At 69.2% G+C, this 43,452-nt stretch carries 35 protein-coding genes and 2 tRNA genes; 12 read left to right on the top strand and 25 right to left on the bottom strand.

From position 1 onward, the window contains the following. Window positions 1-123: 123 nt before the first annotated feature. The 6 genes from rho to argS form a co-directional block, all read right to left on the bottom strand. Window positions 124-2,136 carry a transcription termination factor Rho gene (gene rho / locus ACWFRB_RS19910; protein ID WP_452643001.1) on the bottom strand — a complete coding sequence of 671 codons (2,013 nt, stop codon included), beginning with the start codon at window positions 2,134-2,136 and terminating at the stop codon, window positions 124-126. A 365-nt stretch (window positions 2,137-2,501) separates the two neighbouring features. Beyond that, window positions 2,502-3,434 carry a homoserine kinase gene (gene thrB, locus ACWFRB_RS19905; RefSeq protein WP_452643000.1) on the bottom strand — a complete coding sequence of 311 codons (933 nt, stop codon included), beginning with the start codon at window positions 3,432-3,434 and terminating at the stop codon, window positions 2,502-2,504. Between the two features lie 29 nt (window positions 3,435-3,463). Then, the gene (gene thrC / locus ACWFRB_RS19900) at window positions 3,464-4,552 is read right to left on the bottom strand and encodes a threonine synthase (protein WP_077042250.1); all 1,089 of its coding nucleotides are present in this window, start codon (window positions 4,550-4,552) and stop codon (window positions 3,464-3,466) included. Then, on the bottom strand, window positions 4,545-5,858 hold the full coding sequence (locus tag ACWFRB_RS19895) for a homoserine dehydrogenase (protein WP_452642999.1): 1,314 nt from the start codon (window positions 5,856-5,858) through the stop codon (window positions 4,545-4,547). Before ACWFRB_RS19895 ends, thrC begins: the two co-directional genes overlap by 8 nt. After that, a complete protein-coding gene (lysA, locus tag ACWFRB_RS19890) occupies window positions 5,851-7,278 on the bottom strand; it encodes a diaminopimelate decarboxylase (RefSeq protein ID WP_452642998.1) in 1,428 nt (475 codons plus the stop codon). The genes ACWFRB_RS19895 and lysA overlap by 8 nt, the downstream gene beginning before the upstream one ends. Continuing rightward, window positions 7,275-8,927 (bottom strand): arginine--tRNA ligase, encoded by a 1,653-nt coding sequence (gene argS / locus ACWFRB_RS19885; protein WP_452642997.1) that lies wholly within the window; start codon window positions 8,925-8,927, stop codon window positions 7,275-7,277. The genes lysA and argS overlap by 4 nt, the downstream gene beginning before the upstream one ends. A 121-nt stretch (window positions 8,928-9,048) precedes the next feature. Here argS and ACWFRB_RS19880 point away from each other — a divergent pair, with 121 nt between their 5' ends. Then, complete coding sequence (locus ACWFRB_RS19880) at window positions 9,049-9,963, top strand: DUF3105 domain-containing protein (RefSeq protein ID WP_452642996.1); 915 nt, start codon at window positions 9,049-9,051, stop codon at window positions 9,961-9,963. Between the two features lies 1 nt (window position 9,964). Beyond that, a complete protein-coding gene (locus ACWFRB_RS19875) occupies window positions 9,965-10,744 on the top strand; it encodes a DUF305 domain-containing protein (protein ID WP_452642995.1) in 780 nt (259 codons plus the stop codon). A 19-nt stretch (window positions 10,745-10,763) separates the two neighbouring features. Here the strand turns inward: ACWFRB_RS19875 and ACWFRB_RS19870 are convergent, their stop codons facing one another. Further along, window positions 10,764-13,181: a phosphoketolase family protein gene (locus tag ACWFRB_RS19870; protein WP_452642994.1), complete on the bottom strand. Its 2,418-nt coding sequence runs from the start codon at window positions 13,179-13,181 to the stop codon at window positions 10,764-10,766. Between the two features lie 136 nt (window positions 13,182-13,317). Here ACWFRB_RS19870 and ACWFRB_RS19865 point away from each other — a divergent pair. Then, window positions 13,318-13,393: transfer RNA gene (locus ACWFRB_RS19865), tRNA-Arg, on the top strand. Window positions 13,394-13,529: 136 nt separating this feature from the next. Here ACWFRB_RS19865 and ACWFRB_RS19860 read toward each other — a convergent pair. The 6 genes from ACWFRB_RS19860 to ACWFRB_RS19835 form a co-directional block, all read right to left on the bottom strand. After that, the gene (locus ACWFRB_RS19860; protein ID WP_452642993.1) at window positions 13,530-13,898 is read right to left on the bottom strand and encodes a nuclear transport factor 2 family protein; all 369 of its coding nucleotides are present in this window, start codon (window positions 13,896-13,898) and stop codon (window positions 13,530-13,532) included. A gap of 97 nt (window positions 13,899-13,995) precedes the next feature. After that, on the bottom strand, window positions 13,996-15,027 hold the full coding sequence (locus ACWFRB_RS19855; RefSeq protein ID WP_452642992.1) for a TIGR03617 family F420-dependent LLM class oxidoreductase: 1,032 nt from the start codon (window positions 15,025-15,027) through the stop codon (window positions 13,996-13,998). Between the two features lie 7 nt (window positions 15,028-15,034). Further along, window positions 15,035-16,165, bottom strand: a complete 1,131-nt coding sequence (locus ACWFRB_RS19850; protein ID WP_452642991.1) for a 3'(2'),5'-bisphosphate nucleotidase CysQ — start codon at window positions 16,163-16,165, stop codon at window positions 15,035-15,037. Beyond that, window positions 16,162-18,024, bottom strand: a complete 1,863-nt coding sequence (gene cysN / locus ACWFRB_RS19845; RefSeq protein ID WP_452642990.1) for a sulfate adenylyltransferase subunit CysN — start codon at window positions 18,022-18,024, stop codon at window positions 16,162-16,164. The genes ACWFRB_RS19850 and cysN overlap by 4 nt, the downstream gene beginning before the upstream one ends. Then, window positions 18,024-18,950 carry a sulfate adenylyltransferase subunit CysD gene (gene cysD, locus ACWFRB_RS19840; RefSeq protein ID WP_452642989.1) on the bottom strand — a complete coding sequence of 309 codons (927 nt, stop codon included), beginning with the start codon at window positions 18,948-18,950 and terminating at the stop codon, window positions 18,024-18,026. Before cysD ends, cysN begins: the two co-directional genes overlap by 1 nt. Before the next feature lie 129 nt (window positions 18,951-19,079). Continuing rightward, window positions 19,080-20,018, bottom strand: a complete 939-nt coding sequence (locus tag ACWFRB_RS19835; RefSeq protein WP_452642988.1) for an IclR family transcriptional regulator — start codon at window positions 20,016-20,018, stop codon at window positions 19,080-19,082. 91 nt (window positions 20,019-20,109) lie between these two features. Between ACWFRB_RS19835 and ACWFRB_RS19830 the strand changes: the two genes are divergently transcribed. Genes ACWFRB_RS19830 through ACWFRB_RS19820 form a run of 3 tightly spaced genes read left to right on the top strand, consistent with a single transcriptional unit; the run spans window position 20,110 to window position 23,248 of the window. Beyond that, complete coding sequence (locus tag ACWFRB_RS19830) at window positions 20,110-21,276, top strand: hypothetical protein (protein WP_452642987.1); 1,167 nt, start codon at window positions 20,110-20,112, stop codon at window positions 21,274-21,276. Window positions 21,277-21,283: 7 nt separating this feature from the next. Continuing rightward, on the top strand, window positions 21,284-22,066 hold the full coding sequence (locus ACWFRB_RS19825; RefSeq protein WP_452642986.1) for an SDR family oxidoreductase: 783 nt from the start codon (window positions 21,284-21,286) through the stop codon (window positions 22,064-22,066). Between the two features lie 45 nt (window positions 22,067-22,111). Beyond that, the gene (locus ACWFRB_RS19820) at window positions 22,112-23,248 is read left to right on the top strand and encodes a sulfotransferase family protein (RefSeq protein WP_452642985.1); all 1,137 of its coding nucleotides are present in this window, start codon (window positions 22,112-22,114) and stop codon (window positions 23,246-23,248) included. A gap of 22 nt (window positions 23,249-23,270) precedes the next feature. Here the strand turns inward: ACWFRB_RS19820 and ACWFRB_RS19815 are convergent, their stop codons facing one another. The 4 genes from ACWFRB_RS19815 to ACWFRB_RS19800 all read right to left on the bottom strand — a co-directional run bounded on the left by ACWFRB_RS19815 (window position 23,271) and on the right by ACWFRB_RS19800 (window position 29,479). Further along, window positions 23,271-23,819, bottom strand: coding sequence for an arsenate reductase/protein-tyrosine-phosphatase family protein (locus ACWFRB_RS19815; protein ID WP_452642984.1), 549 nt, complete (start codon window positions 23,817-23,819; stop codon window positions 23,271-23,273). A gap of 141 nt (window positions 23,820-23,960) precedes the next feature. Continuing rightward, the gene (locus tag ACWFRB_RS19810) at window positions 23,961-26,060 is read right to left on the bottom strand and encodes a membrane dipeptidase (protein WP_452642983.1); all 2,100 of its coding nucleotides are present in this window, start codon (window positions 26,058-26,060) and stop codon (window positions 23,961-23,963) included. 783 nt (window positions 26,061-26,843) lie between these two features. After that, a complete protein-coding gene (locus ACWFRB_RS19805; protein WP_452642982.1) occupies window positions 26,844-27,689 on the bottom strand; it encodes an alpha/beta fold hydrolase in 846 nt (281 codons plus the stop codon). After that, complete coding sequence (locus ACWFRB_RS19800) at window positions 27,686-29,479, bottom strand: N-acyl-D-amino-acid deacylase family protein (RefSeq protein WP_452642981.1); 1,794 nt, start codon at window positions 29,477-29,479, stop codon at window positions 27,686-27,688. The genes ACWFRB_RS19805 and ACWFRB_RS19800 overlap by 4 nt, the downstream gene beginning before the upstream one ends. Window positions 29,480-29,579: 100 nt before the next feature. Between ACWFRB_RS19800 and ACWFRB_RS19795 the strand changes: the two genes are divergently transcribed. Further along, window positions 29,580-30,218 (top strand): TetR/AcrR family transcriptional regulator, encoded by a 639-nt coding sequence (locus ACWFRB_RS19795; protein ID WP_452642980.1) that lies wholly within the window; start codon window positions 29,580-29,582, stop codon window positions 30,216-30,218. Here the strand turns inward: ACWFRB_RS19795 and ACWFRB_RS19790 are convergent. The 3 genes from ACWFRB_RS19790 to ACWFRB_RS19780 are packed head-to-tail and all read right to left on the bottom strand — an operon-like array spanning window position 30,215 to window position 33,886. Continuing rightward, window positions 30,215-31,285, bottom strand: coding sequence for an ABC transporter ATP-binding protein (locus tag ACWFRB_RS19790; RefSeq protein ID WP_452642979.1), 1,071 nt, complete (start codon window positions 31,283-31,285; stop codon window positions 30,215-30,217). The two genes, ACWFRB_RS19795 and ACWFRB_RS19790, sit on opposite strands and share 4 nt — an antisense overlap. Further along, on the bottom strand, window positions 31,282-32,847 hold the full coding sequence (locus tag ACWFRB_RS19785; protein WP_452642978.1) for an ABC transporter permease: 1,566 nt from the start codon (window positions 32,845-32,847) through the stop codon (window positions 31,282-31,284). Before ACWFRB_RS19785 ends, ACWFRB_RS19790 begins: the two co-directional genes overlap by 4 nt. A 4-nt stretch (window positions 32,848-32,851) precedes the next feature. Next, window positions 32,852-33,886, bottom strand: a complete 1,035-nt coding sequence (locus ACWFRB_RS19780; RefSeq protein ID WP_452642977.1) for an iron ABC transporter substrate-binding protein — start codon at window positions 33,884-33,886, stop codon at window positions 32,852-32,854. 193 nt (window positions 33,887-34,079) lie between these two features. On the opposite strand from ACWFRB_RS19780, the gene ACWFRB_RS19775 reads away from it, so the two are divergent. Continuing rightward, window positions 34,080-34,286 carry a (2Fe-2S)-binding protein gene (locus ACWFRB_RS19775; protein ID WP_452642976.1) on the top strand — a complete coding sequence of 69 codons (207 nt, stop codon included), beginning with the start codon at window positions 34,080-34,082 and terminating at the stop codon, window positions 34,284-34,286. An 89-nt stretch (window positions 34,287-34,375) separates the two neighbouring features. Further along, entirely contained in the window at window positions 34,376-34,861 is a 486-nt protein-coding gene (gene bfr / locus ACWFRB_RS19770; RefSeq protein ID WP_452642975.1) for a bacterioferritin, read from the top strand. Window positions 34,862-34,955: 94 nt separating this feature from the next. On the opposite strand, the gene ACWFRB_RS19765 is transcribed toward bfr, so the two are convergent. The 5 genes from ACWFRB_RS19765 to ACWFRB_RS19745 all read right to left on the bottom strand — a co-directional run bounded on the left by ACWFRB_RS19765 (window position 34,956) and on the right by ACWFRB_RS19745 (window position 41,090). Beyond that, on the bottom strand, window positions 34,956-35,939 hold the full coding sequence (locus tag ACWFRB_RS19765; RefSeq protein WP_452642974.1) for a TIGR03086 family metal-binding protein: 984 nt from the start codon (window positions 35,937-35,939) through the stop codon (window positions 34,956-34,958). Continuing rightward, on the bottom strand, window positions 35,936-36,241 hold the full coding sequence (locus ACWFRB_RS19760) for an ArsR/SmtB family transcription factor (protein WP_452642973.1): 306 nt from the start codon (window positions 36,239-36,241) through the stop codon (window positions 35,936-35,938). The genes ACWFRB_RS19765 and ACWFRB_RS19760 overlap by 4 nt, the downstream gene beginning before the upstream one ends. A gap of 162 nt (window positions 36,242-36,403) precedes the next feature. After that, entirely contained in the window at window positions 36,404-39,685 is a 3,282-nt protein-coding gene (locus ACWFRB_RS19755; RefSeq protein WP_452642972.1) for an arabinosyltransferase domain-containing protein, read from the bottom strand. Between the two features lie 79 nt (window positions 39,686-39,764). Next, window positions 39,765-39,835 (bottom strand) — tRNA-Cys (locus tag ACWFRB_RS19750). Window positions 39,836-39,896: 61 nt separating this feature from the next. Continuing rightward, on the bottom strand, window positions 39,897-41,090 hold the full coding sequence (locus ACWFRB_RS19745) for an MFS transporter (protein WP_452642971.1): 1,194 nt from the start codon (window positions 41,088-41,090) through the stop codon (window positions 39,897-39,899). Between the two features lie 115 nt (window positions 41,091-41,205). Here ACWFRB_RS19745 and ACWFRB_RS19740 point away from each other — a divergent pair, with 115 nt between their 5' ends. The 3 genes from ACWFRB_RS19740 to ACWFRB_RS19730 form a co-directional block, all read left to right on the top strand. Continuing rightward, the gene (locus ACWFRB_RS19740; RefSeq protein WP_452642970.1) at window positions 41,206-42,030 is read left to right on the top strand and encodes an SDR family NAD(P)-dependent oxidoreductase; all 825 of its coding nucleotides are present in this window, start codon (window positions 41,206-41,208) and stop codon (window positions 42,028-42,030) included. Window positions 42,031-42,069: 39 nt separating this feature from the next. Next, a complete protein-coding gene (locus ACWFRB_RS19735; protein ID WP_077042273.1) occupies window positions 42,070-42,603 on the top strand; it encodes a MarR family winged helix-turn-helix transcriptional regulator in 534 nt (177 codons plus the stop codon). 27 nt (window positions 42,604-42,630) lie between these two features. Further along, window positions 42,631-43,452 (top strand): hypothetical protein (locus tag ACWFRB_RS19730; RefSeq protein ID WP_452642969.1); only part of this gene is annotated, 822 nt, incomplete at its 3' end.

Below are 43,452 nucleotides of genomic sequence, written 5' to 3'. Positions count from 1 at the left end.
CTGCCAGAACGCGTGCATCAAGTCCTAACGACCAGGTGCCGCGATCTGTTCCCGACCGGTGCCGACGCGAGGCAGGCCCCGGGAACCGTGCGGTTTCCGGGGCCTGCCTCGTCGCACGAGGATCTAGTCGTCGTCGCCCATCGCTCCCGGCGCGGTCTTGGAGACCTGCATCAGGAACTCGAGGTTGTTCTTGCTCTTCTTGAGCCGGTCGATCAGCAGATCGATCGCCTGGTGCGAGTCCAGGCCGGACAGCACCCGGCGCAGCTTGTGCAGCACCGCGGCCTCGTCCGGGTTGAGCAGCAGCTCGTCCTTACGGGTGCCGGACGGGTTGACGTCGACCGCAGGGAAGACCCGACGCTCGGCGATCTTGCGATCGAGCTTGAGCTCGGCGTTACCGGTGCCCTTGAACTCCTCGAAGATCACGGTGTCACCGGTGGAGCCGGTCTCGACCATCGCGGTGGCGATGATCGTGAGCGAGCCGCCGTTCTCGATGTTGCGGGCCGCGCCGAGGAACCGCTTCGGCGGGTACAGCGCGGTCGAGTCGACACCACCGGACAGGATTCGTCCCGAGGCAGGCGACGAGTTGTTGTACGCGCGACCCAGTCGGGTGATCGAGTCGAGCAGCACGACGACGTCCTTGCCCTCCTCGACCAGGCGCTTGGCCCGCTCGATGGCGAGCTCGGCGACCGAGGTGTGGTCTGACGGCGGCCGGTCGAAGGTCGAGGCGATGACCTCACCCTTCACCGAACGCTGCATGTCGGTGACCTCTTCCGGACGCTCGTCGACCAGGACGACCATCAGGTAGCACTCGGGGTTGTTCGTGGCGATGGCGTTCGCGATCGCCTGCAGCACGCTCGTCTTACCGGCCTTCGGCGGGCTGACGATGAGGGCGCGCTGACCCTTACCGATCGGCATCACCAGGTCGATGACACGGGTGGTGAGGATGTTCGGCGTGGTCTCAAGGCGCAGACGCTGGTTCGGGTACAGCGGCGTCAGCTTGCCGAACTCGGGCCGCCGCTTGGCCGCCTCGACGTCGCCGCCGTTGACGGTGTCCAGGCGGACCAGCGGGTTGAACTTCTGACGCTGGCTGCCACCGCCGCCGCCGCCCTCACCCTCACGGGCGACGCGGACGGCACCGGTGATGGCGTCGCCGCGACGGAGTCCGTTCTTGCGGATCAGGTTCATCGAGACGTACACGTCGTTCGGGCCCGCCAGGTAACCGGAGGTCCGCACGAAGGCGTAGTTGTCGAGCACGTCGAGGATGCCCGCGACCGGCTGCAGGACGTCGTCTTCGCGGATCTCCAGGTCGCGGTCGGCGCCTGCGCCGCCGCCCTCGCCGCGGTCGCGTCCACGACGGCGCTCACGGAACCGGCGTCCCCGCCGACCCCGGCCGTCCTCGTCCTCGCCGCCACGGTTGTCGTTGCGACCCTCGCCACGCGGGCCGTTGCCGCTCTGGCCGCGGTCGCCCTGGTTGCGCTCACCCTGGCCACGCTCGCCCTGGTTGCGCTCACCCTGGCCACGCTCGCCCTGGTTGCGGTCGCGACGGTTGCGCTCGCCGCCCTGTTCCTGGCGTCCACCCTGGTCCTGACGGGGCTGACGGTCGCCGCCCTGCTCGGCCGCGGGGGCCGACGACTCACCCTGCTCGGGCGAGCCGGCCTGGCGAGACGACCCGCGGCGCTGCCGGTTTCGGCGGCCACCCTGCTCGCCCTCGGCGGACTCGGCAGGCTGCGCGGCCGGACGCTCGGTGGTGGCGGGGGCCGACTCGGCGGCGGGGGCAACCTCGGCGACCCGCTGCGGCGCTGTCGCGACCTCGCTCGCCGCGGCCTCGACGGGAGCCGTCTTGGGCGCCGTCTTGGTGGCAGTGGAGCCGCCCTGACGCTCCTTGATGGCCGCGATCAGGTCACCCTTGCGCAGGCCGGACGTTCCCTTGATGCCGAGCTCGGTCGCGAGTCCGCGCAGCTCGGCCAGCACCATGCCGGACAGGCCGGCACCGCGCCGGGCCTCGGCGCGCTTGGTGGAGGCTGCCACCGCGTCGCCGGTGGCTTCTGAAGTTCGTGCAGTACCGCCGGCCTGGCTCGCCGCGGAGTCAACCGGGGAATCGAGAGCAGGTGTGGCGATCAGGTCCGTATCGGTCACGGAGATCCTTTCCTTCCCTCGCTCGCGCGGCGCGTGTCGAGGGTTCGTCCCGAAGCTCAGCTCACTCGCTGAACTCGGTGGTGCCGGACGTGTTCGCTGGATGGAACTATCGGCTCGTCCGCCCCCGTGGCCTCTCGAACAGGCACGTTCCAAGTCGATCACCGCGGAAATCACGCGAGGGAATCGAGCCAGGTGCGTCTACTCCTGCTTCGGCAGTCCCGGGGTACGGGAGCCAATTCTCGGAATGAATGCCCTGGTAGAACACCGGCGTCTGATGCGCACGATGGGCGAACGACCCTCAGGATAGCCTCCAACCGGGCCGCGGGCAAGGACCGACCCGCCGGTATCGAAGTCCGGTCAGCCGATCAACCGACCTGCACACCGTCCGCCACGGCGAGTTCGAGCACCCTGAGCCCGTCCGCGTCCGCTTTGGCGCGGAGCTCGTCGGGGAACGCCCTTGTCGACAGCGCCAGCACGGTGGGACCCGCGCCCGATACCGTCGCCGCGATGCCTTCCTGCCGCAGGGTTTCGATCCAGCGCGTGGTCAGCGGCAACGCGGACGCCCGCTGGCGCTGGTGCAGCCGATCCTCGGTCGCGGCCATCAGGAGGTCCGGACGACTGGTCAGGGCCACCACGGCCAGCGCTCCCCTGCTGACGTTGAAGGCGGCATCGGCGTGCGGAACCAGTTCCGGGAGCAGGCCCCGCGTCTGCGCGGTCGAGGAACGCTCCGACGGCACCAGCGCCACCACCCGGATGTCGGGGTGCACGTCAAGGCGCACCGCGGCGTAGGTGTGCGGCGAGTCCTCGACGCCGGTGTCTTCGGACCAGGACACCACCGCGCCACCGAGCACGCTCGCGGACGCATTGTCGGGATGACCCTCGAACTCGGAGGACAGCTGGACCAGCTGCTCCTGGGTGAGCGCCAGCGCCGGATCGAGCTTGCTCGCCAGCCCGTTCGCCACCGCGAGCCCGCCGACCGCAGCCGACGCGGACGATCCGAGTCCGCGCGAATGCGGAATCGCATTGCGGCACACCACGTCCAGACCACCGGCCCAGACGCCGATCGACTCGAGTCCCCGCTCGATCGCACGCACGACCAGGTGCGACGGACCCCAGGGCACGTCCTCGGCGCCCTCGCCCTCGACCCGGATCGTCAGCCCCGCATCGGTGGTCGTCACCGTGATCTCGTCGTACAGCGCCAGGGCCAGCCCCAGCGTGTCGAAGCCCGGACCGAGGTTCGCCGTCGACGCGGGCACACGTGCGGTCACGGTGAGCCCGGCGGGCAGCGTCTGAGTCATCGTGCTCCCTCCGATGCGCGGTGCGACCACTAGACGAGCTCGAGCGCCGCGGCAACCGCCACCGGGTCGACCGGGATCGGCTGCACAGCAGGCATTCCCGCGAGCGCCGTGTCGGGATCCTTGAGGCCGTTACCGGTCACGGTGCACACCACGGTCTGCCCCGCGTCCAGCCAGCCCTCCTTGTGAGCGGCGAGCAGGCCGGCCACCGAGGCCGCCGACGCGGGCTCGACGAACACGCCCTCGGTGCGGGCGATGAGCCGGTAGGCCTCGAGGATCTCCTCGTCGGTGGCGGCACGGAAGACGCCGTTCGACTCCTCCTTGGCCGCGACGGCACCGTCCCAGGACGCGGGCGAGCCGATGCGGATGGCGGTGGCGATGGTCTCCGGGTCCTTGACCGGGGCACCGTGCACCAGCGGAGCCGCGCCCGCCGCCTGCACGCCGAGCATGCGCGGACGAACCGAGGTGATCCCGTCCGCGTAGTACTCCGAGTACCCACGCCAGTAGGCGGTGATGTTGCCCGCGTTGCCGACCGGGAGGGCGTGGATGTCGGGCGCCTTGCCCAGCGCATCGCAGATCTCGAACGCCGCGGTCTTCTGCCCCTCGATGCGCACCGGGTTGACCGAGTTCACCAGACCGATGGTCGGGAACTCCGCAGTGGTCTTGCGGGCCAGCTCGAGGCAGTCGTCGAAGTTGCCCTCGACCTGGATGATCTTCGCGCCGTGCATGACGGCCTGGGCCAGCTTGCCCATCGCGATCTTGCCCTGCGGCACCAGCACCGCACAGGTCATGCCCGCGACGGCCGCATAGGCCGCGGCCGAGGCCGAGGTGTTGCCCGTCGAGGCGCACAGCACGGCCTTCTGGCCCCGTGCGAGCGCGTCGGTGACGGCCATGGTCATGCCGCGGTCCTTGAAGGACCCGGTCGGGTTGAGACCCTCGACCTTGAGGTGGACCTCGCACCCGGTGATCTCCGACAGGTGGGCAGCGGGCAGCAGCGGGGTGCCGCCCTCGCGCAGCGTGATCGTCTTCCAGTTCGGCCCGATGGCGAGTCGATCGCGGTACGCCTCGATCAGCCCCGGCCAGGGGGTGTGAACGGGGGTGTGCAGGCGTGGGCTATTCACTGGAACCTTCCAATCGGAGAACACTGGTGACCGCGGTCACGAACTCGAGTTTGCCGAGGGCAGCAACGGTTTCGGACAGTGCCGCGTCGGTCGCCCGATGGGTGACCACGATCAGCCCGGCGCCGTTGCCGATGCCCTCCTGACGGACCGTCGAGATGCTGACGTCGTGCTTGGCGAACTCCGCCGCCACCGCCGACAGCACACCCGCGCGGTCCGCGACCTGCATGTTGACGTAGTAACGGGTGGGGATCTCACCGATCGGCGCGATCTTGAGGTCCGCGTACTTCGACTCACGGGGGCCGCGGCCGCCGTGCACCCGGTTCCTGGCCGCCATCACCAGGTCGCCCATCACGGCCGATGCGGTCGGTGAACCACCGGCGCCCTGTCCGTAGAACATGAGCCGTCCCGCGGCCTCGGCCTCCACCACGACCGCGTTGAACGCGCCGTTCACCGAGGCGAGCGGGTGATCGAGCGGGACAAGGGCCGGGTAGACCCGGGCGGAGATCCGCTCGGAGCCGTCGGCGCCGTTGACCCGCTCGCAGATCGAGAGCAGCTTGACCGTGCAGTTCAGCGACTTGGCCGCCTCGAGGTCCGCCGAGCTGATCTTCGAGATGCCCTCGCGGTACACGTCGGCAGCGGTGACACGGGTGTGGAACGCGATGGACGCGAGGATCGCGGCCTTCGCCGCTGCGTCGTAGCCCTCCACGTCCGCGGTCGGATCGGCCTCGGCATAACCGAGCCGGCCCGCCTCGGCGAGCGTGTCGGCGTAGTCGGCGCCGGTCTCGTCCATCGCGGAGAGGATGAAGTTGGTGGTGCCGTTGACGATTCCGGCGACCTTGTTGACCCGGTCGCCCGCGAGGGACTGGGTCAGGGGGCGGATCACCGGGATCGCGCCCGCGACCGCGGCCTCGAAGTACAGGTCGACCCGCTTGTTCTCGGCCGCCTCGGCGAGCTCGCCGGTGTAGTCGGCCAGCAGCGCCTTGTTCGCGGTGACCACCGACTTGCCCGAGTTGAGGGCGGCGAGGATGAGCTTGCGGGGCACCTCGATGCCGCCGATCACCTCGACGACGATGTCCACGTCCGCGCGCGTGACCAGAGAGTCCGCGTCGGTCGTCAGCAACTCGGCAGGTACCCCGCGGTCACCCTCGATCCGGCGCACGGCGATACCGCGCAGCACCACCGGTGCGCCGACCCGTGCCTCGAGCTCGCGGGCGTGCTCGCGCAGAATTCGCACGACCTCACTGCCCACGTTGCCGAGGCCGAGGACCGCCACACCGATCGCGGCATTGCCACTCGGTTCAGTCATGTTGCTGTACCTCCAAGCTGAGCAGATCTTCCACTGTTTCCCTGCGCAAGATCAGTCGGGACTGACCGTCACGCACCGCAACCACGGCAGGCCGCGTGAGCAGGTTGTAGCGGCTGGACATCGAATAGCAGTATGCGCCAGTGGCGGCGACCGCGAGCAGATCTCCCGCGTTGACGTCCTCCGGCATCCAGGCGTCCCGGATGACGATGTCGCCACTCTCGCAGTGCTTCCCCACCACGCGGGCGACCACCGGGTCGGCCACGCTGTCGCGCGAGACCAGACGCGAGTCGTACTCGGCCTGGTACAGCGACGTGCGGATGTTATCGCTCATCCCGCCGTCCACGCTGATGTATCGCCGAGTTGCGTTGGCACCCAGGCGAACATCCTTGACCGTGCCGACCTCGTACAGGGTCACGGTGCCCGGTCCCGCGATCGCCCGGCCCGGTTCGACGGCAAGGGTCGGAACCGGCAGTCCGGCGAGCGCCGACTCGGTGGCGACGATGTGCGCGAGCTTGGCCGCCAGGTCGTCCACCGGCGGCGGGTCGTCGGTCGCGAGGTACGAGATCCCCATCCCGCCGCCGAGATCGACGATCGAGATCTGCGAGGACTTGTCCACCCCGAACTCGGCGACGATGGTGCGGAGCAGACCGATCACGCGGTGCGCGGCGAGCTCGAATCCGTCGACCTCGAAGATCTGCGAGCCGATGTGGCTGTGCAGCCCGACCAGCCGCAGGTTCTCGGTCGCGAACACCCGGCGGACGGCATCCAGTGCCGACCCGTCCGAGAGCGAGAAACCGAACTTCTGGTCCTCGTGGGCGGTCGCGATGAACTCGTGGGTGTGCGCCTCGACGCCGACCGTGACGCGGATCAGCACGTCCTGCACCACGCCGTGCGCGCCCGCGACGCGGTCCAGCCGATCGATCTCCTGGGTCGAGTCGAGCACGATGTGCCCGACACCCGCGGCCACCCCGGCCTCGAGCTCGGCCACGGACTTGTTGTTGCCGTGCATGGCAATTCGCTCGGCCGGGAAGTTCGCGTGCAGCGCGATCGCCAGCTCGCCGCCGGAGCAGATGTCCAGCGACAGCCCCTCCTCGGCAACCCAGCGGGCGACCTCGCCGCAGAGGAACGCCTTCGAGGCGTAGTGCACCTTGCCGGTGGGACCGAAGGCACGGGCCATGTCGCGGCACCGGGACCGGAAGTCGTCCTCGTCGATGACGAACAGTGGCGTGCCGTACTGCTCCGCCAGCTCGGTGACGGGCACCCCGGCCAGCCGGACCACGCCGTCCTCGCCGCGGGCGGCGTTGCGGGGCCAGACCGCGGTGGGCAGCGCGGTCAGCTCGGCCGCGGATTCCGGCCGCGGCGGCAGTCCGGGCGCGTGCGCGATCTCGGCGTGCTTGGGTCCCGCCGGATGCGCGCTCACATTCGCTCCGGTGCGCTGACGCCGAGCACGGCGAGTCCGTTGGCTAGGACCTGGCGGGTCGCCGCGCACAGCGCCAGCCGGGCCGTGTGCAGATCGCCCGCGGGCTCGTCGCCCTGCGGCAGCACCCGGCAGTCGGTGTAGAACCGGTGGTAGGTGCCTGCCAGTTCCTCCATGTACCGGGCGATCCGGTGCGGTTCCCGCAGCTCGGCCGCCGCGGCCACCACCCGGGGGTACTCCCCGATGGTCCGGATGAGGTCGCCCTCCCTGTCGTGGGTGAGCAGTTCCAGCTTGGGGTTCTCGGTGGAGATGCCCAACTCGGCCGCGTTGCGGCCGAGCGAGGCGAGCCGGGCGTGCGCGTACTGCACGTAGTAGACGGGGTTCTCGCTGGTGGTGCTGGTCCACAGCTCGAGGTCGATGTCCAGGCTCGAATCCACGGAGGACCGGATCATCGCGTACCTGGCGGCGTCGACGCCGATCGCCTCGACCAGGTCGTCGAGGGTGATGACGGTGCCTGCCCGCTTGCTCATCTTCACCGCGACGCCGTCGCGGACCAGGTTCACCATCTGACCGATCAGCACCTCGACGGTGTCCGGGTCGTCGCCGAACGCGGCGGCCGCGGCCTTGAGCCGGCCGATGTAGCCGTGGTGGTCGGCCCCGAGCATGTAGATGCACAGGTCGAAGCCGCGCGAACGCTTGTCCTGGAAGTAGGCGATGTCGCCTGCGATGTACGCCGCGTTGCCATCGCTCTTGATGACGACGCGGTCCTTGTCGTCACCGAAGTCGGTGCTCTTGAGCCACCAGGCGCCGTCCTCCTCATAGAGGTTCCCCGACGTCTTGAGGGTCGCCACAGCCGTCTCGACGGCGCCGGACTCGAAGAGCGAGTTCTCGTGGAAGTACACGTCGAAGTCGGTGCCGAACTCGTGCAGGGTCTTCTTGATGTGGTCGAACATCAGCGCCACGCCGATGGACCGGAACGTCTCCTGACGCTCGTCGGCGGGCAGCGCGAGCGCGTCCGGCCGCTGCCGGACGACCTCGGCGGCGATGTCGGAGATGTACGCCCCCGCGTAGCCGTCCTCGGGCGCCGGGTCGCCGTTGGCCGCGGCGATCAGCGACCGCGCGAACCGGTCGATCTGGGCGCCGTGGTCGTTGAAGTAGTACTCACGGGTGACAGAAGCGCCCTGCGCGGCGAGGATGCGTCCGAGCGCGTCACCGACCGCGGCCCACCTGGTGCCGCCGAGGTGGATCGGCCCCGTCGGGTTCGCCGAGACGAACTCGAGGTTGATTCGCTTCCCTGCCAGCGCCTGGGACGAACCGAAGGCCTCGCCCGCGGCGATGGCGTTCGCGACGATGACGCCCTGGGCTGCCGCGGCCAGTCGGATGTTGAGGAATCCCGGACCTGCCACCTCGACGGTCTCGATGCCGTCGGTGGCGGTCAGGGCGTCGGCCAGCCAGGTCGCCAGTTCGCGCGGATTGGCGCCCGCCTTCTTGCCGACCTGCATGGCCACGTTGCTGGCGTAGTCCCCGTGCTCGGGGTTGCGCGGGCGTTCGACGGCGAGCGTCGCCGGGAGGACGCTCGCATCGAGCCCACGCTCGGCGAGGACCTTCGCGGCGGTCCCTCGGAGCAGTTCGGCAAGGTCGGCAGGAGTCACAGGTATCTATCCTATGGTCTGGCCGTTCACGGCCTGCGCTCAGGCACTGAACGTAGAGTGGTGCCCCGGCGGGACCCACCGCCACCCTGTGACTGTCCCACCACCGAAAGAGCACTCACCGATGCCAAGCGGTTCGGAAAATCGCGGCGCCAAGAACTCGGGCGCCAAGTCAGCCAAGGCCATCAAAGCCGCCAACAAGAGTGCCGGCGGCGCCAAGCCCAAGGCCGGGCTCCCCAAGCAACGCAACATTCCCTGGCTGACCATCGGTGCGGTGGTTGCCGTGCTGGCCCTGATCGCCGTGCTCGCGGTGAACCTGTTCCCGAAGTACCAGGACAAGGCCGAGGCGGACAAGTTCGCGCCGAGCTCCGAGAACAAGGATCCCTCGATCGAGATCGACGGCGTCGTCCGGAACGAGTACCCCCCGGCGCTGCACGTGAGTGCGACGCAGCGGGTGGCCTACGACAAGACCCCGCCGTTCGGCGGCCCGCACGACGCGACATGGGCCACCTGCACCGGCATCGTGTACCCGAACGCGATCCGCACGGAGAACGCGGTGCACTCGCTCGAGCACGGCGCGGTGTGGATCGCCTACAACCCGGACAAGGTCACCGACGATCAGCGTGACGCGCTGGCGGACCGGGTCGACGGCAAGTCCTACATGCTGATGTCGCCGTACCCGGGCCTCGACTCCCCCATCTCCCTGCAGAGCTGGGGACACCAGCTCAAGGTGGACGACGCGAACGACCCGCGGATCAGCCAGTTCATCGCCGCGCTGCGCCTGAACAACTTCGGGGTCTACCCCGAGGTCGGCGCCAGCTGCTCGACCATCCCGGGCGCATTCGACCCGGACAACCCGCCTGCCTTCGACGGCTCGGCGCCCGGCCCCGACGCGGTGCCGATGAACGGCGAGGGCCTGACACAGGACCAGGGCGAACTGGGCACCGGCGGAGTACCGGGTGGACTGCCCGGAGGCATGCAGCTGCCGCCGGAGCTCCAGCTCCCGCCCGAGGCGCCGGCGCCGGCGCCGGCTGGCTGACATGACTGACCAGACCGGAGCCGAACAGGACACAGTCGAGCAGCAGGCACCCGAGCAGGCGCGGGACGGCGGCAAGCGCAGCCAGCGCACCGCCCTCGCCGTGCTCGGCCTGATCGCCGCCGTCGCGATCGGGTTCGCCATCGGATTCCTGGCGAGCCTGCCGCTGCGCGACGACGGCGCCGCCGACCCTGGCGCAGGCTCGGTGGACGTCGGGTTCGCGCAGGACATGACCGTGCACCACAACCAGGCAGTGGAGATGTCGGCGATCGCGATCGCCAATGCCACCGACCCGATGGTCCGCGACCTCGCGTACGACATCCTGACCACCCAGCAGAACCAGATCGGCCAGATGACCGGCTGGCTGTCGCTGTGGAATCAGCCGCTGCTCCCGACCGGCGACTACATGACCTGGATGAGCTCGGACGAGGCCGGACACGGCGGGGACGGGCACGGCCACGGGGAATCCGGCCACGACATGGGGGCGATGACCTCCGCCGCCGCAGCGCCCGCCTCGACGGGCGCGATGCCCGGCATGGCCAGCTCCGAGGACATGGCCGCGCTGCGGCAGGCCCGAGGACCGGCAGCCGACGTCCTCTACCTGCAGCTGATGCTGCGTCATCACCAGGGCGGCCTGCCGATGATGGAGTACGGCGCACAGCATGCCGAGGTTCCGACCGTCCAGATGCTGGCTCAGACCATGGTCAACACCCAGCAGAGCGAGGCGGACCGGATCACCGCGATGCTCCAGGAGAAGGGCGCGGCTCCCCTGCCGATGAACTGACCGTCCCGCCTGCCCATGGTCAACGCGTCGTGGGCTCGGCGGCGGCGGTCGCACCCCACGTCCAGTCGCGCACCTCGGGCATGTCCTCGAGGTGCGCGACGACGTACTCGCGGTGCCGCTCGAGCTGACCCCGGCAGTAGCGCGCGAGTTCGTCGCCGCGCTCGGACACCCGACAGGCGCGGCGCAGCGCCTCGAGCACCAGGTCGTACCGGCTCATCCGGTTGAGCACCACCATGTCGAACGGCGTGGTGGTCGTGCCCTGCTCGTTGAACCCACGGACGTGGAAGCGGGCCGCGTTCGGTCGGCCGTGCAGCAATTGGTGCACGGCGCGCGAGTACCCGTGGAAGGCGAACACCACGTCGGTGTCCTCCGTGAACAACTCGGCGAAGCTCGTGTCGGTGAACCCGTGCGGATGCACATCCTGGGGCATCAGCGCCATCAGGTCGACGACGTTGACCACCCGCACTCGCAGGGAGGGCACCCAGACGCGCAGCAGTTCGGCCGCGGCCAGGATCTCCTGGGTCGGCACGTCCCCGGCCGCCGCCAGTACGACGTCCGGCTCGTCCGGCGTGCCTGCCCCGTCGTTCTCGGTCCCCGCCCATCGCCACACCGAAGCGCCTGCGGCGCAGTGCCGGTCGGCCTGTTCAAGGCTCAGGTACTGCAGGTGCGGCTGCTTGTCGACGACGATCAGGTTGACGTGGTCGGTGCTGCGCAGGCAGTGGTCGGCGATCGAGAGCAGCGTGTTCGAATCCGGCGGCAACCAGATCCGGACCACCTCGGGTGACAACGGGATGGCCGCGTCGATCATGCCGGGGCCCTGGTGACTGAAACCGTTGTGATCGTTGCGCCAGCAGGTGCTGGTGAGGAGCACGTTCAACGAGGAGACCGGTTCCCGCCAGGACAGTTCCCGCGCGTGTTGGAGCCACTTGGCGTGCTGGATCAGCATCGAGACGCTGACCATCGCGAACGCCTCGTAGCTCGCGAACATCCCGTGCCCGCCCGCCAGCAGGTATCCCTCCAGCCATCCCTGGCACAGGTGCTCGCTGAGGACCTCCATCACCCGGCCGTCGGGGCCGAGCCCGTCGTCGTGGTCGGTGACCGGCAGTTGCCAGCAGCGGTCCGTCGTCTCGAACACCGCGCCGAGCCGGTTGCTGGCAGTCTCGTCCGGGCAGAACAGCCGGAAGTCGCCTCCGCCGTCGGACCGGGTGCTCTCGGCGTAGATGTCGCGCAGCATCTCGCCGAGCACCCTGGTGGTCTCGTGGAAGGTCGTCCCCGGCGCGGGCACGTCGAGGGCGTACCGCTCGAGTGGCGGGACCGGCAGCGCCCGGCGCAGCCGCCCGCCGTTCGCGTACGGGGTCGATCCCATTCGCTTGTCTCCCGCCGGCGCGAGGGCCGCGAGTTCGGCTGCCAGCGTGCCGTTCTCGTCGAAGAGCTGATCCGGCCGGTAGGAACGCATCCATCGCTCGAGCTGTGCGAGATGGGCCGGATTGGTGCGCACCGACGACAGCGGCACCTGATGGGCCCGGTGCGTGCCCTCGACCAGCACCCCGTCGACGGTGTGCGGACCGGTCCAGCCCTTCGGGGTGCGCAGCACGATCGCGGGCCACCGGGGCGTGTCGGCGGGAGCGGTACCGGCGCGGGCCGCCCGTTGGATCGCCGTGATCGACTCGTGCGCGGCATCGATCGCGGCCGACAGCGCGCGGAACACGAGCCTCGGGTCGTCGCCCTCGACGAAGACGGGCGCCCACCCCTGCCCGGAGAGGTAAGCGGCGACATCGGTGTCTGCGCTGCGCCCCAGGACCGTCGGCCCGGCGATCTTCGCGCCGTTCAGGTGCAGGATCGGCAACACCGCACCGTCCCGGCGCGCGTTGAGGAAGGCCGGCACCTTCCAGGAGGCGGACATCGGGCCCGTCTCCGCCTCCCCGTCGCCGATCACGCACGCGACCAACAGGTCGGGCCGGTCGAACGCGGCTCCGGCGGCGTGCGCGAGCGCATAGCCGAGTTCGCCGCCCTCGTGGATGCTGCCCGGGGTCTGCACGCTCACGTGGCTCGGCACCCCGCCCGGCGCCGAGAACTGCAGGCACAGCCGCTCGATGCCGGCCGCATCCGCGCTGACCTGGGGATAGATCTGCGAGTAGGTGCCCTCGAGGTAGGTCGCCGCCACCAGCGCCGGGCCGCCGTGCCCGGGACCGGTGACGTACAGCCAGTCCGCGTCGGTGCGGCGGATGTGCCGATTGAGCACGGCGTAGATCGCGGACAGTCCGGGACTGGTCCCCCAGTGTCCGAGCAGCCGCGGCTTGATGTGTTCGGCGCGCAGCGGCTCTCGCAGCAATGCGTTGTCCCGCAGGTAGATCTGGGCGATCGTCAGATAGTTGGCGGCGGCCCACCAGCGCAGGTCCAGGTCGAGTTCGGCATCGGGGTAATACTGATCGGCCATCGACGAGCCCTTCGGTATTCGCAGCGGACACCGGGTGCGTACCAGGCACTTTACCCAATCGGGGGGTCCAAATATGGATCCGGCCGATCGTGGGTTACGCTAACCCCGCCCAATGGCACGCCGGAAGTTTCGGCGGGCCCCCGTAGCTCAGGGGATAGAGCGTTCGCCTCCGGAGCGAAAGGCCGCAGGTTCGAATCCTGCCGGGGGCACCACCATCACCAAAGAACCATCGATGGATCGGTGCAGTTCTCAGCCGCGATCAGCGGACTCTCTTCACACTGTGTGGCGCGAAGGCGCGGAAACCGCCACTGCGCGCACAGAATGTGAGCGCAATGGCGGCCCCGGCGGCTAGCTTCCGAGCGCTGTCAGCGGCGTCATGTCGAAGTAGTCCCGCCAGGCCACGATCTTGCCGTCCGGCGCGACCTCGAAGACGCCGACCACAGGCAGATCGATCTGCTTGCCGTTCATGGCGAAGACGTCGGTGCGCTCGTTCATCACGATCGAGCCGTTGGCCACCTGGTGGTGCACGTTGAACGCGATGCCACCGAACGATCCGATGAAGCCCGTGATGAAGTCCTTGATCGCGGCCTTCCCGACGACCGGTTCCATCGGGATGTTGTGGTAGACGGCATCTTCCGCGAAATACTCGACGATCGCATCGGTATCGGCCTGCGCCCAGAGCGCGCAGAACTCGGTGACGACGGACTCCGGATTCATGGGTTCCCCTTCGGTTGGTGGTGTTCGTGTGCGGAAACCTTCTCACGCGTGTACGCCGCCCGTGCGCGTGTTGTACCCCGACGGGGGTGCAACACGCTCACGGGCGGCGGAGCCGCTCCACCACCCCGGCCATCGCGCGGTCGCGCGCCGGATCCGCGGGCAGCGGCAGGGTGACCGCGTCGGCGAGCCCGCCGATCCTGTCGTGGATCAGCTCGGGCAGCTCCCCGTAGCGCGCCGACGGCAACATCGCGTCGAGCACCTCGTCGGTGACCAGTTCTCGGAGCCGATCCCAGTCGTTCGCCCGGACCATCCGGGCCAGCGGTTCGCGCAGATCGCCGAGGCCGCAGCGTTCGAGCTCGCGGCGGTACTCCGGGGTCGAGTACAGGAAGGCGAACTGGCGCCGGTGCCGCTCTCGCTCGGCGTCGAGGTCGGCCTCCGTCTCGCCGGTGATCACCTGGAATCCCGCGACGAGCTCGCAGTCGGCCGGGCTCCGGCCCGCGGCCGTCGCGCCTGCCGCCAGCGCCGGGCGAACGTCCTGCTGCAGGAACCACGGGCTCGAGCCGGTGGGGTGCGTGATCAGCCCGTCCGCCACCTCCCCCGCCACGGTGCACATCCGGCGGCCGACCCCGCCCAGGTAGATCGGCGGGCTCGGCGTCCCCGCGTCGGTCGCGTCGTGCGGGTTGAAGTACGGCTGCATCCTGGTGAAGCCGTAGTGCTCGCCCTCGAAGGGCGTCAGCTGCCCGGTCCGGAACGTCTCGAACGCAGCACGGACCACGTGGACGTACTCCGCCATCCGCGCCGCAGGCTCGGACCACGGCATCGCGTACCGCTGCTCGATGTTCTGCCTGATCTGGCTGCCGAGGCCGAGGTGGAACCGGCCGCGGGACATCCTCGCCAGGTCCCATGCCGTGTAGGCGGTGAGCAGCGGGCTGCGGACGAAGGCCAGCGCAACCGACGTCCGCACCACGATCCGGGAGGTGCTCTGCAACGCGATCAGCGCGAGCAGGAACGGATCGTGCACCGTCTCCGAGACGTGCATGCCGTCGTAGCCCGCGGCCTCGACCCGCCGGGCATAGGCGCCGACGTCGCCGAGCCCCATCCGCGGATCGGCTCCGGTGAAGACCTTCACGCCGCCGTCACCCGGCCGCTGCGTGCGGCTCGATGATCGCCAGGATCGACTCGATCTCCCCGCCCGGCACCGAGAAGTGCTCGGTGATCGCGACGGTGATGACGTGCTCGCCCGCGCCCATGTCGAGCAGGAAGCGGGCCACCACGTTCGGCCCCCATTCCCGGAACTCCAGGTCCCGGATGCCGGTGATCGGCTTGTACTGATCACCGTGCTCCAGCTCGGCGATGATCTCCGGCCCGGAATCGCCCGTCCGCTGACCGTTCTCGACGCGGAAGCAGTCCCCCGCCAGCCGCACCTTGCTCGCGTCGTGACTGACCAGGCTGCTGAGGTACTCGCGCGCCATCGCCACCCGCGGGCTGTCGGCGGGAGCACCGGTCAGCTCGGCGATCCCGTCGAGCAGCGGCCGGGCCAGCTCGGGCCTGCAGATCACGAGGTCGGGCAGGTAGGGGTGCGCCTCGTTGTAGATCAGCGGTGCCCCGTCGATCCGCGAGCAGTGCAGACCGGCGGCCTGCGCCACCCCGACGGGAGCCGCCGAATCCCACTCCCACTGGCCGCCTGCGTGCACGTAGGCGTCGGCCTCGCCGCGCAGCACCGCCATCGCCTTGGCACCGGCAGAGCCCATCGGCGCGACGTCGGCGCCGATCCGTTCGGCGAGCGCCCCGATGAACTCGGGAGGGCGGCTGTCGCTGACCAGAATTCGGGGGCGGGCCCGGTCGGCGGGCCCCGCCGGCCTTGTCACCGATCCGCTCACGTAGACCTCGTCCAGCGCGGGCTGGGCGACGGCGGCCGCCGTGATCCCCGCGCCGCGTTCCCACAGCGCGACGTGCACCGCCCAGTCCGGCCGTCCCGGCAACCCGTACTCCCGCGAGCCGTCCAACGGATCGATGATCCACACCCGCGGATTGTCCAGGCGGGCAAGGTCATCCGCGGACTCCTCGGACAACACGGCGTCGGCCGGTCGCCGCTCCCCGAGCAGCCCCAGCAGCAGCGTGTTCGCTTCCTTGTCGCCCCTGCGCCCGAGCTCACGCGCCTGCGTCTTCTCGAGCGGGGTCTCGCCCAGCTCGCGGTTCCTCAGCTCGAGGAGGAGTTCGCCCGCACGGGTGGCCAGTTCGCCTGCGAGCGCGGCATCGGTCGTCATAGGTTCAGATACTCCATGATCGTGGCGGCCTGGGCGACGGGATCGCCGTCCTCGGGTCGCAGCACCAGTTCGGCGTTCGTCGGCGCCTCGTACGGGTCGTCGACGCCGGTGAACCCGGTGATCTCGCCCGCCCTCGCCTTGGCGTACATGCCCTTCGGGTCGCGGGCCTCGCACACCTCGACAGGGGTATCGATGAACACCTCGATGAACGGCAGGCCTGCCGCGATGTGCTGGGCGCGCACCCGGTCCCGGTCCTCCCGATACGGACTGATCAGCGAGGCGACCGCGACCATCCCCGCATCCGCGAGCAACTGGGCGACCTCGCCGACCCGCCGGACGTTCTCGGCCCGGTCCGCGGCGCCGAAGCCGAGGTCGGAATTGAGTCCGTGCCGCAGGTTGTCCCCGTCCAGCCGGTACGCGGGCACGCCGGAGGCCACCAGCCGTCGCTCGAGTTCGACGGCGACCGTGGACTTTCCGGACGCGGACAGCCCGGTCAGCCACACCGTGGCGCCCTTGGTGGCGCGCTCGGCACGGGAGACCGACGCGGCGTGCCAGACGACCTTCGACTCCTTGAGCGTCGGCCCGAGGATCATGCCTGCCGCGACGGTGTTGCCGGTCGACTCGTCGACCAGGATGAAGCTGCCGGTCACCCGGCTGCGGCGGTACGGGTCGAACAGGAGCGGCTGCTGCGTCTTGAGCTGGATCCGGCCGATCTCGTTGAGCGACAACGACTGCGCGGACTCGTCGCGGTGCAGGGTGTTGACGTCGAGCCGGTAGTCGAGCCGAGCCACCTGCGCCTTGGTGGACTTTGTTGTGTGCAGCAGGCTGTACCGCGTGTTCTCGGAGAGCGAGGACTGTTCGGTGAGCCAACAGACCATCGCGTCGATCTCCTGGCCGACCTGCGGGCGGTTGTTCGGCCGGCAGAGCACGTCGCCGCGGCTGACATCCAGGTTGTCTGCGAGCGAGATCGTCACCGCGGACGGCGCGAACGCCTCCTCGATCACGGTGCCGCCGGGACCGAAGATGGCCTCGACCGTGGAGGTGAAGCCCGAGGGCAGCACGACGACCTCGTCGCCCGGCTTGAACACGCCGCTGGCGACGGTGCCCGCGTAGCCGCGGAAATCGTGCAACTCGGCGTCGGTCTGGCGCTGCGGCCGGATCACGTACTGCACCGGGAACCGCGCGTCGATGAGGTTGCGGTCCGAGGCGATGTGCACGTCCTCGAGGTGGTGCAGCAACGACGAGCCCTCGTACCAGGGCATGTTCTCGGTGCGGGTGACGATGTTGTCGCCCTTGAGCGCGGAGACCGGGATGAACGTCAGGTCGTGCACGTCGAGCTTGATCGCGAACTGCCGGAACTCCTCCTTGATCTCCTCGAAGCGCTCCTGCGACCAGTCCACCAGGTCCATCTTGTTCACACACAGCACCAGGTGCGGGATCCCGAGCAGGGTGGACAGGAAGGCATGCCTGCGGGTCTGCTCCAGTACGCCCTTGCGCGCGTCGACCAGGATCAGCGCGAGGTCCGCGGTGGAGGCCCCGGTGACCATGTTGCGGGTGTACTGCTCGTGACCGGGGGTGTCGGCGATGATGAACTTGCGGTGCGGCGTGGCGAAATACCGGTGCGCGACATCGATGGTGATGCCCTGTTCCCGCTCGGCGCGCAGCCCGTCGGTGAGCAACGCGAGGTTGGCGTACTCGTCGCCGCGCTCGCGGCTGCTGCGCTCGACCGCCTCGAGCTGATCCTCGAAGATCGATTTGGAGTCGTAGAGCAGCCGCCCGATCAGGGTCGACTTCCCGTCGTCGACGCTGCCCGCGGTGGCGACGCGGAGCAGCTGCAGGGCGTGGTGGGACTGCGACATCAGAAGTACCCCTCCTTCTTGCGGTCTTCCATCCCGGCCTCGGAGATCCGGTCGTCGGCGCGGGTGGCCCCGCGCTCGGTGATTCGGCTGGCCGCCACCTCGGTGACGACGGCGGCGGCGGTGGCGGCCGAGGACTCAACGCAGCCGGTGCAGGTGGCATCGCCGACGGTCCGGAACCGGACGAGCTCCTCGTATGGTTCGTCCCCCGGGAGCAGTGTCAGGAACCTGGTGTGCGCCAGCAGCATTCCATCGCGTGGCACCACCTGGCGGCGGTGTGCGTAGTAGATGGCGGGCAGCTCGATCTGCTCCTCGAGGATGTACTGCCAGATGTCGAGTTCGGTCCAGTTCGACAGGGGGAACACCCGGATGTGCTCGCCCTTGCGGTGCTTGCCGTTGTAGAGGTTCCACAGCTCGGGTCGTTGCGCGCGCGGATCCCATTGCCCGAACTCGTCGCGGAAGCTGAACACCCGCTCCTTGGCGCGCGCCTTCTCCTCGTCCCGGCGGGCCCCACCGAAGACCGCGTCGAACTCGTTGTCGCGGATGCCGCGCAGCAACGCGTGCGTCTGCAGCCGGTTGCGGCTGGCCCGCGGTCCCTGCTCCTCGGTGACGCGGCCCGCGTCGATGTCGTCCTGCACTCGCGAGACCACGAGACGGAGGCCGAACTCCTCGACCACGCGGTCCCGGAATTCGATCACCTCGTCGAAGTTGTGGCCGGTGTCGACGTGCATCACCGCAAAGGGCAGCGGCGCGGGCCAGAAGGCCTTGGCGGCGACGTGCAGCATCACCACCGAGTCCTTGCCCCCGGAGAACAGCAGGACGGGGCGCTCGAAGGTGGCGGCCACCTCACGGAAGATGTGCACCGCTTCCGCCTCGAGCGCGCCCAGGTGGGACAGCTCGTAGGCGGGTGGGGCGTGTCGGGTTGTCATGTGCGGCTCCTCGACTGGATCGGGGTCCGAGCCATCGGTACATTTTTGTACCGGGGCGGTTCGAAATTGAAGTCTGAGCCGACAATAGAACGTGTTCTAGGTCGGGTCAATCCCCCCGCCGATCGACGCCTAACCCGGATCTGCGCGCCGGTCCGGCCACCGCCCACCCACCTCCGCCGTCACCGCGTCGGCCGCCGCCGCGAGGGCCTTTCCGCGACGTTCGACCTCGGCGCCGCTGATCGACGAGCCCACGTCCAGGGTCAGGACCAGCGACTGACGCCCGTCGGCGTCGTAGGCGGGCGCGGCGATCAGGCTCACCGGATACTCGGCGTCGGCGGCGAGCTCACGCCCCAGGTACACCCGCTCACCCAGGCTCGAGACCATCTCGCCGAGCAGCTCGCGGATCTCCGACGGCAGGTCTTGCCCGGCGACGCCCTGCATCAGCGAGAAGAGCCTGCGCCCCATCGGGGTCAGCCGCTCGACGAGGTAGCCCGCGTCGCGGCAGTCCTCGACGACGTCGCGCAACAGATCGCGGTCGAGTACCACCGGCAGCGTCGGTTCGCGGCGCAGCCACGCCTCGAGGTCGTCGTCGGTGCTCCACAGCACGTACATGAGCCCCACCGGTGGCGCGAACGGGTACGCCTGCCCCACCTTGACCGCGGTTCGTCCGGCCTTCATGCCGGGCGGCATCGCCACCTCGAGGATCATGATCCGGTCGCCCACCACCGCGGACGCCGTGCAGACGGCCCCGAACTCGGCGGCGAGCCGGTCGAGCTGGGTGCGCGCGATCGGGCCGACCGCGAAGCCGCGCTGCGCCGCCCGTCCTGCGGCGATCAGCGCGGGGCCGAGACCGTAGGTCTTCGACGCCGGATCGCGGGTGAGGTAGCCGCCGGATACCAGCGCCGAGAGGATCCCCAGGCAGGTCGGCTTGCTGATCGAGAGCGCGCGGGCCAGCTCGGACAGGCCGAAGCGCTGTTCCTGGCGGGCGACCAGGTAGTCGAGCACCTGCACCACCCGCTCGGTCGGGGGCGAGCGACGGCCGGCGACGGTGTCCTGCTCTTCAACCATTGACCACTCCTTAGAACACGTTCTATTGTCGGACCCTCACCGGTCTACCACCTAGGTACATATTTGTACCACTTGAACGCGAGGAGCGGGAGTGCTGACAGAACCCCTGGCCGAGGCCATCGCCGAGGCCGAGAAGCTGGTCGAGGCCGCCCCACACATCCGGTCCGAACAGGACCTGCTCGAGGGCTACCAGTACCTCGCAGGCGGCATCCTTGCCACCGTGCACGCCGCCTGGGCCACCGAGAAGACGCACCCCACCTTCATCCAGGGCACCGGCCCGTACATGAAGATGGGCCTCGACAACCCGGACACCCTGTACTTCGGCGCCCGGATCAACGGCGACGCGGAATACGTCGTCACCGGAAAGCGCGGCACCACGGCCGATCTGAGCTTCCAGGTGCTCAGCGGCAACTACACCAACGCGAACGTGCCGGGCAGCGTCACGGCCTTCGACGACCGCGAACTCCACATCGAGGACGACGGCTCGTTCGAGGTCCGGTTCGGCCCCGGCCCGGCCGACGGCAGGCCCAACTACTTCACCCTCGCGCCGGACTCCTCGCAGCTGGTCGTCCGCGAGGTCTACAGCGACTGGAGCCAGCAGCGCGGCACCATCCGGGTCGATCGGGTGGACCGCATCGGGGTGCCGGGCGACGCGCTCACCAAGGAGGAGACCGAGAAGCGCTTCGCCCGGGCAGGCAAGGCCCTGGTCAGCCGGGTCAAGACGTGGCTGCAGTTCCCCGAGTGGTTCTACCTCAAGCTCCCGGTGAACACGATGACCGAGCCGCGGCTGACCCCGGGCGGCCTGGCCACCCAGTACTCGTCCGTCGGCCACTACGAGCTGACCGACGACCAGGCGATGATCATCACGGTCCCGAGATCCGATGCGCCGTACCAGGGTTTCCAGCTCGGCAGCCTCTGGTACATCTCGCTCGATTACACCGGCCACCAGACCTCGCTGAACAACGCGCAGGCCCAGGTCGATCCCGACGGGATGATCCGGATGGTGGTCAGCGAGCGCAATCCCGGCGTCACCAACTGGATCGAGACGGTCGGGCATCCCCGCGGGTACCTCCAGTTCCGCTGGCAGCGCACCTCCCGGGAGTTCACCCCGGCCGACGGGCCGACGGTCGAGGTGGTGAACCTGGACGAGGTCGCGTCGAAGCTGCCGTTCCACGAACAGAACAAGATCACGCCGGAGGACTGGACCGCCCGCATCGCCGCGCGCCAGGCCGCCGTCGCCAACCGGATGCTGGGGTAGTACGACCATGACAGATCTCTTGCAGGACAAAGTCGTTGTGATCTCGGGTGTCGGACCCGCGCTCGGCCGCACCCTCGCACTGCGGTGCGCCGCCGCGGGGGCCGACCTGGTGCTGGCCGCCCGCACCCAGTCCCGGCTCGACGAGGTGGCCAAGGAGGTCACCGACCTCGGCAGGCGCGCGGTCACGGTGTCCACCGACATCACCGACCAGGCTTCCGCCGAGAACCTGATCGCCGCCAGCGTCGACGCCTACGGCAAGGTGGACGTCCTGGTGAACAACGCGTTCTCGGTTCCGTCGATGAAGCCGCTCGCGCGCACCGATTACCAGCACATCCGCGACAGCATCGAGCTGACCGTGCTCGGCGCGCTGCGGCTGACGCAGCTGTTCACCCCCGCCCTCGAGGAGAGCAAGGGCGCGGTGGTGAACATCAACTCGATGGTGCTGCGCCACTCGCAGGAACGCTACGGCAGCTACAAGATGGCCAAGTCCGCGCTCCTGGCGATGTCGCAATCGCTCGCCACCGAGCTGGGCCCCAAGGGGATTCGGATCAATTCGGTCGCGCCCGGCTACATCTGGGGGGACACCCTCAAGCAGTACTTCGAGCACCAGGCGAAGAAGTTCGGGATCACCGTCGAGCAGATCTACGAGCACACCGCGGCGGCCACCGACCTCAAGCGCCTGCCGGAGACGGAGGAGATCGCGGACGCGGCGATCTTCCTGGCTTCCTCGATGGCCAGTGCCATCACCGGCCAGTGCCTCGACGTCAACTGTGGCGAGTTCCACCACTAGGAGTGCGGCCCGCGGAACGACCGGACAACACAGAGAAGGCACCACATGACTGAACGCACCACCGTCGGCACCGTCGAGGACCTGCACGCCTCCGCCACCCGGATGACCGGCATGACCGACTTCGGCACCGACGACTACACCGAGGCGCTCGGGGTCCTGCTCGACTCCTACGCAAGCGACGAGGACCTGACGCCGTTCGGCAGCAAGATCTCTCGGGTCTTCCTGCGCGGCGCCCTGGTCGCGCGACTGCTCAGCGAGGCCGCGTGGAAGCAGCACCCCGAGCACGCCGACGTGCCGATCGAACGGCCGATCTTCGTCACCGGACTGCCCAGGACCGGCACCACCGCGCTGCACCGGCTGCTCACCGTCGATCCCGCACACCAGGGCCTGGAGATGTGGCTGACCGAGATGCCGCAGCCGCGTCCGCCGCGCGAGAGCTGGGAGTCGAACCCGGTTTTCCAGGGCATCGAGGCCCAGTTCAGCAAGCACCACATCGAGCACCCCGAGTTCATGGGCGTGCACTACATGTCGGCGGGCGAGGTCGAGGAGTGTTGGCAGCTGCTGCGCCAGACCTTCAAGTCGGTGTCCTACGAGTGCCTGGCCAACCTGCCGACCTACTCGAAGTGGCTCGAGGGGCAGGACTGGACCAATGCCTATGCGCGGCACAAGAAGAATCTGCAGCTGATCGGCCTGCCGGATCAGGACCGCCGGTGGGTGCTGAAGAACCCGAGCCACCTGTTCGCGCTCGACGAGCTGCTCGCGGTGTATCCCGATGCGCTCATCGTGCAGACCCACCGAGCTCCGAGCACGATCATCCCGTCCGTGTGCAGCCTGGCCGAGCAGGCCACCGACGGCTGGTCGAACAAGTTCCGCGGCGAGGTGATCGGGCGCAGCCAGCTCGAGCTGTGGGCACGCGGCCTCGAGCAGTTCAACGCCGCACGGGCCGAGCACGATCCGGCCCAGTTCATCGACGTGGACTACCAGGATTTCGTCGCCGACCCGCTCGGCACGGTCGAGGGGATCTACACCCGCTTCGACATCCCGCTGACCACGCAGGCCCAGCAGGCCATGGAGTCGATGCACGAGGAGAGCCGGTCGGGTGACCGGCGGCCCGCACACAAGTACACCCTCGAGGAGTTCGGGCTCACCGCCGCCGAGGTCGAGGAGCGCTTCGGCGCCTGATCGGACGAGCGATCCCCGCCCCTCACGCGACCTCCGGCACCACGCCGGCGTGCAGGGCGGGGATCACCTGCAGCAGTGCCTCCGCGATCTCCTCCCCCACCCGCTCGAACGCTTCTCTACGCAAACCCACCGGATCGCTGATCGACTCGCCACCGGGCCGGACATCGTCGCGCCCCGCGGCCATCTCGTGCACGGTCCGCGCCCCGGTCAGCCACACGATGCGGTGCGCCTCCGGCAGCGTGAAGGTCCGCTGTGCGGCCTCCGGCACCAGTCGCACCACCTCGTCCCGCACGGACTCCGACATCGCCAGCACGAGATCGGCCCGTTCGATCTGCTCGGGCCGCAACCGACGGGCGACGAAGCCCGACGGGTCTCCGCCGAGCCCGCGGAGCACCTCGGCCGCGACCGGTTCCATCGGGAACCCGACCAGCGCCCTTGTCCCCGCGCTCTCCGCGCTGAAGGTCGTCCCACCCCCCGAAGCCGGTCCCAGCTCCGCGGCAATGGCGATCGCCAGGCGCTCGGCGATGGCCGAGCGGCACACGTTGCCGTTGCAGACGAACAAGACGTGCATGGCCGGACTGTATCGATGCCTGTCGCCCCCCGCGAGCCGGGAACTCGCCTCACGGGGACGGATCACCGGGTATTCATCGCACGTACCCGAGGAGTTCATCGCCGTGTCCACTCGAGCGAGCAGTCCTCGGTTTCGGGTCGCCTACTTGGCGACCCGCTCCCACATCTGCAGGTAGGCCTCGGCGCCGCGGCTCATGTCGTCGATGATCTGGTCGCCGTCATTGCCGGCCGCGTTCCGCATGTCCGCGATCCAGTCCGGAATCAGTCCGTAGTGCGCGACGCCGTCCTTGTTCAGGTCGAAGACCCTTTCGCCGGTGCGCTGGCGATCCATCGTCGTGCCGCCGTCGAAGGTCTTGTACGGATACTGCAGCGGCTTGGTGGCGGCGTCCCCGCGGGGCGGAGCCTGCGGGGCGATCCCGCCGGAGTCGGCGCCGAAACCGTAGCCGAAGTAGTACTTGTCGCTGCGGTCCGCTCGGGCCTGCTGCCAGGAGGTGAGGAAGTTCTCGTGGTCGTCGCCGTCGTCCGAATGACCGCCCAGGCCGAAGGCGTAGCCGGCGACGAAGCCGCCGAGCGCGTAGATCCGCTTGTAGTTCAGCGGGTCGGTCCAGCTGTGGCTCGAGACCACACCGGAGTACTTGGCCTGCTCCAGGATCCGCAGGGTGTCCTCGGCGGTCTTGACGCTCATGTGGTCGACGTCGACGATCATCCCGCGGTCCATCATGCCGCGGACCATGTGCTCGCCGAGCTTTGTCAGGCCGCGGGTGTTGCACACCGGTCCGGACGGGTACACCGGCGTGGAGCTGCCGGTCGGCAGCGCGGAGAGCACCTCGGCCGAACCGTCGCCGACGGGAATCAGCGGCTGGTCGTGCGCCGGGCCCTTGCACGGCTCGACCTCCCAGAACCTGCCGGTGCCGAGGAAGTTGCCCACGTTGACCGCGACGCCCTGGATGCCGGCGTCGAACCGGGTGCCACCGAAGGCGTTGTCGAACTTGTGCGTGACGAACATCTGCCGCACGCCCATCGCGTAGACCTCGTCCAGGCCGCGATCGACGTCAGCCTCGGTGCACTGCGGCACGCCGTCCCGCAGCCCGCACCCGAACGGCTCCGACGTCTCGATGCCGATGGTCACCGCGAGCTTGCCCTCGCTCGCGACCTTGCGGACCTGCTCGGGGGAGCTGACGATCCGGAACCAGCCGCGTCCGGGTCCGCCGTACTGGGCGTCGATGTAGTCCTGCATCTCGTGCACCTGCTTGGCCTGCGCCCGGATGGTGTCCATGTCGTTGCAGGAGCGGTTCTTGAGCGGGTACACATCGCAGAGCACCCGGTTGTTCACCAGCAGGTCGGTGAACATGCGTAGTCCGCCGCGCCACGCCCGCTCGATCCACTTGTAGTAGGTCTGCTCGTGGGTCAGCGAGTCGTGGGCGGGCCAGTCCTTGAAGGTCGGCCAGCCTGTGGTGTCGTGCGCGGCGACCGGGGTGCCGTGCGAGAGGATGTTCTCCAGCAGCGCCGGCATCCCATCGCTGCCGTGGTCGGGGCAGTCGACCAGCGCGACCGAAATGCCCTGCGGATCGAACGGCTTGCCGCAGTGCAACTTGCCGCCGATGAACAGGTTGGCGTCGAGGTGGACGTGCGCGTCGATGAACCCGCGCACCTCACCGTTCGGTCCGGTGCCGGACAGCGGCTTACCGGTCGCGTTCACCTCGGAGTCGGGGAACGTCGCGCAGCCCTCGGCCGGGGCGAGGACGAAACGCCCGCCCGCGGGATTGGCTCCGGGGTCGGTGAGCTCCATGTTCCCGTTGGCGGCCGTGAGCTGGCTGCCGTTGGACGTCGCGGTGATCGCGTAGGTGCCGTCGGTGTGCGTCAGCGTCCAGTCGGTGGTCGGCAGCGCGTCGCGGGTCGAGACCACCGCACGCTTGCCGTCGTGGGCGAGCATGTCGCCGCCCTTGCCGTAGAACATGAACCGGCCCAGCTGCGCCGCATGCGTGCGGAACGCCTCCGCGCCGCCGACCGTGTCGGCGTCGGCGCGGTAGCCGCCGTCGGCGCGGCGGACGAACTTCCCGCTCTGCTCCGACTTGAGGGCGTAGCAGCCGTTGGCCAGCCCGAAGACAGGATCATCGCCGGGGCCGACCGGGTCGGACGACGGCTGCGACGCCGCGATCCCACCGCCGGCCAGGACCAGCGCCAACGTGGCGGCCAGTGCATTTACCCATCGACGGCGTGTACGCCCTGGTTGATGTGTCATGTGATGCGCACTCCGGATCAGCGTGATGTGTGACTTATGGCGTGTGGCAGACCGTCTCGGACGATCGCCAATGCTCAGTCCGAACCAATGTGACGCGCACGAGATTTCGGTGCGATCGCCGTTGGGTTGACCGAGCAGGTGGGTCGATCCACGATTTCTCATGGAAATGTAGATTTCGCCGAGCGGACAACCGGATCGCATCCGGGGAAAGGCGCATTCCGATCGAGTTGGCGAGCCGGTGGAATCCGAACTCGAATTTCGAGCCGGACCTCCGCGGCGCCGGTCTCCGATCTGACCGATGTGGACTATTCAGGTGCCCACTGGCAGCTGCGGTCCCGAGCCGCTCTCTCTGCCTGTGGCGATCCGGTGCTTTCCCGAACGTTGGCGCTTCGGGGGGGGGGGGTGTGGTTCGCCGTGTGCGATGAAACCATAGAGCGCTCCGACCCAGAAGTTAAACACTTCAATCTCATCGATTGACATGATTCGAGTTGTCAGTCGGCGAATCGGTGGCGCGACCCAGCTGGCGGCCAGCGCGCACGGTCCACACCTCCGCTCGGCATCTGAAACCCTCAGAGGGGAACTCATGAACACCAGCACGAACGGTCTGCGTCGCGGGCTACAGATTTCTGTTGACGGCCCTCGCGGTCGGCTTCTTCTCCGCGGGTGCGGCGAACGCCGACACCCTCGTGCCGCTACCTAGCGCCGACCGCGGCCCCCAGTATCTGGAGCGCGCGGCGCGCCCGCAACAACCCACGAGTCGTGGGCGTAGCGGCGCCCGCTGGACTACCGCGAGTGCGCCGCCAGGTGTTCACCGAGCAGCGCGTCCAACCGCTCCGGGGCCTCGTCGGGGATCCAGTGGCTGACTCCCTCGAGGACCTCGAAGGCGTACGGCGCGGCGACGTACCGGCCGGACTGTTCGGCGCCTACCCGGCCGAGCGCGGTGTCGCCGTCGCTCCAGACGTGCAAGGTGGGCACCCGCACCTTGCCCGCCATCGCACCGGGCGCGGTCAGCGGCATCGCGCGATACCAGTTCAATCCGCCGCGAGCGCGGATCTTGTCGCGCATCGGCGAGAGGTCCCGATCGGCGATCTCGGCGCTCATGCCGCTGTCCTGAAAGAGGCGGCGCACCAGGTCACCGGAGGCGAAAAGACGTTCCGGCAGCCAGGGCAGCTGGAACAGAAACATGTACCAGGACTTGATGATCTGGTTGCTGGTCAGCACTGCTCGAAAGAACGCCGCCGGGTGCGGCACCGACAACGCGGTGAGGGTGCGCACGTGGTCGGGGTGGTGCGAGGCGAAGCCCCATGCGAGCGCGGCGCCCCAGTCGTGCCCGACCAGATGGACCTGACCCAGGCCCGCCTGCTCGACCAGCGCCAGGACATCGCGTTCCAGCTCGGGTGACCGGTACGCCCAACGCGAGCGGGGGCGTGCGCCGACCGAACAGCCGCGCAGGTCCGGTGCGAGGGTGCGGAACCCACGCCGGTGCAGCAGCGGCACGAGCCGATCCCAGGAACGGGAGTCCTGGGGGAACCCGTGCAGCAAAACGACGGGTGCCCCGTCGACAGGGCCGGCGTCACGGACGTCGAAGCTCAGGCCATCACGGATGAAGGAGACGATCCGCTCGCTCATGAACGCGACGCTACCCGGTCCTGCGCACCTACACCACGGGCCTTGGCTCCGGCAGGCAAGAACTGTCCGGTCTTCTCGACGCCGAATCCGGGGGTGAACTCGCCGTCCCGGTAGACGAGCCTGCCGTTGATGACGGTGGCCACCGCCGCGGCATCGCTGCGGTTCACCATCCGGCGCAGGCCGCCGTACTCGGGCACCGCCTCCTCGAACAGCCCGTCGACCGAGGCGTCCAGGCCGGCCGGATCGATCACCACGAGATCGGCGCGGTCGCCCTCGCGCAGATGGCCCGCGTCGATGCCGTACCAGTCGGCGAGCTCGCCGGTGAGCCGGTGGATCGCACGCTCGATCGTGAGGAACGGCCTGCGCGCGGACTTGGCGTCGTTGACGCGCTTGAGGAGCCGGATCGGGTAGTTGTAGAACGCCATGTTGCGCAGGTGCGCGCCCGCGTCGCCGAACCCCATCTGCACGCCGGGGCTGGCGGCCAACTTGTCGGCGAACTTCGGCCGGTGGTTCGCGACCGTGGTCCGCCACCGCAGCGTCGCGCCGTACTCCACCACCAGGTCCAGGTACGCATCGACCGGGTGGACCCCCCTCTCGTCGCCCACCCGGCCGAAGGTCTTGCCGATCAGGGTCTCGTCGGGGCAGCCGACGATTACCGCGTCGTAGAAATTGCGGTGCCAGATGCGCGGTGAGAACTTGTTGTCGTAGTCCTTGCGGAACCAGCGGCGGTACTCCTCGTCCTGCAGCAGCGCGTTGCGTTCCACCTCGTTCTTGAGGTGCAGGGCGGCGGCACCCGCGCCGAACTCCTCGAACACCACCAGGTCGATCCCGTCCGCGTACACGGTGAACGGCACCGGCAGGTGTTGCCAGCGGAAGTTCGTCTTGGCGAAGCGGTTCAGCAGCGGCGCCGCCGTCAGCATGAAGTACACGATCGCCGGGTAGGCCTTGGAGTCGGCGCCGGAGAGCAGCGAGGTCTTGAGCGCCTTCTTCCGCCCGATCGCCGAGCTCTCGACGAAGAACGCGGCCACGTTGGGGTGCAGGTTGATCGTCGGCGCGCTCTGCAGGATCTTGCCGCGATCGCGCAGGATCCGGTTGAGGAAACGGAACTCGCGCCAGCGCGCGTAGGTCGACGGCAGTGAGCGCGAACGGTATTCGTCGCCGTCGATCTTGTCGAGGGCGTTGGTCATCGAGGACAGTCCGAGGAACCCGGCGTCGATGGCCTCGGTGAGCATCGAGCCCATCCGGTCGAGCTCGGCGGCGGTGGGCTTGGTCTTCTTGTCCGTGCCGCGGCCGAGACCGAGTACGTGGGTGCGGATGTCGGAGTGGCCGATGAAGCCTGCCACGTTCGGCCCGAGCGGCAGCGCGTTGAGCGCGTCGACGTACTCCGCGGGCCCGCGCCAGGTCTTGTGCTCCTCCAGGATCCGCAGCACCGACTCGCGCGGCACGGCCTCGACCCGACTGAACAGGTCCGCGCACTCGCGCGGGGTGGAGTAGACGGTCGAGAGCGAGCAGTTGCCCAGGACGACGGTGGTGACGCCGTGCCGGACCGACTCGGGCAGTCCTGGGCTGACCAGAGCCTCCGCGTCGTAGTGGGTGTGCACGTCGACGAAGCCAGGGAGCACCCACTTGCCTGCCGCGTCGATGACCTCGGTGTCCGGCCCGACGGGGAGCGCAGCGGTGGAGACCGTCACGACGACGCCGTCCCGGATCCCCAGGTTACGCAGCTGGCCGTTCGTCCCGGTGCCGTCGAACCACAGGCCGCCAGTGACCACGATGTCGAACTCGGGCATTGTCGCGCTCCTCACATCGAGTAAGTGTTACCCGAGGTTACATATCCCGTTGAGTAGAAGTCAATGGACCGGTTGAGCATTACTCAATAGAGTGCTCGGCATGGCCACTGCCCCTCGCTCCCCCGCCGATCGGCGCGCCCAGATCCTCGAGGTCGCGGTGCGGATGCTCGAGTCCGAGTCCTTCGACGACCTGTCGATGGACCGGGTGGCCGCGGAGGCAGGCGTGTCGCCGCCGTTGCTGTTCCACTACTTCAAGAACAAGCAGGGCTTCCGGAACGCGGTGCTCCAGGCCAGCGCGGAGGCCCTGCAGCAGCGGATGACGCCCGACCCGACGCTGCCGACATCTGCCCAGCTCCGCGCGGGCGTCGAGACCTTCGTCGACGCCGTGGTCGCGCACCCGACGAGCTACCTGGCCGTGATGCGGTTGGCGGGCAGCGGCGACGAGGGCATGCGCCGGATCTATCGCGGGATGCGGCGCACCTTCACCGACTGGATCGTGCACGCGCTTGCCGAACTCGGCCTGCCCACCACCCCCGCCGTCGACGCGGCCGTGCAGGGCTGGCAGGCCTTCATGGAGGAGGTGGTCCTGTCCTGGCTGGACGAACCGACCATGATCCGCGTCGAGGTGATCGACCTGTGCGAACGCGCCTTCTACCACCTGCTGCCCGCCGCCGGCCTCGACGTCGAGCAGATCGCCCGTGCGCTGGCCGCGGCGCAGCCGAATACCGTCCCGTCCTAACCGCTTTGGCCCGCGACAGGGAACACCTCGGCCTCACCCAGCACCTCGATGGCCACCAGCGAGCCGACCGCCGGAGTGCGGGTGCCGGCCTGACGGACCCTGATGTGTGTCGGCGAGGAGTTCAGGGTGATGTCGAGCAGCGCCTGCGAGCCGAGAAACTCCGTCGCCGTCACCGTGCCGATCTTTCGCCCGTCGGGCGCCGCACCCAGGTCCGAGGCGACGATCTGTTCCGGGCGTAGCAGCATCCGGGCCGGCCCCTCGAACGCGTTCGCCCGCACCGGGATACGGCCCAAGGCGCACTCCGCGACGCCGCATGCCACGACGGCGGGCAGCAGAACACACTCGCCGAGGAACTCGGCGGTGAAGATGTCCACCGGACGGTGGTACACCTGCTCCGGCGCACCGACCTGGGTGAACCGGCCCGCCCGCATCACCGCGACCTGCCCGGCGAAGGAGAGGGCCTCCTCCTGATCGTGGGTCACCAGGATCGTCGTCACCCCCGCCGCGTCGAGCGTCTGCGCCACCGACTTCCTGGTCGAGGCCCGCAGGCCGGCGTCCAGGGCGCTGAACGGTTCGTCGAGCAGCATCACCTCGGGCTCGCGGGCGAGCGCGCGGGCAAGCGCTACCCGCTGCTGCTGCCCACCGGACAGCTCGTGCGGCCGCCGCCGCGCATAGGACTCGTCGAGCGAGACCATCTCCAACAGCTGCGCGACCCGCCTGCCGGACCGCGCCCGGTCCCCCAATCGCGCGCCCCGCAGGCCGAACCCGATGTTCCCCGCGACGGTGAGATGCGGGAACAGCGCGCCGTCCTGGGCCACGTAGCCGACCCGCCTGCGGTGCGCGGGCACCACCCGGCCGGGCCGCGCGACCAGTGAACCGGCGATCGACACCGTCCCGGCATCGGGGCTGTCGAACCCCGCGACGACCCGCAGCAGGGTTGTCTTCCCGCAGCCCGACGAGCCGACCACCGCGGTGGTGGTGCCGCGCTCGACCCGCAGGCTCACCGCATCCAGGACTTCGGTCGGGCCGTAGGACTTCGACAGGGATTCGATCTCCACCTCGCTCACAGGCCTGCCGCCTTCTGGGACTGGCGCAGCAGCAGGTAGGTCATGGGCAACGCCAGCAGGATCATCGCCAGCGCGAAGGGCGCGGCGGCTGCGTAGTCGAGCTCGCTGGTCAGCGACCAGAATCGGGTCGAGAGCGTCCGGGTCCCGTTCGGCGCGAGCAGCAGCGTGGCGGTCAGTTCCGTCACGATCGCCATGAACACCAGCGCGGCGCCTGCGGCGGCCGCGGGCGCGGTCAGGCGCAGCGTCACCCGCACGAAGGTGCTCGCCTGCGAGCGTCCGAGCCCGGCCGACGCCTCCTCGAGCCCGACCGGGACCTGCGCCAGGCCGGAGCGCAGCGACACCAGGGCCCGCGGCAGGAACATCAGCACGTAGGCGGTGATCAGCACGATGACCGTCTGGTAGAGCGGGTTCGCGTAGCGGATGGTGACGGTGATCAGTGCCAGCGCGGTGACGATCCCGGGCAGCGAGCTCGTCACGTAGTTGCAGCCCTCCACGACCCTGCTGAACACACCCGGGCGCCGCACCGCGATCCAGGCCACGGGGAACGCGAGCGCGGCGGTCACCGCGGCGCCGAACAGCCCGAGGGCGAGGGTCTGCGCGAACGCGGGCCAGAGCGCGCTCGTCCGCCAGACCTCCTTGCCGCCGATCCGCAGCCAGCGTGCGACGGTCCACAGCGGGACGCCGAGGGCCGCGACGGTCAGTGCCACCAGCCCGAGCGTGGCGGGGATCGCGCTCCACCGCAACCGGATCCGCTCAGGCCTACGAGGCGCGCCCGAGCCCACCCGTGCGTACCGGGCCGACCCCCTGGCCGCGGCCTCCGCGACGAGCAGGACGAGACAACACAGCACCAGCACGCTCGCGAGCATGCTGCCTGCCGCACCGTTGAAAGTGGACTGGAACTGCTCGAAGATCGCGGTGGTGAAGGTGTCGAAGCGGAGCATCGCGAACGCCCCGTACTCGGCGAGCAGGTGCAGCCCGATCAGCAGTCCCCCGCCGAGGACCGGCAGCCGCAGCTGTGGCACGACGATCAGGAAGAAGACCCGGTACGGACCGGCCCCGAGCGCACTCGCCGACTCCTCGATGCCCGGGTCGAGCCGACGCAGCGTCGCGGCGACGGGCAGCGCGACCAGAGGGAAGTAGGACAGCGTCGCGACAAGAACCCCGGACCACAGCCCGTGCAGGGACGGGATCACGCTCACCCACGCGTAGCTGTTGACGAACGCGGGCACCGCCAGCGGCGCGGCCAGGATCGGGGCCCAGAACCGATGCCCGAACACCATGGTGCGCTCGACGATCCACGCGGCGCCGACCCCGAGGGTGATGCAGACGGGCACGGTGATGACCACGAGCGCGACGGTGTTGCGCAGCAGCTCCCCGACCCGGGGCCGGAAGATCAAGGCAGATGCCGTTTCCCAGCCGGTGGCGATGGTGGTGGCGATGACGTATCCGAGCGGGATGAGGGAGACCGCCACCAGCACCGCGACCATCGCCGCGACGACCGGCGGCACCCGCCGTCGCTCCGAACGCCCTGATCGGGGGCGTGCGAGCGTGGGCGCGATCATCGCACTAGAGGAGGCCGGCCTCGGTCATCAGTTGGGTGACCTTCTGGCTGTTGAGTTTCGACGGATCGACGGTCGGCGCCTGCAGGTCAGCGAGCGGCACCAGCGCCGGATTGGACGGGACGCCGCTGCCGATCGCGTACTCGAACGAGTCGCCCTTCTGCAGGATCTCCTGTCCGGCCTTGCCGGTCACGAACCTCAGGAACTGCTGCGCGGCAACGGCTTTGTTGCTCGACTCGAGTACGCCGCCGCCGGACACGCTGACGAACGCGCCCGGGTCCTCATTCTTGAAGTAGTGCAGCTCGGTGTTGGCGCTGTTCTCGCCCGTCTTGGCCTGGTCACCGAACCAGTAGTACTGGTAGATGATCCCGCCGGGCACCTCCCCCGCATTGACGGCCTTCATCACGGCACTGTTGCCCTTGTAGGGGACGGCGTTCTCCTTCATGCCCGCCAGCCACGCCCGCGTCACGTCCTCCCCCTTGAGCTCGAGCAGTGCGCTGACGATGGCCTGGAAGTCGGCACCCGACGGCGAGGCGGCCCAGCGCCCCTTCCAGCTCGGGTCCTGAAGGTCGAGCAGCGACTTCGGCAGCTGGTCCTGCGGCAGCTTGTCCTTGTTGTAGACGAAGACCGTCGAGCGCGCCGCGATCCCCGTCCACTTCCCGGTGGACGGCCGATACTGCTGGGGCACCTGCGCGAGGGTGTCGGGATCGAGGTCGGTGAACAATCCCGCGTTCTCGACGAGCGCCATCGCGGGCGAGTTCTCGGTGAGGAACACATCGGCCGGGGACGCCCCACCCTCCGCGACGATCTGATTGCCGAGCTCGGTGTCGCCGCCGTTGCGCAGGTTCACCGTGATCCCGGATTCGGCGGTGAATGCATCGACCCATTCCTGGGTGAGCGATTCGTGCTGGGCGTTGTAGACGGTGATCTGCTCGGGCTCGTTCGCCGGGGAGCCGGTCTCGTCGTTCCCGCAGGCGGTCAGCCCCACCAGGGTCGATGCCAGAAACGTCGCGCCCGCGATCGTCTTCCATCCTGCTGCCATGACGGTGCCCTCCGGCCGCGGTGACCATCGGGAATCCCCGATGAGGATTGCCTCAGCAACGTACACCCGTGGGTGCGTTCGCGGGCCGCGATCAACCCACGATCAAGATCAAAAAGTTGGGTTAGCCTACCCTTTTCATCGGCCGATCCTTAGTGTAGCCTTCGCTGAGGAAGCTGGGCTGGAGGATCTCGACATGTACGTCTGCGTTTGCGAAGCAGCCACCGAAGAACACGTGCAGCAATGCATCACTGCGGGGGCTCGCACCGCCAAGCACGTCGCGCTGGGCTGCGGGGCGGGGCGCGGGCGCGGCTGCGGCATGTGCCGCGACCGGATCAAGTCGATGATCGAACAGCACTACGCCACCGTCGTCGAATGCGAGGCAGAACCGATCAGCGCCTAGTTGCGATTCGTGCACAAATACACCGAGTGAATTCACCCGGTGAGGGTTAGGCTGACTCTAGTGTCCAGCCCACCCCCACCGGAGGTGTCATGCGCGGCGACGATGAGGTCATTGCTCTCCTGAACGAGCAGTTGACCAGTGAACTCACAGCAATCAATCAGTACTTCCTGCACTCGAAGATGCAGGCCAACTGGGGCCTGACCAAGCTCGCGGAAAAGACGCGAGAGGAATCCTTCGAGGAGATGCAGCACGCGGAGCTGCTCACCGACCGGATCCTCATGCTCGAGGCCCTGCCCAACTACCAGCGGCTGCTGCCGCTGCGCGTCGGACAGACCATCCGGGAGCAGTTCGAATCCGACCTGGCGATCGAGGTCGAGGTCGTGCAGCGCCTCCGCCCCGGCATCACGATGTGCCGCGAAAAGGGCGACCACACGAGTGCAGGCCTCTTCGAGAAGATCCTTGCCGAGGAGGAGGACCACGTCGACTACCTCGAGACCCAGCTCGAGCTGATCGACAAGCTCGGCGAACAGCTCTACCTCGCGCAGACCGTGGATCAGCCACCGACTGCCGGCTGACCCACAGATACCCGAGCCCGGCAGGCGACCACCTGCCGGGCTCTTGTCGATCACCCCTACGTACGGCCGACGACCGCAGCCGGAGTGCGGTGGGTCAGGCGCCCACTGCGATCGGCGTACGCCCGGAGAATGCCGCGAGCCGATCGATGGGGGTGGCGTCCCCGGCCGGGGTGACCTCGTCGGCGAATGCCGATCCCCTGACGGCGGGGACGATCACCTCGGCCAGACCGCGGACATAGTCGACGAGTTCGTCGGAGATGTGGAGGGACTGACCGCTCGCCTGGGCAAAGTCCCAGCTGTGGAGGGTGAGCTCGAGCGGCAGGATTCCCGCTGCGAACGATGCCGGTATCGGCGAGCCACCGGAGCCGGGCACGGTGCCGTCGAGGTCGACCGAGTGCCAGGCGTCGATGGCGCGGCCGGCCAGGGTCGAGACGCGGTTCTCCAGCGATCCCGATGCGGGGTCGGCCTCGGGGGCGCCTGCCATGGCGCCCAACTGGACCAGTGACGCGAGGAGGTGCTCGGCAAGCTCGTGGCAGCTGAACTCCCCACACGGCGTCGGCTTGGGCCGATCCTCGGCAGTCAGATTGCGCAGGATCGGTTGCAGCACAGCCAGTGCCGCCTCCGCCGCCACGACGGGGGTGAGGTTCTCCGGCGCGTAGGCCCACTCGTCGGGCCCGGCATCGCCGGTGGCGGCCAGACGCTCGAGACGCTCGAAGTAGTGATCCCAACCTTCGGCATGGGACTTCGCCTGCTCCGCATTGAGTCCCTCGTGGACCAGCGTCACCAGCGAACCGCCGTCGGTCGGCTCCACGGTCACGGTGACCGTGGACCCGTCGTACGGCAGGTCGGCATTGCCGTCCGAGCCCCAGCCGAACACGATCCGGCGACCCGGCTCGATCTCACGGAAGGTGCCCGCCGCGATGTGACCCGGGTTGACCGTCCACCGGTAGGAGCCGCCGGCGCGCAGATCGACCACCGCCGAGACGGTCTGCCAGCGGCGTAGCCGCTCCGGCTCGGTGAGCAAGGCGAACGCCTCATCGGGACTGACAGGTAGGAATGCTGTCTTGGTGTAACTCATGACTCGCTCCTCAGGGTGTGTGCGTCGGCGACCAGTCGGTCGAGTTCGTCGGTCCAGAACTTGTCGATCTCGGCCTGCAACTTGAGCAGCCCACTCGGCAGGACTCGGTAGATCCGCTGTCGGCCGACCTTCTCGGCCTCGACCAGCCCGGCGTCGGCCAACACCAGGAGGTGCTGGGAGATCGCTGACCGGGTCACCGGGAACTCGGCAGCGACCTCGCTGACGGTCCTCGGTCGCCCCGCCAGCAACTGCAGGATGCGTCGCCGGTTCGGTTCGGCAGCAGCAGTCAGCGGGTCAGTCACGAGAAATACGTTAGCAGCGACTAACGTATCTGTCGCCGCCGCCAGGGCCGCCGCAAGGGGAACGCCCACTCGCCGGCGCAGCTGGTGCTCATACGAGTCGGGGCCGACCATCAATGGCCGGCCCCGACGGTCGAGCAAAGGCGGGAATCGAATCGCGGCGTGTCACCACGCGATGTTGATCGGCCCCGGATCCCATGCGCCCGATCGCCGCACGGTGGCGGTGTCCAGCTGTGCCGGTGCGGCATTCGGGTCGATGCGTGCGTACTGCTCGAGGCTCCCCCAGTCCCGGTCCCAGTCCCCGTCCAGATAGGTCGGCAGGGTCCGGCCGGTGGCCGTCATGTCGATCCAGCCGAGGGGGCCGCCACCGAAGTGGTCCTGCCACAGGCTCGTCATCACCGCGCCGGGGCGGTCCGGGAGGATCCGGTATTCCGGGATCTCGGCCACGCCGAGGCGGTGGTCGAACGGCCGCTGGCACGGGAACTGCAGTGCCACTTCCCAGTCGATCATCGTCGGTGTGGACGAGCCGACCAGATCGTTGAGGGTCCGGGTCTGCGGGACCCGCGGCGGCGTGACGGCGACCCACTGGTCGGGGTCGGTGTCGCTGTCGTCGACGACGATCCGAACGGCGTTCGATTCCGCGGGAACCTGGTCGAGCGGCACCCGGAGGTTCCGCCACGAGGGTGCGGGTCCGATGTCGATGGGCATGGCGCTGCCCAGTTTCCGGACGGTTCCGTCCCCACCGCGGACGCCGTACTCGAGTTCGACGCGGGCTCCGGGGGTGGCGATGCCGTCGCTGTCGACCGAGTAGACGCGGCCCGCGACGGACATCGAGACCAGGTCACCCTCTGCGGGCAGGACATACCAGTCCGAGGTCAGCGACGCGGGTCCGCTCGCCCCGAAGGTGCCGAGGACAGGCGTGGCCCCGGGATCGAGACCGAACGGCAGGGCGACGCTGCTGCCGTTGATGCCGGAGGCGCCCTGGCCACCGGCGGTGCCTGCCGCGTTGCTGGACTTGGCGTCCTCGTTGTCGAGTGACTTGGCCATGCCCTCGGAGGCGGCATTCTCGTCGGACGTCAGGTCACCCGCCACCCCGTTCGGGGTGAATCCGGCGCTCTGCACGCCGAGCGCGTTCGCCGGTGCGGCCGTGAGCGGTTGCAGGACAGAGGCATTGGGATCGGTCTCGACGAGCACGTCCTCGGCAAGGCCGCAGGAGTGGCCGGCGAGGGCGCCGAAATTCGACTTCGCCAGCGAAAACGAGGGGTACTGGGCGATCGCCCCCTTGGTCATCGAGAGCACGAAGAACACGACCATCGCCCCGGCCGCGACCGTCAGTGGGGGAATCGACCAGAGTGGGCCCGGCCGAGCGGCCCTGTCTTCATGGGGTTCGCGGAGGAAACACCACGCGGCGACAAGCAGCATCACCACGGTGAGACCGAGCAGGATCGTGCCCGCGCCGAGCCCGGCGATCGTCACCGGCTTGTCCCACCAGGGGATACCCCAGGCCGACACGTACCACCAACTGTTGCTGCTGGCGAACGCGAGCGCGAGCACGAACAGCACGACGGCGGCGAACAACGCCCTGTTTCGGCGCGACCGGAGCACCATCGGGCCCACCGCGACGGCGGTCAGCACGGCCAGCGACCCGGCCAGGCCTGCGTAGATCCCGAAATGGTGCGTCCACTTGGTGGGCGTGAACATCATCAGCACCATCGCCGCGATCGTGATGCCGATGATCCGGCGCGACGGCCCCGCCGCGGTTCCTGGGATCCGGCCCCCGCGACGCAGCATCACCAGCAGGCTGGCGACGATCGAGAGGACCATCACGAACACCCCGAACCGTCGGGCCAAGGACCCGTCGGCGTTGATGATGAACAGCCACTCGTAGCGCTTGTACTCCTCGAACCAGGCGTTCGTCGGAGGAATCGTGTGCACGTGCTGCATCTCGATCACGGCGGCGAGGGTCTGGTCTGCGAACACCGCGACCAGGACGACCAGACCCGCGGCGGCGATCGGGCCGAGCACTGCGAGGTAGCCGACGATCTTGGCGCGCGCGGCGACGATCGCCAGCACCGGCCTGGCGCCCGCGATCAGCGCGCCGAAACAGATGATGCCGGAGGGCCCGACGGTCACGGTGAGCGCGCCGATCAGCACGGCGACCGCGGCTGGGAGCAGACGCCGGGTCGCGATGGCGCGCTCGACCGAGCACCACGTCAGCAGCACACCGGCGGCGACGATCGGCTCGGGGCGCAGGCCGTTGTTGTACGGCAACCAGAACGCGAGGAACACCAGCCCGCCGGTCCACATCGCGACCCGGTTCCTGCGGACCGCAGCGCCGAGGCGCGGGGCCACCTCACGGCTGATCACCAGCCAGCACACGATGCCCGCGATCAACGCCGGGAGCCGCATCCACGGGCTGGCGGTGGACACCTTCGTCATCAGCGCGAGCAGGTCGTAGTACGGGGTCCCGAACGGTGCCTCGGGCACACCGAACCAGCGGAAGTAGTTGGCCATGTAGCCCGACTCGAACGACGTCCTGGCCATGGTGAACTGGTAGCCGTCGTCCGAGGTGGTGGCGCCGATGAAGTGCCACAGCAGCAGCGTTCCGATCACCACCGCGTCGATCGGGGTGAACTTCCACCAGCGCGCGGGCAGGAACCGCCGGGAGCGTCGTCCGTCGAGGCCGTCGATGCGGTGCAGCCCGACCAGGGCGATGGCGGTCGCGAGCACCGCGACGATCATCGCGACGAGCTTGATCGCGGACGGCGTCGACGTGAACCGGGTATCGAGATCCGCGTGTACCGCCAGACCAGCGGGTGCAGCGCCCTCGAGGTCGCTGAACACACCAACCAGTTGCGGCCGGAAGTCGCCCGCGAGGGTGGTCGGGTCGCTGCCCGCGAGCGTGGTGATGGTCCGCTCCGCGTTCGAGCTGACGGTGACCGACCGCCCGGCGAGCTCATCGACCGGGATCGAGAGCAGGGTGTGGTCACGCTGGACGATCTCGAACTGCGCGGGCCCGCCATCCGAGCCGGGGCTGACCCGTGCGACCACGCCGTAGCGGGCCGCGTCCGCCGCGCCGACCGGGGCGGTCGAGACCACGACCCCGCCGGTGTCGGACAGTTGCGCCGCCGCAGCGGAGGGAATGGTCGCGTCGAATCCGAGGGGCGCGTACGACACCAGCGGAGTGTCGACGCCTGCGGTCGAGTCCGCCTGGGGCCAGGACAGGCTCGCGGTCTCCTGCTGGACTGGGAGGAACGGCACCGACAGCGCGGCCAGGATCGCGAGAACGGACGACACCACCGCAACGAGGCGAACCCGACCGGCCTCCGCGCGGGCCACCCCTGCCGGGTCCGGTCGGCTCGGATGCGGTCGTTCGTCTACGGCGCTAACGGTCACGCCGATCGATGCTAGACGGCCCTCCGCCGAAAACGTTCCAAATGGTCTCATCCGTCGAGCCGTGCGAGGGGGGCCGGGCCGGTACGGATGCCAGTCGGGGCTGACCCCCGCAGGCCAGCCCCGACATGCGAGCGGATGACGGGAATCGAACCCGTGTGAACGGCTTTGCAGGCCGGTACCTAACCACTCAGCCACACCCGCATCGATAGGTCACTCTGCCGACCGACGGACCTTTCGACCAGGGTTCGACTCAGCGTGATTCTTAGTCCGCCTGGCTCGGGCGCCGCAGCGCCAGCAGGGCACTGAACCCCGCCGCCAGCAAGGCGAACGCCACCGCACAGACCGCGAAGGCGGTGCCGCCGAGCGTCGTGACGCCCAGCGCGGTGGTGCCCGCGCCCGTGCCGATGTAGAGAACCGAGTTGTTCCAGGACACCGCGGGCGCGCGTCGCTCGGCCATCACCGTGGTCAGGTACACCTGCGCGGTGCTGAAGAACGCGGTGCCGCAGAAGAAGGAGAGCACGAACCCGGCGAGGCACAGCTGCCAGCTGTCGGCCGTTGTCGCGATGCCAAGCGCCACCGCCAGCACCAGGCCCCACCCGACGCTCAGTTCCGAGACGTGCCTGCCCGCAGAACTCCACCGGTCGATCAGCGGCCCGGCAACCATCGAGCCGATCAGCGAACCGATCCCGACCACCATGCCCACCAGCCCGAGCACCCCGGTCTCGAATCCGAACTTCGTGGCGAACAGCGCCCCCGCGTATGCGTAGGTGCCGAGGCGTGCGGCCTGCACGAAGAAGTTGCCTGCCATGATGGTCCGGAAGACCCTGATCTTCCACAGCCCGAACGAGGACCTCAGCGCAGACAACGGCCGACCGGACGATGCTGATACCCGCACCGATTCGCGCAGCCGTAAGGCGATCAGTGTGCCCGCAGCCACCAGTCCGAGCGCGACCGCCGCAAAGGCGAACCGCCAGCTCGACCCGGCCGCGGCGAACGTCGCCAAGGGAACGCCGACGATCTGACCGCCCGCGTACGCGGCCGACCCCCTGGCGATCGCACGACCACGTTCGTGCGGTGCCGCGGTCTCCGCCAAATAGGCCCACATCGCCGGGCCGACGAGGGCACCGCCGATACCGCCGATCGCGCGAGCCGCGAGCAACCAGCCGAGTCCCGGTGCCAGCGCGCACAACAACTCACCGGTCGCGAAAACCGCGATCCCGGACAGGATCACCCGTCGACGCGGCAGGTGTTCGGTGAGCGCCCCGACCAGGGGGCTGGCGATCGCGTAGGACAGGCCGAACACCGTGACCACCCAGGCGGTGGCGGCGATGCTGGTGCCGAAGTCCTCGGAGATGGTCGGCAGCAGCGGGGACGCCAGGAACAGCTCTGCGCCCATCAGGAAGAACACCGCCTGGATCAGGGCGTGCTGGCGCCAGGGTGTGTGCGGCTGCGTCAAGACTCACTCCTTCGCCGCCGACGCTACCGCGACCGCTCGGCCGCCCCAGCGATCGACTCCCGCTGACAGGGAAGCGGAGATGCCCGGGCCGTGCCCGAGCTCCTACGGTGCGGTCATGACTGCATTCGACTTGCGGGACCTGGCCGGCACCACCGCGGTCGTCACGGGGGCGGCCTCCGGTATCGGCGCGGCGATCGCCCGCCGGGCAGCCGGGCTCGGAATGCGCGTGGCACTGGCCGACTTCGACGGTGCCCGGCTCGACGAGGTGGCGCGCGAGATCGCCGCCACCGGCGCCGAGACACTCGCCGTGCGCTGCGATGTGACCGACCCCGACGACCTCGAACGGCTGGCCGAGGCGACCACCGACCGGTTCGGGCCGGTGCGGCTGTTGGTCAACAACGCTGGCATCGACAGCACCGGGCGGCTGTGGGAGCTCGACCCGGAGCGCTTCGACCGCGTGCTCGGCGTCAACGTCACCGGCGTCTTCCACGGGATCCGCGCCTTCGTCCCGCGGATGCTCGCGGCGGGCGGGCAGGCGCACATCGTCAACACGGCCTCGATCGGGGCCGTCACCACCGTCCCCACCCAGGCCGCCTACTGCGCCAGCAAGCACGCGACGCTGGCCATGACGGAGTGCCTGGCAATCGAACTCGCCGCCGAGCGCGCGCCGATCACGGTCGCGGCGCTGCTGCCCGGCCCGGTGCACACCGCGATCTACGAGGCCGCCGGGTCCGACGGTTCGGCGGGTGCCGCCACCCGGGACCGGATGGAGGCCTTCCTGCGCGAGAACGGGGTGACCCCAGAGCAGGCCGCGGACACGATGTTCGAGGGGCTGGCCGCGGGAAGGTTCTGGATCTACACCCATCCCGAACGCGCCGACGATCTGCTGCGGCTGCGGGCCGACCGCCTGACTGGCCACCTGGCGCCGACCGCGCCCTGAGATACCTGCAGGTGGCGGTCGGCGTGGGATAATGGCGGAATGCCGCCTTCGTCACCCTTGCCACTCGATCCGATCGAGGAGGCCCACCGCCAATGGGAGGAGCACGGCTGGGGCGATGTCGCAGATGGGATGGCCGCGGTCACCTCGCTGATGCGCGCGCAGCAGATCATGATGGCCCGGGTCGAAGAGGTGCTCAAGCCGACCGGACTCACCTTCTCGCGGTACGAACTGCTGACGCTGCTCACCTTCACCCGCACCGGCGCCCTCCCGATGGCGAAGGCCAGCGCCCGTCTCCAGGTGCACCCGACCAGCGTCACCAACGCCGTCGATCGGCTCGAATCCGCGAAACTCGTTCGCCGAGTTCCGCATCCGAGCGACCGTCGCGCTACTCTGATCGAAATCACCCAGGCCGGCCGCGATTTGGCTCTCACGGCCACCGAGCAGCTCAACACCCAGGTCTTCGCTCAACCCGGATTGTCCGCCGATAAGCTCGACACCCTCGTGCGGATTCTCGCGGAGCTCCGCCGTAGCGCGGGCGACTTCGACACCGGGGACGCACCCACCAAGTGGTGAGCTGATCAGCGAGCAAGGAGTGCGACGTTGGTGCTGGTTCTTGGCGTGTCGGCGGGCGCTAGTGGAGCGCGCGCGGTGCTGGCGCTCTCGGATCGACCGCATCACGAACCGGTGGCGCGCTGCGACGTTCGACGTCGCCCCGGCACGACCATCGGTGAGCCGGTCATCTCCGCGATCCGCACACTGCGCGCCACCGCGGTAGAGCGGGCCGCGTTCATCGGGGCGACCGCCGTGACCCTGCGCACCGGCATCGACCCCGACGTGGTGGAGAGCGCCACCGCCGCGACCACCCGGCAGCACGTGCGGGTGGTGCCCGAAACCTCCGCCCAGTTGCGGTATCTCAGGTTCACCGGCCGACTGCCGCGCCGCGGCTCGGTCCTGCTCTACGACGTGGGGAGCTCGGGACTGGCCGCCTGCGTGGCGGACACGGTGTCCGGTGAGGTGCTGGCGTCCCGCCGCAGCGCGGTGGTCGGCGGGGACCAGTTCGACCGGCTGGTGCAAGAGCACCTGGCGGGCCGCGGGATCCGGCTCGAGCAGGCGGCGTGCCGCGATCTCAAGGAGCAGCTCGGGTTCGAGCGGATCGTCACCGCCAAGGATCCGGAGACCGGCGCGTGCCAGGTCCTGACGAACAACGATCTGGCGGGACTGGCCGCGGATGCCGTCGCCCACTCGAGCACGGTGCTGCGCAGCATGATCCGTGAATCGGGCACCACGCCGTCGTCGATCGTGCTGCTCGGGGGCGGCGCGCACACCCCGGCCCTTGGTTCACGGCTGGAGACGCTGCTGCGGATCCCGGTTGTCGTGCCGCCGGAACCGGCCTCGGTGGCGGGGCGAGGAGCGGTGCTCCTC

The sequence above is a fragment of the Rhodococcus sp. NPDC055112 genome, from assembly GCF_053607505.1.
This window is presented reverse-complemented; position numbering and strand designations above follow the sequence as displayed.

Excerpts from the sequence above, each read along its gene's own strand:
- thrB (WP_452643000.1), bottom strand. The coding sequence starts at position 3,434 with ATGACTCAGACGCTGCCCGCCGGGCTCACCGTGACCGCACGTGTGCCC.
- ACWFRB_RS19895 (WP_452642999.1), bottom strand. The coding sequence starts at position 5,858 with ATGACTGAACCGAGTGGCAATGCCGCGATCGGTGTGGCGGTCCTCGGC.
- ACWFRB_RS19880 (WP_452642996.1), top strand. The coding sequence starts at position 9,049 with ATGCCAAGCGGTTCGGAAAATCGCGGCGCCAAGAACTCGGGCGCCAAG.
- ACWFRB_RS19875 (WP_452642995.1), top strand. The coding sequence starts at position 9,965 with ATGACTGACCAGACCGGAGCCGAACAGGACACAGTCGAGCAGCAGGCA.
- ACWFRB_RS19870 (WP_452642994.1), bottom strand. The coding sequence starts at position 13,181 with ATGGCCGATCAGTATTACCCCGATGCCGAACTCGACCTGGACCTGCGC.
- ACWFRB_RS19860 (WP_452642993.1), bottom strand. The coding sequence starts at position 13,898 with ATGAATCCGGAGTCCGTCGTCACCGAGTTCTGCGCGCTCTGGGCGCAG.
- ACWFRB_RS19850 (WP_452642991.1), bottom strand. The coding sequence starts at position 16,165 with ATGACGACCGATGCCGCGCTCGCAGGCGAACTGGCCACCCGTGCGGGC.
- cysN (WP_452642990.1), bottom strand. The coding sequence starts at position 18,024 with ATGTCGCAGTCCCACCACGCCCTGCAGCTGCTCCGCGTCGCCACCGCG.
- cysD (WP_452642989.1), bottom strand. The coding sequence starts at position 18,950 with ATGACAACCCGACACGCCCCACCCGCCTACGAGCTGTCCCACCTGGGC.
- ACWFRB_RS19835 (WP_452642988.1), bottom strand. The coding sequence starts at position 20,018 with ATGGTTGAAGAGCAGGACACCGTCGCCGGCCGTCGCTCGCCCCCGACC.
- ACWFRB_RS19825 (WP_452642986.1), top strand. The coding sequence starts at position 21,284 with ATGACAGATCTCTTGCAGGACAAAGTCGTTGTGATCTCGGGTGTCGGA.
- ACWFRB_RS19820 (WP_452642985.1), top strand. The coding sequence starts at position 22,112 with ATGACTGAACGCACCACCGTCGGCACCGTCGAGGACCTGCACGCCTCC.
- ACWFRB_RS19815 (WP_452642984.1), bottom strand. The coding sequence starts at position 23,819 with ATGCACGTCTTGTTCGTCTGCAACGGCAACGTGTGCCGCTCGGCCATC.
- ACWFRB_RS19810 (WP_452642983.1), bottom strand. The coding sequence starts at position 26,060 with ATGACACATCAACCAGGGCGTACACGCCGTCGATGGGTAAATGCACTG.
- ACWFRB_RS19805 (WP_452642982.1), bottom strand. The coding sequence starts at position 27,689 with ATGAGCGAGCGGATCGTCTCCTTCATCCGTGATGGCCTGAGCTTCGAC.
- ACWFRB_RS19800 (WP_452642981.1), bottom strand. The coding sequence starts at position 29,479 with ATGCCCGAGTTCGACATCGTGGTCACTGGCGGCCTGTGGTTCGACGGC.
- ACWFRB_RS19795 (WP_452642980.1), top strand. The coding sequence starts at position 29,580 with ATGGCCACTGCCCCTCGCTCCCCCGCCGATCGGCGCGCCCAGATCCTC.
- ACWFRB_RS19785 (WP_452642978.1), bottom strand. The coding sequence starts at position 32,847 with ATGATCGCGCCCACGCTCGCACGCCCCCGATCAGGGCGTTCGGAGCGA.
- ACWFRB_RS19780 (WP_452642977.1), bottom strand. The coding sequence starts at position 33,886 with ATGGCAGCAGGATGGAAGACGATCGCGGGCGCGACGTTTCTGGCATCG.
- ACWFRB_RS19775 (WP_452642976.1), top strand. The coding sequence starts at position 34,080 with ATGTACGTCTGCGTTTGCGAAGCAGCCACCGAAGAACACGTGCAGCAA.
- bfr (WP_452642975.1), top strand. The coding sequence starts at position 34,376 with ATGCGCGGCGACGATGAGGTCATTGCTCTCCTGAACGAGCAGTTGACC.
- ACWFRB_RS19765 (WP_452642974.1), bottom strand. The coding sequence starts at position 35,939 with ATGAGTTACACCAAGACAGCATTCCTACCTGTCAGTCCCGATGAGGCG.
- ACWFRB_RS19755 (WP_452642972.1), bottom strand. The coding sequence starts at position 39,685 with ATGAGACCATTTGGAACGTTTTCGGCGGAGGGCCGTCTAGCATCGATC.
- ACWFRB_RS19740 (WP_452642970.1), top strand. The coding sequence starts at position 41,206 with ATGACTGCATTCGACTTGCGGGACCTGGCCGGCACCACCGCGGTCGTC.
- ACWFRB_RS19735 (WP_077042273.1), top strand. The coding sequence starts at position 42,070 with ATGCCGCCTTCGTCACCCTTGCCACTCGATCCGATCGAGGAGGCCCAC.